Source organism: Microbacterium sp. F1-18, from assembly GCF_052921305.1.
The window spans coordinates 1-55,505 of sequence record NZ_JBREVD010000001.1; the positions used below are offsets into that span (position 1 = coordinate 1).

A 55,505-nucleotide genomic window follows, 5' to 3' on the forward strand; every position below is an offset into this window, starting at 1 on the left:
AACGTCATACAGACCGACCACGTGCCCTCGCAGCCGCGCATGGGGACCCAACGCGCGGCGTCGCCGTTCCGTCATCAGGCTGGCGGGCGCCTCGGGCGACGTCGAGGCCCCAGCCCGGCGGCTGAGCCTGATGACGGCACACGAATCAGTCCCCCGAAGCCACGAGACCGGCGGCGTGCTGAGCGCCTCACCGGACGACGCTCAGGCGGCGGTGCCCCACCAGATGAGGAAAGCCGCACCGAGCGCGACGACCCAGCTGACCAGGCTTCCGACGAGGAAGTACTCGGCGCGGTCTCCCCCGTCGTGGTCGCGCGAGATCTCGGGGAAGCGGACGATGCCCTTCGCCGCGAGCACGGCGGCGAGAAGCGTGAACGCTCCAGTGAGGGTGAGCGCGAAGACGAGCACGCGCTCAAGGGGGCCGATGATGCGCCCGCCCTTCAGCTCGTTCGCCGCTTCGGCGGCCACGACCCCGCCGCGGAGCGACGCACGCACGATGACATTGCCCGATTCGACGAGGAACACCAGCGCACCCGCGAGCGCGATGGCGAGGTCGAGGCTCACGACGCCGAGGGGCGAGTCGATCGGCCAGATCCGCTCGAGAGGGCCCTGGCCGTCGCGCACCCCGATGAGCGCGACCGCCACGGCCACGACGACGGCCAGGAGCGCCGCGGGCCACAGGCCCCAGCGGGTGGGCTCGCGCGTCGAGGTGACCGCTGCCCATCCGGCCGCGACGGCGATCGCTGCGAACCACCACGCTGCTGCCCCGGCCCATGCCGCGAGCGGCAGGAGTGCTGCGCCGAGGACGACCAGGACGATCCCAAGCCTCGCACCCGACAGCCTCTTGCGGGCGAGATCGAGCCCGCCGACCGCCAGCAGCATGAGCCCCGCGCCGATCATGACGAACGCTCCGTCAGAGCTGCGTACCCGGCGACGATCGCGGGGGCCCCCGAGGATGCGAGCAGCTGCGAGACCGCCGACTGCGTGATGCCCTCCTCCTTCGCGAGCGCACCCTGCGTGCGGCCGAGGCAGCGACCGTAGGTCAGCCGTCGAGCGCGCTCCGACATCGCCCCGACGATCTCGTCGCGTGAGAGCAGGTAGGCGTTGGCGAAGCGGATGCGGTCGGCCATGGCGACATCCTCGTCCTCCCCTCCGACAACGCGGGTGCGGGCGCGCGGAACCGCGCGGTCCTGCATCGCGTGCACCTGCTCGATCGCCGCGCGCGCACGCCACCACCCCGGGCCGTCGGAGATGTCCGAGCTCTCCGAGACGACCGAGCCGACGTCGCCGACGCCGAGCCCGAACCGCAGCGACGTCTCGTCGGGCAGGGCGAGCTGGAGAAGCAGAAGCCAGGCCAGCGCGTCGTCGAGGTCGTCGAAGACCGCCTGGAACTCATCGGCGAACGTGGCGCGCATGGGCGCCGCGGCGACGGGTAGAGAATGGTCGACCTCGGCCATGGCCGCCTCGATCCGCGCCTGTGTGCGACTGCGGTCTTCGAGCAGACGCGATCCGACGATGTCTGCGATGACGGCGATGGACATAGCGATCAGGCTAGCACTTATATTCTTGGAATATAAGTGTTGAGCTGATGAACCCGATATATCAGCTCTGGGCTGATATCAGAGCTGCCACACACGCACAGCCTGCTGGGCGCGAGCGATCAATGCCGCGCGCTGCTCGTCGACCCGCACCGGTGCGGTACCGCCGACACCGTCGCGGCTGGCGACCGACCCCTCGGGTGAGAGGACACCTCGGACCTCGGGAGAGAGGTGCTCCGAGACCGAGACGAGGTCGTCGTCGGATGCCTCGTGCAGCTCGATCCCGCGCTCTTCGCAGAGCCGCACGAGCGAACCCGAGATCTCATGCGCCTCGCGGAAAGGAACACCACGCTTCACAAGCCATTCGGCGACATCGGTCGCGAGCGAGAAGCCCTGCGGCGCCAACTCGGCCATACGGACGAGATCGAACCGAAGCGTCGCGATCATGCCGGCGAACGCGGGGAGGACGACCTCGAGCGTCTCGATCGAGTCGAAGACAGGCTCTTTGTCCTCCTGCAGATCACGGTTGTACGCCAGCGGCAGCGCCTTGAGGGTGGCGAGCAGACCCGACAGGTTGCCGATCATGCGCCCCGCCTTGCCGCGGGCGAGCTCGGCGATGTCGGGATTCTTCTTCTGCGGCATGATGCTCGACCCGGTCGAATAGCCGTCGTCGAGGGTCACGAAGCCGAACTCGCGGGTGTTCCAGATGATGATGTCTTCCGCGAACCGCGAGATGTCGACGCCGATCATCGCGGCGATGAACGCGAACTCGGCCACAACGTCGCGCGACGACGTGCCGTCGATCGAGTTGTCGGCGGGACGCTCGAGACCGAGTTCCGTCGCCACGAGCTGAGGGTCGAGACCGAGAGTGGCCCCGGCGAGCGCTCCCCCGCCGTACGGCGAGACCCGAGCGCGGGCCGACCAGTCGCGCAGGCGCTCGAGGTCGCGCAGCAGCGGCCACGCGTGGGCCTGCAGGTGATGGGCGAGCAGCACCGGCTGCGCGTGCTGCAGGTGGGTGCGGCCGGGCATGATGGCGCGCGAGTGCGCCTCGGCTTGGCCGACGATGGCGTCGATCACCCGCAGGATGTCGCGGGCGATGACCTCGGCGTGATCGAGCAGGTACAGGCGCACCAGAGTGGCGATCTGGTCGTTGCGGCTGCGGCCGGCGCGCAACTTGCCGCCGAGCTCCGGTCCGACGGTCGCGATGAGAGCGGCTTCGAGCGCGCCGTGCACGTCTTCGTCTCCGGGAGCGGGCTGCAGCGAGCCGTCGCGCACGGCCGCGAGCACCGAGTCGAGCCCCGCGTGCATGCGGCGCTCTTCGTCGGGCGTGAGGTAACCGGCGGCGGCGAGCGCCTTCGCGTGAGCGTGCGATCCGGCGATGTCATAGCCGGCCAGAGCCCAGTCGAAGTGGGTCGATCGGCTCAGGCGTGCCAACTCGGGCGCCGGGCCCGAGGCGAAGCGGGCTCCCCAGAGAGCCCCGGAGTTCGTGCCGCCTGACGTGTCTTCGCTCATCGCTCCAGCCTATCGGGGCGGCATCGCCGCGCCCGGCGCCGCCGAGTGCCCGCGGACGGTCAGCCGCGCGAGTGCGTCGATGCCGGCTTCGAGCGGGCCACGCCCGACGACGAGGGCCCACACGGTGCATCCGAGGATGATGCCGAGGGTCATCGGCCAGAACGGGTCGAGCGCCCGGTAGGCGTCGAGTTCGAACACGCCGGGCTCGGCGGCGGGACGGGTGAGGGCCCACACCACGATCTGCGCCGAGTACGCGGTCAGGGGCATCGAGCCCACCGCGCGCAGCGGCAGAGCGGCCCAGGTGATCGGCGTCCGGCACACGAGCACGCACACGCCGATGGCGAGCAGCGCGAAGCCGCCGGATCCGATCACCTCGAACAGCCCGGAGGAATGGGCCTCGCCCGTCCACGGCGTCTCACCGAAGACCTCCGAGCGCCCCCAGACGATGTCGAGAGCGGCCCCGACCGCCGTCAGGGCGAGCCCGGCGAGGGCGACGAGCCACGGGGTCGCGCGCGAGCGCAGGTCGAGGCGCGCCACGCCCATACCCGCCAGGACGAACGCCATCCAGGTGAGGAAGGGGTAGTGCCAACCGAGGGCGTTCGATAGATCGACCCCGGCGGGCGTCGACCAGAACGCCAGGCCGTCGATCGCCGCCTGCGGGAACGGCGCGACGAGCCCCACGACCCCGGCCGCGATGACCAGCGTACGCGCCCGCAGCGGCAGGACCGCGGCGGCGATCACGAACAGCAGCGCGTAGGCGGGGAGGATGACGTACACCGGCACCGCGAGGAACAGCAGCAGCACGCCGATCACCCAGATCGCCCCGGCCCGCACGAGCAGGCGCAGACGAGTCGTCTCGAGTCGTGGGCCGCGCAGCGGCACCGGGCCGCCGCTGATGAGCCCGATCGACACGCCCGCGAGGGTGGCGAACAGGATGGACGAGCGACCGTGGACGATCCCCTCGTACGAGGAGGGGATCGTCCAATCGAAGTCGGGGATCGCGAGCAGGTGTGCTGCCAGCATCCCGATCACGGCGAGGCCGCGAGCGAGGTCGATGCCGTCGATGCGCGACGGCGCGAACAGCGGGCGGCGCCGCAGCATCTCGCTCATCCCCGACACCGAACGCTCCTCACCGCCTCGTGGTCACTGCTGACGCAGCAGCCAGATCAGCAGCGCCTTCTGCGCGTGGAGGCGGTTCTCTGCTTCGTCCCAGACGACGCTGTCCGATCCGTCGATGACGTCGGCGTCGACCTCGTACCCGCGATCGGCGGGCAGGCAGTGCATGAAGATCGCGCCGTCGGCAGCGGCATCCATCGTCTGCTGCGTCACCTTGTACGCGCCCAGATCGCGGATGCGTGCGATCTTCTCCTCTTCCTTGCCCATCGAGACCCAGGTGTCGGTCACGATGACGTCGGCACCGGATGCCGTCTCGAGCGGGTCGACCAGGATCGTGACCGAGCCGCCCGTCTGGGCCGCGATGCGCTGCGCGTCTGCCACGACGTCCTCACGGGGACCGTAACCCTCCGGAGACGCGACGCGGACGTGCATCCCCGCGGTCACGCCGGCGAGCACGTACGAGTGACCCATGTTCGACTGACCGTCGCCGAAGAACGACAGCGTGAGCCCGGCGAGGTCACCCTTGTGCTCGCGAATCGTCAGCAAGTCGGCGAGCAGCTGGCAGGGGTGGAAATCGTCGCTCAGCGCGTTGACGACCGGAACGCGGGTGCCGCGGGCCATCTCCTCGAGCCCGGCCTGCGCGTACGTGCGCCAGACGATCGCGGCGACCTGCCGCTCGAGCACCCGTGCGGTGTCGGACGGGGTCTCCTTGCCGCCGAGCTGGCTGCTGGCGGTCGAGATGATCAGCGGCGAACCGCCCAGGTCGGCGATGCCGACAGCGAACGAGACGCGCGTGCGCGTCGACGACTTGTCGAAGATGACCGCGACGGTCTGCGGGCCCTCGAGGGGCTTCAGCTTCCAGCGGTCCTTCTTCAGCGACAGGGCGAGGTCGAGCACCTCGGCCTGCTCGGCCGGGCTCAGGTCGTCGTCGCGGAGCAGATGGCGGGTCATGCGGATTCCTCCGTGGTCGTGTTCTCGAGAAGCAGGGCCGACTCGACGGTGCGCAGCGCGGCGGTGAAAAGCTCGGCGAACTCGTCGATCTCGACGTCGCCGATGGTGAGCGGCGGGGCGATCCGCACCGTGCGGTCGTTGGCCGCGTTGACGATCAGCCCGTGCTCCTGCGCCGCGGCCACGACGGCGCCGGCGACCGGATGCCGCAGCCCGACGCCCAGCAGCAGGCCCTGTCCGCGCACGCCGTCGATGAGCGGCGAGTCGATCGACTCGAGAACCTGCCGCACGCGCGCGCCGTGGGTGGCGGCGGCGTCGACGAGTCCGGCGTTCTCGATCTCGCCGAGAACGGCCGAGGCGACGGCGGTGCCCAGCGGGTTGCCGCCGAACGTCGAACCGTGGGTGCCCGGGTAGAACAGCTCGCTCGCGCTCGCGAACGTGATGAGCGCGCCGATCGGGAAGCCGCCGCCGATGCCTTTGGCGACCGTGATCGCGTCGGGCTCGATGCCGGCGTGCTGGAACGCGAACCACGCGCCGGTGCGCCCGGCGCCGGTCTGGATCTCGTCGATGATCAGCAGCGCGCCGTGGCGCTTCGTGATCTCTCGCGCCGCCACGAGATAGCCCTCGGGCAGCGGGATGACGCCCGCTTCGCCCTTGATGGGCTCGACGAACAGCGCCGCGACGCGATCGTCGATCGCGGCCTCGAGGGCCTCGATCGTCGAGTCGATGCTCTCGACGCCGGGAACCATCGGCTCGAACGGCTGCTGCATCTGCGGCTTGCCGGTCAGGGCGAGGGTGCCCATCGTGCGCCCGTGGAAGGCATCCTTCAGCGCGAGGATACGGGGGCGCTCGGCTCCTCCGTGCAGACGTGCGAGCTTGAACGCCGCCTCATTGGCCTCGGCGCCGGAGTTGCCGAAGTACACGCGTCCGGCGTCACCGGTGCCCGCGAGACGCTTGAGCTTCGCCGCGAGGTCGAGCTGCGGCGGCGTCGCGAAGTAGTTCGACACGTGCGAGAGGGTGGCCGCCTGGCGCGAGACCGCCTCGACGAACACGGGGTGGGCGTGCCCGAGCGAGTTGACGGCGATGCCCGCGAGGAAGTCGAGGTATCGCTTGCCGTCGGCATCCCAGACGTATGCCCCCTCGCCGCGTTCGAGCAGCGCCAGGCGCGCACCCGCGCTGCGCACGAGGTCACGATCGACGTCGTCCGCCCATGTGGGCGCCGTCTGCTGGATCGTCGGGTTCGTCATCCCGCCACCACCTCCGTACCGATTCCTTGTGCTGTGAAGACCTCGACCAGCACCGAGTGGGGCTGGCGTCCGTCGATGATGGCCGCCGTGTCCACTCCCCCGTCGACCGCGTCGAGGCAGGCCTGCATCTTCGGGATCATCCCCGACTCGAGCTTCGGCAGCATCGCGCGGAGGTCCGTCGACGTCAGATGCGACACGAGCGAGTCGCGGTTGGGCCAGTCGGCGTAGAGGCCGGGCACGTCGGTGAGGACGACGAGCTTCGTGGCACCGAGAGCCGTCGCGAGGGCCGCGGCCGCGGCATCCGCGTTGACATTGAGCGACTGACCCGGATTGTCGAGGTCGGGGGCGATCGAGGAGATGACCGGGATGCGTCCCGCGTCGAGCTGATCGTGGACCGGCTGCGGATCGACCTCGACGACATCGCCGACGTGGCCGAGGTCATGCTCGGTGCCGTCGATCACGACACCGCGGCGGCGGCCGCCGAACAGCCCGGCATCCTCACCCGACAGGCCCGTCGCGAACGGACCGTACGCGTTGATACGGGCGACGAGCTGCGGATTGATCTGCCCCGTGAGCACCATGCGGACGACGTCGATCGCCTCGGTGCTCGTGACCCGGTAGCCGCCCTTGAACTCGCTCTCGATCGAGAGCCGGTCGAGCATCTTGGAGATCTGCGGGCCGCCGCCGTGCACGACGACGGGCTTGACACCCACGAAGCGCAGATAGGCGATGTCCTGGGCGAAGGACTCCTGCAACTCCTCGGAGACCATCGCGTTGCCGCCGTACTTGATGACGATGATCTGGTCGCGGAAGCGCTGCAGCCACGGCAGCGACTCGATGAGGACGCCCGCCTTGGCTGCCGCCTCTTCGGGGGTCGTGTACTGGAGGTCGATGTCGTTCATGAGGAGTAAGCGCTGTTCTCGTGGACGTAGTCGTGCGTCAGGTCGTTCGTGAGGATCGTCGCCGTCGCATCGCCCGACTTCAGGTCGATGAGGATGTGCGTCGCGCGAGGCGTCAGGTCGACCTCCTCACGCGGGCGGTCGGGCCCACCGGCCGTGCAGACCCGCACCCCGTTGAACGACACGTCGACGTCGTACGGGTCGAACGCGGCATCCGTCGTGCCGATCGCCGCGAGCACGCGGCCCCAGTTGGGGTCGTTGCCGAAGATCGCGGCCTTGAACAGGTTGTTGCGGGCTACGGAGCGTCCGACGACGACAGCATCCTCTTCGGATGCCGCCCCGACGACCTCGATCGAGATGTCGTGGCTCGCGCCTTCGGCGTCGCCCTGCAACTGCTCGGCGAGGTCGGCGCAGAGCTCGGCGAGCGCGTCGGCGAAGTCCGCGGCATCCGGAGTCACTCCCGACGCGCCGCTGACCATCAGCGTCACCTGGTCGTTGGTCGACATGCATCCGTCGGAGTCGAGCCGGTCGAAGCTCGTGCGCGTCGCGGACCGGAGCGCCGCGTCGGCCTGCGCCGAATCGAGGACGGCGTCGGTGGTGATGACGACGAGCATCGTCGCGAGGCCCGGAGCGAGCATCCCCGCGCCCTTCGCCATACCGCCGATCGTCCAGCCACCCCGGGAGACGACGGCGCGCTTGGGGCGCGAGTCGGTGGTCATGATCGCGAGCGAGGCGGCCTCGCCGCCGTCGGCGCTGAGCGAGCCGATCGCAGCGGTGGTGCCGTCGAGCACCTTGGCTCGGAACACCTCATCGCCGGTGCCGATGAGTCCGGTCGAGCAGACGAGCACATCGCCCGAGCTCACATCGAGCAGCTCGCCCGCCTTCTCGGCGGTCTGATGCGTCGTCTGGAAGCCGAAGCTGCCGGTGAAGCAGTTCGCTCCCCCCGAGTTGAGGACGACGGCCTCGACCACACCATCGGCGATCGCCTGCTGCGACCAGATGATCGGGTTCGCCTTGGCGCGGTTCGAGGTGAAGACCGCGGCGCCGACCTTGAGCGGGCCGCGGTTGACGACGACGGCGACGTCGGGCTTTCCGGTGGACTTCAGACCCGCGGCGACGCCGGCGGCTTCGAAACCCTGGGGGGCGGTGACGCTCACGGGGCGACTCCGTTCACGCTCAGGCCCGTGGTCTCGGCGAAACCGAGGGCGATGTTCATCGACTGGATGGCGGCACCCGCGGTGCCTTTGGCGAGGTTGTCCACCGCGGTCACAACGACCACCCGGCCGGCAGCACGGTCGATCGCGAGGCCCATGAGGGCGGTGTTCGCGCCGGTGACGTCGGCGGTGCGGGGGAACGACCCTTCGGGCAGCAGCTGCACGAAGGTCTCGTCGGCGTAGGCGCTCTCCCACGCCTCGCGGATCTGCGCGTCGCTGACGCCGTCTGCGATCGGGGCGGTCGAGGTGGCGAGGATGCCGCGCGACATCGGCACGAGGACCGGAGTGAACGAGATGCGGATGTCACCCGCCGCACCCGCGCCGCGCAGCGCCTGCCGGATCTCGGGGATGTGGCGGTGCGTCCCGCCGATCGCGTACGGGTTGGCCGATCCGAGGATCTCGGCGGCGAGGAGGTTCGTCTTCAGGCTCTTGCCCGCGCCCGAGGGGCCGACGGCCAGCACGCTCACGATGTCGCCCGGGTCGATCACGCCGGCCGCGACCCCGGGGGCGAGGCTCAGCGCGACGGTCGACGCGTTGCAACCGGGGGCCGCGATGCGCGAGGCCCCGATGAGCTTCTCCCGCTGCTTGCCGCCGCCGGTCAGAAGCTCGGGCACGCCGTAGGTCCAGGGTTCGTGGAACTCGCCGCCGTAGAAGGCATCCCAGTCGTCGGACGAGGTCAGCCGGTGGTCGGCACCCGCGTCGATGACGAGGGTGGTGTCGGCGAGCGCGTCGGTGTACTGCCCGGACTGTCCGTGCGGGAGGGCCAGGAACACGATGTCGTGCCCGGCCAGGACCTCGGGCGTCGAGGGCTGCAGCGTGAGATGGCGCAGCGACCGCAGATGCGGCTGGTGGTCGATGAGGGGCTGACCGGCGTTGGAGTGCGCGGTGACCGTGCGGATCTCGACCTCGGGGTGAGCGGCGAGCAGGCGCAGGATCTCGCCTCCCGCGTATCCGGATGCGCCGGAGACGGCGACGGAGAGGGGCATGACTTCCACCTTATTGTCTGGGATGACGTCGCCTCTGCGGCGACGGGGACCGGCGGCGGCGACACCACGCGCTCGACCGCGGATGCGGGAGCGTGCAGGGTCGCCTAGCGTCGGCGGTCGCCCAGACGTCGGCGCGCGCGAAGCACCGTGACGGTGCGCTGCGGAGCCGAAGACATGCGCCGACAGTAGCGCTCGCTCGCGGCATCCGCCAAATCCCCTGCGGGCAGCGCGCGTGGCGTGGGGCGCAGTTGCGCCTGTCGAGCGCGATTCGAACTGCGCCTATGCCGCCGAAGTGCGCCCGATGCGGCGAGGCGACGGGAACGGGGACGGGACGCCGAGTTGACGGAGTCAAGTTTGCAATGCAAAGTGGTTTGCATGGAGCACGATTCGATGGATGACGAGCAGCAGGCCGACCCGGCGGCGATGCTCGCCCTCATGCAGGACCAGCGCCGGCGCACCGCGCACTGGGTCAACCGCAACTACGCGGTGATGCTCATCACCTGGGCGGCGGCGTGGATCATCGGGTTCGGAGCTATCTGGAGCGCGGCGAGCGGCGGTGGGAATCCGTGGTTCCGCATCCCGACGACGCCCGCGTGGATCGTCTTCGGCGTGGTGCTCGTGGCGGGCATCGTCGTGTCCGGTGTGGCCGGCATCCGCTCGGGTATCGGCGTGCGCGGACCGTCGCGCCTGGCCGGAGCCATGTACGGCTGGGCGTGGTCGCTGTCGATGTTCGGCGCCGGACTCCTGGTCGGTGCGGTGCAGCGCACGGGCGCGGATGCCGCGGTGATGGCGGTGCTCTCCCCCGCGATCTTCGTCCTGCTGGTCGGCGTGCTCTACCTCGCCGGGGGTGCGCTCTGGCGCTCGCCCGTCCAGTACGCGCTCGGTGTCGTCATGATCGCCACCGCGATCGTCGCGTCGTACGCGGGCTCCCCCACCAACTACCTCGTCTACGCGACGGTCGGGCCGTTCGCGATGCTCGTCGTCGCGACCCTGATGCTTCGCGGCGTCATCCCGGCAGAAGGCAGCCGATGACCGAGCTCGACCCGGTGATCCACGCCCCCGCCCGTCTGCGCATCGTGACGGCGCTGAACGAGGCTCTCGCCGACGGCGACGAAGTGACCTTTCCCGTGCTGCAGAAACTGCTCGGGATGACCGCGGGCAATCTCACCACGCACCTCGCGAAGCTCGAGGCTGCCGGATACGTCGAGACCGCGAAGGCCTTCGCGGGCCGGAAGCCCGTGACCTACGTTGCGCTGACGCCCGCCGGGCGTGCCGCGTTCCGCACCTATCGCACCCACCTGCTCGATCTCCTCGGAGGAGGATCATGACCGCCCTCATCAGCACCCGCGACCTCGTGAAGCGTTTCGGCGACGTGACCGCGCTGGCCGGGGTGACCCTCGACATCCACGCCGGCGAATGCGTCGGCCTGCTCGGCCCGAACGGCGCCGGCAAGACGACGCTGCTCTCGCTCGTCGAGGGCCTGCGAACGCCGACGAGCGGCGAAGTGCGCCTGTTCGGCGGCGACCCGCGCGCCGCGTCATCCCGCGTGCGGCTCGGCTCGACGCCCCAGGCGACGGCCCTGCCCGACGCCTTGCGCGTGGGCGAGGTCCTCGACTTCGTCGCGGCGCACTTCCCTCATCCCTCGCCCCGCAGCCGCATCGTCGACGAGTTCGATCTCGGCCCACTGCTGCGCCAGCAGTGCGGCGCACTGTCGGGCGGCCAACAGCGCCGGGTCGCCGTTGCGCTGGCATTCGTCGGCGATCCCGACCTCGTGCTGCTCGACGAGCCCACGACCGGTCTCGACGTCGACGCCCGACGAGCCCTCTGGGATGCCGTCCGCGCCCGGCACGCCGCCGGATGCGCCGTGGTCGTCACGAGCCACCACCTCGAAGAGATCGAGCAGCTCGCCCAGCGTGTCGTCGTCATCGACGACGGCGTCGTGCGCACCGACGACACGCTCGCGGCTGTCGTGTCGAGCGTCTCGCGTCGCCGCGTCACCCTGCGCGGTGTCTCGGCAGACGACATCCGGCGCCTCGACCCCGAGGCATCCGTCACCGTCTCTCACGGCACCGCGTTGGACGACACGGCCTCTGGCGGCACCGTCACCGCCGTCGTCGCCGACTCCGACGCTCTCGTCCGCTCGCTCGTCACCGCCGGTCTCCCCTTCGCCGACCTCACGGTGCGCGGGGCGACCCTCGAAGAGGCGTTCCTCACCCTGACCTCCACGTCCGCACACACCGACAAGGCCGCCTGATGTCCACGCTCTCGCTCACTCTCACCGCGACCAAGTACAACCTCGTCGAGACCGCACGGGTTCCGATCGCCGTCATCGGGTCGGTCGTCTTCCCCACCCTCGCGTTCTGCCTCTTCGTGCTGCCGCAGGGGGCGGTTGTGGCCGACAGCACCGTCGCGACAGCCGCTGTCTGTTCGATGGTGGTGTTCGCCTTCATGTCGTCGGGGCTGTTCTCCGTCGGCATCGAACTCGCCGAGCAGCGCTCGAAGCCGTGGACGCCGTACCTGCGTACGCTCCCCGGAAGCCCGCTCGCCCGCATCGGCGCCCTCATCCTCGCGACCCTCGCGATCGCGACCGTCGCGATGCTGCCGCTGCTCGTCGTCGGCGGGATCTTCACGAGCGCGCGCCCCGAACCGCTTCGGTTGCTCGCGGCCATCGTGCTCGTGATCGCGACGGCGCTGCCGCCGATGCTCATCGGCGCGATCATCGGTCTCACGACAGGCCCGAAGGCGGCCATCGCCGTCACGCAGGTCGCGCTGTTCCTGCTGGCTTTCGGCGGTGGCCTGTTCCTGCCCCCGCAGCTGTTCCCCGCGTGGCTCGACACCGCATCGTCGGCTCTGCCGATCCGTCAGGCGCGAGAGATCGTGGTCGGCGTCGCGACGGGGTCCGAGGTGCCGCTGTGGGCGGTGCTCGGCGTCATCGCGTGGACGGTCGCGCTGGGAGCCCTCGTCGTGTGGCTGTACCGACGCGACGAGGGCCGCCGCTACCGCTGATCGCGAGCGGCCCCCGGCAGGATCCCGCGTAGATCAGGTGGGGAACGACTTGATGCGCACGAGCAGGTCGGGGCCCGTCCGCTCGAGTGTCCGCCCGCCGACGAGGACGCCGACGATCGCGACCACGGCACCGAAGACGACACCGACGGCCAGCGCGATCCAGCCCCACATCGCATCTCCCGTGACGGCGTTCACGATCGCGGGAACGATAGCCGGCAGCGACAGCGCGATCACCGCGGCCCATACGACGAACACCAGCAAGCCGACGATGGAGTTCTGGCCCGGCGTGCTCTTGAACGGGCTGTCACCGGGCGCGGGCACGGGCGTGACGATGAGCGCCGACGACACAGCGCACGCGCCGTATCCGGCCAGCAGCACGCCGAGCGCCGCGCCGAGGACGGCGGGCAGGTGCGCCGCGTCGCCCGCGACCACGGCCGTCGCGACCGCGATGACGAGGATGAGCGGGATGCCGACGCACGCGGCCCCGAGCAGACGCCCGAGGCGGTCGGCGCGGCCCGAGATGCCCGTGGCGAGGGTCGTGCCGAATGCCGTCCCGTCGAACGAGACGTCGGCGTAGCCGACCGCCGCCATCACGAGCGCGGCCAGGACGGGCGAGATCAGGAACATGAACCCGTCCGTTCCGCCCGTGAAGGCGAACAGCACCGGGAACAGCGGGATGACGATGAGCTGACGGAGGTAGCGCGGGTCGCGCAGCCATCCCGAGAGCGACCGCGCCCACGTCGCACCGACACCACCGGTCGGCATGACGCCGAACAGGCCGAGCTTTCCGGCCGCGACCGCGCGGGTCGCGCGCTGACGCGGCGACGACACGGCGGTCTCGATGACGCGGTCCCACACGATCCACAGCACGACGAGGGTCGCGATGGCGATCGCCGTGCTCGCGAGAGCGGGCAGCCATTGCCCCGCCGCGACGCTGGGGGCGACCGACCAGGCGGCACCGAGCGGGGTCCAGGCGAGGATGCCGGCCGCCTGCTGGATACGCGTCCAGAGATCACCGCCCGCCTGGTCGAGCAGCGCCGCGACGCCCGTCAGGATGGGGCCGGTCATGATGAGCACGACGAGCACGACGGTGCCGATGATCTCGCGCGATCGGCGACCGCCCATGCCACCCGACAGCTCGCCCATCAGACGCGACGCCAGCACGCAGGTCAGCACGCCGAGCAGGACGGTGGGAACCGCGACGACCGCAGCGACCGGCCAGCGCACCCAGACGATGAGCGTCGCGAGGGCGGCGACGGTGGTGACGATCCCAGGGATGCCGGTGAGCCCGGTGCCCGCGAGAGCGAGCATGACTTGGCGGCGCGTCAGCGGGAACGGCGCGAGGCGCACGGCGTCGACGGTGCTGTCGAGCCCCGCGATGATGATCGGACCGACGAGCCAGCCGAGGATCAGCGCCGAGCCGCCGAGGACGGAGACCACGGTCGCCACTTCGAGGTTCTGGAAGATCGACAGCGCGATGAGCGCCGTGACCAGACCGCCGAGGATACCGAGCCCCCACAGCGACCCGAGGATGAAGCCGACCAGCTGCCAGGGCCGCCGAGCGAGCGTGTTCCCGAGAACGCGATAACGCAGCTTCAGGACTGTCGCAACCACTGCGGTCCCTCCGACTGGTGGCGTCCGCCCACGAGCGAGACGAAACGGTCCTGCAGGCTCTCACCGGCGCGCACCTCGTCGATGGTGCCCGCGGCCAGCACCCGGCCGGCGGCGATGACGGCGACGTGGTCGCACATGCGCTGGACGAGATCCATGGAGTGGCTCGAGACGATCACCGAGCCGCCCGAGGTCGTGTAGCTGCGCAGGACGTCCTCGATGTTCGCGGCAGACACCGGGTCGACCGACTCGAACGGCTCGTCGAGCACCAGCAGACGCGGGGCGTGCACGAGGGCGCAGGCGAGCGCGACCTTCTTGGTCATACCGGCGGAGTAGTCGGCGACGATGGTCCCGGCCGCGGCGCGCAGGTCCATGAGGTCGAGCAGGTCCGACACGCGCGGCGCGATCTCGGGGCGCGGCAGCCCGAACATCATCGCGGTGTAGGTGATGAGCTGTTCTCCCGTGAGGCGGTCGAAGAGCCGCACACCGTCGGCGAGGTTGCCGATCGTGCGCTTCGCGGCCACCGGGTCGCGCCATACGTCGATGCCGTGGACGCGGGCGGTGCCGGCATCCGGGCGCAGCAGGCCCGTGGCCATCGAGAGGCTCGTGGTCTTGCCCGCGCCGTTCGGACCGACGAGGCCGTAGAACGACCCGCTCGGAACGACGAGGTCGATGCCGTCGACGGCGACCTTCTCGCCGAACCTCTTGACCAGGCCGTGCAGCTCGAGGGCGGGGGCGGCATCAGCCGCCGGGGACGATGGGGTGACGCTGGCTGGGATCTCGCTCACGGCCCCGACACTATCGGGAAGCGGGCGGCGGTGTCAGAAGCGGATGCCAGAGTGAAGGGATGCTGCGCACTCTGGCTGTATCGGGATACCGTTCGCTCCGCGATGTCGTGGTGCCGCTCGGCGACCTCACCGTCGTCACCGGCCCCAACGGTTCGGGCAAGTCGAACCTCTACCGCGCCTTGCGCCTGCTGGCCGCGGCCGCGCAGGGCGACATCGTCGGGGCGCTCGCCCGGGAGGGCGGTCTGCCGTCGGTGCTATGGGCGGGACCCGAGAACGGCGGCGGCCAGGGAACCGTGCGACGCGGGCCGATCGCGGTTCAGCTCGGCTACGCGTCCGACGAGCTGGGGTACCTCATCGATCTCGGTATCCCTCAGGGCGATCAGACCAGTCCGTTCGCCCGCGACCCCGAGATCAAGCGCGAACAGGTCTTCGCCGGCACCGTCGCCAAGCCATCGACGCTGCTCATCGATCGCACCCGGCAGCTGACGCGGGTGCGAGAGCACTCGTGGACCATGCTCGACCAGCAGCTGGCACCGTACGAGAGCATCGTCACCGACCTCGCCGAGGGCGACACCGCCCCCGAGCTGTTGACGCTTCGGCGCGGGATGACCGCCTGGCGCTTCTACGACCACTTCCGGGTCGACCTCGGCGCGCCCGCACGCCAGCCGCAGGTGGGCACCCGCAGCCACACCCTCGCGCACGACGGCGCGAACCTCGCCGCCACCTGGGCGACGATCGTCGATGCCGGGCACGGCCCAGCGCTCGCCCGAGCGGTCGACGATGCCTTTCCGGGCAGCCGCGTGCGCGTCGTGACCTCCGACGGTCTGTTCCGGCTGACGATCGAACAACCCGGGCTGCTGCGGCCTCTCGACGCGGCCGAGCTCTCGGACGGCACGCTGCGGTACCTGCTGCTCTGCGCCGCGCTGCTGCCTGCGCGCCCGGCCCCGCTGCTCGTACTCAACGAGCCCGAGGCGAGCCTGCATCCCTCGCTCCTGGGTCCGCTGGCATCGCTGGTACGCACGGCATCCGAACGCACTCAGGTCATCACCGTCTCGCATGCCGATGCCCTCGTCGACGCTCTGCCCGAGCCGGCGCGCGTCGAGTTGCAGCGCTCCGACGCCGAGACGATCGTGCGCGGTCAGGGCCTTCTCGACGTTCCGGCGTGGAACTGGGGCTCGCGCTGAGCCGGGCACGCGTCAGGCGCAGTTCCGAACGTGAGGCGCGCGTGAACCCGCGCTCGACGTTCGGAACTGCGCCCGATACGCAGCGTCAGTCGCGGATGACGGCACCGAAGCGCTCGGCAGCGACGGCGACTCCCGCGAGCTTGGCCTCGCTCGCCTCCGCCGCCGTCAGGGTGCGGTCGTCGGCGCGGAAACGCAGTGCGAACGTCAGGCTCTTCGAGCCCTCCGGCACGCCTGCCCCGCGGTAGTCGTCGACGAGACGGAGCGACTCGAGCAAGACACCCGCGCCCTCGGACAGCGCCGAGGCGAGCGCCCCTGCGGTCACGTCGGCCGGCACGACGAGCGAGACGTCCTGCGTCGCCGCCGGGTAACCCGACAACGAGGCGACGACGACCCGCTCACCGGCGCCGGCGAGGATCGCATCGAGGTCGACCTCGGCGACGAGCACGCGGCCCGACAGATCGGCTGCGGCCGAGACCTCGGGATGCAGTTCCCCGGCGTACCCGACCTCGATACCGCCCACGGTGAGCGCGGCGGCGCGACCCGGATGCAGCGCGGCACGCCGGGTCTGGGAGATCTCGATGTCGACCCCGGCTGCCGAGGCGATCGCGGCGACGGCGGCGAACACGTCGCTCAGGTCGGCCGCGATCGCAACATGGCCCGGCGTCTTCGGTGCGACGTTCCCGGCGACGAGAACCGCGACGTGACGCGGCTGCGGCGGGATCGACGCGTGGAGCTCGGCGAGGGTCGCGTCATCGGGGCGGGCGGCGAGCGGCGGAACCGTCGCGGTGCCGTACTGCACTCCCGGCTCGGGCAGGAAGACGGCGCCGACCTCGAAGAGCGCGAGATCGGTCAGCCCGCGCGAGACGTTGCGGTGCGCGACCTGGAGCAGTCCCGGCACGAGCGAGCGGCGCAGGTAGGGCGCCTGCCCGTCGAGCGGGTTCGCGATCTTGATCGACGGCAGCTCTTCGCCCGAGGCGGAGCCATGCAGGTCGTTGCTGTCTTGCGTCGTGAACGGGAACGACGGGGTCTCGACGAAGCCCGCGGCCGCGAGCGCGTTCGAGACGCGACGACGACCCTTCTGCGCATCCGTCAGACCACGGCCGGAGGGAGCGGTCGGCAGCACCGACGGCACCCGGTCGAGCCCGTGGATCCGGGCGACCTCTTCGGCGAGAGTCCACTTGTCGGTGAGATCGGGACGCCACGACGGCGGGATGACCTCGTAACCGGCATCCGTCTCCGATACTTCTGCGCCGATCGTCTCGAGCGCGGAGACGACCTCGTGATCGGTGTAGTCGACGCCGATGAGCCCCGCGACGAAGCCGCGCGGCAGGTCGATCGCCTCGAGGAAGACCTCGCTGAACAGTGCACCGCCGACAGGCTCGAGCGTGCCCCCGGCGAGCTCGACCATGAGGTCGGCGACGCGGCGCGCGGCGACGAAGGGCAGCAGCGGGTCCACGCCTCGCTCGAAGCGACGCGACGCCTCGCTCGGCAGCTTGTGCCGACGCGCAGTGCGGGCGATCGTGACGGTGTCGAAGATCGCGGCCTCGATGAGCACGTTCCGCGTCGCGTCGGTCATCTCGGTCGTGCCACCGCCCATGACGCCGGCGAGGCCGATCGGGCCCGACTCGTCGGTGATGAGGAGGTCTTCACCGTCGAGGGTGCGCTCCTTGCCGTCGAGCGTCGTGAGCTTCTCCCCCGGCGTCGCACGACGCACGGTGATGCCGCCGGTCAGCTTGTCGAGGTCGTAGCCGTGGATCGGGTTGCCCAGCTCGACCATCACGTAGTTCGTGATGTCGATGAGGATGCCCAGCGAGCGGATGCCGGCGAGCGAGAGGCGCGCGACCATCCATGGCGGCGTCGGACGCGAGGGGTCGACACCCGAGACGACACGCACCGCGAACTCGCTCGCACCGACCCGGTCGCGAATCGGCGCCTGATCGTCGACGGCGACGTCGAAGCCCGTCGCCGGATGCTCGAGCTCCTCGAAGTCACGCACGCCCGGGTCGCGGAAGGCTGCACCGGTGGCGTGGGAGTACTCGCGCGCGATGCCGCGCACCGACAGCGCGTAGCCGCGGTCGGGAGTGACGTTGACGTCGATCGCGGCGTCGTCGAGGCCGAGCAGCGCGATCGCGTCGGCGCCGACCGGCGCATCCTCATCGCTGTCGAGACCCAGCTCGGTCAGGCGCAGGATGCCCGAGTGCTCGTCACCGAGCCCCAGCTCCTTGGCCGAGGCGATCATGCCGTCGGAGACATGACCGTACGTCTTGCGTGCCGCGATCGGGAACGGTCCCGGCAGCACGGCGCCGGGGAGCGTCACGACGACCTTGTCGCCCTCGAAGAAGTTCGAGGCGCCGCAGACGATGCCGCGGATACCCCCGTTGGCCTCGCCGACGTCGACCTGGCACCAGCGGATCGTCTTGCCGTTGGACTGCGGCTCGGGTTCGAACGAGACCACCCGTCCCACGACGATCGGACCCGTCAGGTCGAAGCCGTGGACGTCCTCCTCCTCGAAGCCGACCGACACCAGTGCCGCGAGAATGTCTTCCGGTGCGGCATCCGCCGGCACCTCGACGTACTCACGCAGCCACGAGAGCGGAACGCGCATCAGACCACCATCCCGAACTGCTCGCTGAAGCGCACATCGCCCTCGGCCATGTCGCGCATGTCCTTCACGTCGGAGCGGAACATCAGCGTCCGCTCGATGCCCATGCCGAAGGCGAACCCGGAGTACACCTCGGGGTCGATGCCCGCGGCGCGGAGCACGTTGGGGTTCACCATGCCGCAGCCGCCCCATTCGATCCAGCGAGCACCGCCGGCGAAGGTCGGGTGCCATAGGTCGAGCTCGGCGCTCGGCTCGGTGAACGGGAAGTAGTTGGTGCGGAACCGCGTCTTCGCCTCGGGGCCGAACAGCTCACGTGCCGCGTGGTCGAGGGTGCCCTTGAGGTGCGCCATCGTGATGCCCTTGTCGACGACGAGTCCCTCGAACTGCGTGAACACCGGCAGGTGGGTCGCGTCGTACTCGTCGGTGCGGAACACCCGGCCGGGCGACAGCACGTAGATCGGGATGTCGCGCTCGAGCATCGACCGCATCTGCACGGGGCTCGTCTGCGTGCGCATAACGAGGTGCCGCGCGACGGGGTCGACGAAGAACGTGTCCTGCATCTGGCGCGCAGGGTGGTCGACGTCGAAGTTCAGCGAGTCGAAGTTGAACCACTCGTGCTCGAGCTCCGGCCCCTCGGCGATTTCCCAGCCCATCCCGACGAAGAGGTCTGCGACCTCTTCTTGCAGGAGCGAGATGGGATGCCGCGCACCGACGCGTCCGCGCGGGGCGATGGCGGTGACGTCGAGGGCTTCCGCCTCGAGCTTCGCGGCCGTCTCGGCAGCGGCGAGCTCGTCCTCGCGGGCGGCGAGCGCCTGGTTGACACGGCCTCGGGCCTGGCCCACGAGCTTGCCGAACTCGGCCTTCTTCTCGTTGGGCACCGACCGCAGCTGCGCGTTGAGGCGCGCGAGCGGCGACCCCTCGGCGGTGTGGGCGTTGCGGGCTGACTTCAGCTCGGCGGTCGAGGCAGCGTCGGCGAAGGCGGCGAGGGCCGCATCCACCGCCGCGGCGACCGCGTCAGGGGTGATCTCGGGTGCGTCGGACACGGGAGTCGAGTCTACCGGCGACGGGCCCCTCCGCTTTCGCGTGAGGGGCCCGTCGTGGTTGTGCTGGCTGCGTCAGGCGCTGCCCGAGTTTTTGGAGTCGTACTTGCCGATCCCCTTCTGCATCACGATGAGCTCGGTGTCCGTCGTCGGAGGCACCGGGTGGTGCAGTGGGTCGACTGCCGATGCTCCGCCGCCCGCGGTGCCCGCACTCCGCGGCGACCGCGACACGCGCTTCTCGAGGAAGCTCGCGAACCACGACAGCAGCAGGCACATGACGATGTAGATCGCACCGATGACGATGCCCGCCTGCAGGATCGGGCGCCCCGGCTGCGAGGTCAGCTGCTTGGCGTAGTACAGCAGCTCGGGGTAGGTGATGATGAAGCCGAGCGCGGTGTCCTTCAAGGTCACGACGAGCTGCGCGATGATGACGGGCAGCATGGCCCGAACCGCCTGCGGCAACAGGATGAGACGCATGACGCCGCTCTTGCGGAGACCGATCGCGTAACCGGCCTCCTTCTGCCCGCGAGGCAGCGACTCGATGCCGGCACGCAGAGCCTCGGCCAGCACCGACCCGTTGTACGCCACGAGGGCGATGACGACGGCCCAGTACGGCTCCATGCGGATGCCGAGCGTCGGCAGGCCGTAGTACATCAGCATCATGAAGATCAGCACCGGCACGGCCCGGAACGCCTCGATGACGACACCGAAGGGAATGCGCACCCAAGCGTGGTCCGAGAGGCGACCGATGGCGAGCACGAAGCCGAGAGCCAGCGCACCGACGGCCGCGAGTCCGAAGGCGGCGAGAGTGTTGCCGAGCGCCTTCACGATGCCGAGCCAGACGTTGCTGAAGGTGAAGATGTACCACTTGTCGGCGGAGAACTGACCGCTCACCGCGAAGCGGAAGACGATGAAGCCGATCGCCGCGGCGACCAGGAGGATCGTGACGACACCGAGGATGCGGTTGCGCAGGATCGCGCGGGGCCCCGGGACGTCGTACAGGACGGAAGTCATCGCGCGATCCTCCACTTGTTCTCGAGTCGTCGCTGCACGGCGCTGAGCACCAGCACCAGAGCGACGAAGACGACGGCGACCCAGAGCAGGACCGTCAGGGCGTTCTCGCCCCGCTCACTCAGGTTGGAGCGGATGGCACCGAGCTCGACGACGGAGAATCCGGCGGCGACGGTGGTGTTCTTCAGCAGCGCGATGAAGACGCTCATCATCGGCGGCACGACCGACCGGAACGCCTGCGGCATCACGACGAGAGTCATGACCTGCCCGAACGTCAGGCCGATCGCCCGGGCCGCCTCCGCCTGACCGACCGGCACCGTGTTGATGCCGGCGCGAATGACCTCCGCGACGTAGGTCGCGGTGTAGATTCCGAGCGCCCAGATGCCGAGCACCGTGAAGCCGGGGTTCGGCAGGTCGAGCTGCGGGTAGCCGAACGCGAAGAAGAAGAAGACGAGCGTCAGCGGGGTGTTGCGGATGGTGTTGACGTAGACCGTGCCGAAGGCGCGCGCCACCGGGATCGGCGATACCCGCATCGCGCCGATCAGGGTGCCGAGGACCAGGGCGATCGCTCCGCCGGCGAAGAACAGCAACAGCGTGTTGCGGATCGCCTCGCCCCAGAGGTCGAGGTTGTCGGTGATGACGCCCACATCGTCTCCTTGGGTGGTGCGGGGCGGGGACGCGTGCGCCCCCGCCCCGTGGTCATGGTGTCAGTGCGACTCAGTACGCGTCGACCGCGGGCTGCTCGACCGTGATGCCGGACTGACCGAGGTTCTTGTCGAAGATGCCCTGCCACACGTCGCCGCCGTCGGTCAGCAGCTCGTTGATGTGCGCGCGGAACGCGTCGTCGCCCTTGCGCAGGCCGACGCCGTACTTCTCCTCGCTGAAGGGCTCGCCGACGACCTTGATCTCGTCGGGGTACTGCGCCGCGTAGCCGATCAGGATCGCCTGGTCGGTCGTGACGGCGTCGACGGTGCCGTTGATGAGCGCGTCGACGCATGCGGAGTACAGGTCGAACTCCTCGGTCGGAACCTCGGGGTAGTTCGCCTTGATGTTCTGGATCGGCGTCGAACCGGTCGCCGAGCACACGCGTGTGTTCTCGTTCAGGTCGTCCTCGCTCGCGATGTCGCTGTCGGCGGCGACGAGCAGGCCCTGGCCCGTGATGAAGTACGGACCGGCGAAGTCGATCTGCTGCTTGCGCGAGTCGGTGATCGAGTAGGTGCCGACGTAGTAGTCGACGTCGCCGTTGACGATGGCCTGCTCACGGTTGGCCGATGCGATCGCCTTGAACTCGATCTTGTCCTCGTCGTAGCCGAGGGACGCCGCGATCCAGCGGGCGATGTCGACGTCGAAGCCGCTGCGCTCACCCGTCGTCGCGTCGAGGAAGCCGAGACCGGGCTGGTCCTCCTTGACGCCGACGATCACCTTGTCGCGGGACTGGATGGCGTCGAACGTCGGGCTGCCCTCGAGCGAGACGTCGGAGGCGACCTCCCACAGGGCCTCGTTGCTGTCGCCGCCGTCACCGGTGGCGGCGCCGCCGGGCGAGGTGGGCGAGCCGCTGTTGCAGCCGGTCAGAGCGATCGCAGCGATGGCGACACCGGCGAAGGCGCCGGTGATTCGTGTCTTGCGCATGTGGTCCTCCTGGTTGGGGCATCCGCGCCCGGTGCAGAGCGCGGAAGTCGGTGGTCTCAGTGGGTGATGAGCTTGGAGAGGAAGTCCTTCGCACGGTCGCTCTTGGGCGACGTGAAGAACTGCTCGGGAACGGCCTCTTCGACGATCTGACCGTCGGCCATGAACACGACCCGGTCGGCCGCCTTGCGGGCGAAGCCCATCTCGTGCGTGACGACGATCATCGTCATCCCGTCCTGCGCGAGGCCGACCATGACGTCGAGGACCTCGTTGATCATCTCGGGGTCGAGCGCGCTGGTGGGCTCGTCGAAGAGCATGACCTTCGGCTTCATCGCGAGCGCACGCGCGATCGCGACGCGCTGCTGCTGACCGCCCGACAGCTGCGCCGGCAGCTTGTCGGCCTGGTGGCCGACGCCGACGCGGTCGAGCAGTTCGCGGGCGAGCTTCTCGGCCTCGGCCTTCTTCATGCCCTTGACCTTGATCGGCCCGAGCGTGACGTTCTCGAGGATCGTCAGGTGGGCGAAGAGGTTGAACGACTGGAAGACCATCCCGACGTCGGCGCGGAGCGCGGCCAGAGCCTTGCCCTCGGACGGCAGCTTCTCACCGTCGATGGTGATCGTGCCTTCACTGATGGTCTCGAGACGGTTGATCGTGCGGCAGAGGGTCGACTTGCCCGAGCCCGACGGACCGATGACCACGACGACCTCGCCGCGGTTGACGGTGAGGTCGATGTTCTTCAGAGCCTGGAACGAGCCGTAGTGCTTCTGCACGCCCTCGATCACCACGAGCGGGTCGCCGCGGCGCACCGAGATGTTCGACGTCGGGGGCGCCGGGTTTTCGGGAGTCGTCATAAGAGTTCACACTAAGAGCACTCCCCCGCCCGAGGCGGCCGCGAACCCGTCGAGTCACCGATCTGTAACAAAATCGGAATACACGGCGCGCCCATCCGCATCCATCGAGTCGCCATGAACTGCGGATGCCGCGCGGGCCGGACCCACACTTTCCGGCGACTCGACCGGTGGAAGACGGGGTCAGCCGGCGCGCTGGGCGAACGCGGTCTCGTACAGGCAGACGCTCGCGGCGGTGGCGAGGTTGAGCGACTCGGCGGCGCCGTAGATAGGCAGGCGCAGGGCGAGGTCGGCCCGGGCCAGGGCCTCGTCGGCCAGTCCGCGCGCCTCGTTCCCGAACAGCCACGCGGTCGGATCGGCGAGGGTCACGCGGTGCTCGAGGAACTCCTCGCCCTTCACATCGGCGGCCACGACCCGCAGTCCGGCCGCATGGGCCTGTTCGACGGCGGCGTCGAGCTCGACACCGAGCGCGATCGGAAGGTGGAACAGCGACCCTGTGGTCGAGCGCACCACCTTGGGGTTGTAGGGGTCGACGGTGCGACCCGTCAGCACGACGGCATCCGCGCCCGCCGCATCCGCCGCCCGGATGATCGTGCCGAGGTTGCCGGGGTCTCGCACCTCTTCGCAGATCGCAACGAGTCGGGGCCGTGTGGCGAAGATGTCGTCGAGCGACGACGGCGACTGACGCGCGACGGCCACGATGCCTTGCGGGGTGACCGTGTCGGCCATTGCCTCGAGCACGGCCTCGCTCGCCGAGACGACGGCGACGCCGGCCCGCTCCGCGCTCGCGGCCAGCTCGGGATGCCGCTCGATCGCGCTCGGCGTCGCGAAGATCTCGACGAGCGTGTCGGCTCGGTAGGCCAAGGCCTCGCGCGCGGCCTGAGGCCCCTCGAGCAGGAAGAGACCGGTCTCCTGACGCGCACTGCGCTTGGTCAGCTTGGCGACGGCGCGCACGCGGGGCGACCGGGGGTTCTCGAGCACGTTTTCAGCATACGGCGAAGGGGCGCCCTCCTCTCGGAGGACGCCCCTTCGTGCGGTGCGTGGAACGCGAAGACCCGATCAGGCCTTGGGCGCGTTGACGTCGGCGGGCAGAGCGCCCTTGGCCGTCGCCACGAGCGACGCGAAGACGGCGGGCTCGTTCACGGCGAGCTCGGCGAGCATACGACGGTCGACCTGCACACCCGCGAGGCCGAGGCCCTGGATGAAGCGGTTGTAGGTGATGCCGTTCTGACGGGCAGCGGCGTTGATGCGCTGGATCCACAGACGACGGAAGTCGCCCTTGCGCTTGCGACGGTCACGGTACGCGTAGACGAGCGAGTGGGTGACCTGCTCCTTCGCCTTGCGGTACAGGCGCGAACGCTGTCCGCGGTAACCGGACGCGCGCTCGAGGATGACGCGACGCTTCTTGTGGGCGTTTACGGCCCGCTTGACTCTAGCCATTTCGTTTGTTTCCTATTCGTGCGCAGCAGCGCTCAGATGCCGAGGAGCTTCTTGGCGACCTTTGCGTCGCCGGGAGCCAGGATCTTGTCGGCCGACAGACGGCGCGTGCGCTTGGTGGGCTTGCCTTCGAAATTGTGGCGGAGGTTCGCCTGCTGCTTCTTGATCTTTCCGCTGCCGGTGACCTTGAAGCGCTTCTTGGCACCCGAGTGGGTCTTCTGCTTCGGCATGTCTCTTCCTTCGTTGTGTATCCCGCGAGGCGGGAGTCTGGGGGCTACTCCGCCGACGCGGGAGCGGCGTCTTCGGTCTCGGGCGCGTCACCGGAGCGGGCCTGACGTGCTGCCTCCTTGTTGGCGGCACGCTGGGCGTTCTGCTCGGTCTTCACCTCGGACTTGTTCTTGTGCGGCGCGATGACCATCACCATGTTGCGGCCGTCGATCGTCGGGTTCGACTCGACGGTGCCGAGCTCGGCGACGTCCTCGGCGAACTTGCGGAGCAGGCGCACACCCTGCTCGGGACGCGACTGCTCGCGACCGCGGAACAGGATCATCGCCTTCACCTTGTCGCCCGCCTGGAGGAAGCCCTCGGCGCGCTTGAGCTTGGTGATGTAGTCGTGCGCCTCGATCTTCAGACGGAACCGGACCTCCTTGAGGACCGTGTTGGCCTGATTGCGACGCGTTTCCTTGGCCTTCTGAGCCGCTTCGTACTTGAACTTGCCGTAGTCCATGATCTTGACCACGGGCGGCTTCGAGTTCGGGGCGACCTCGACGAGGTCGAGCTCGGCCTCCTGCGCCAGACGCAGGGCGACCTCGATACGGACGACGCCGACCTGCTCTCCAGCGGGGCCGACGAGGCGAACCTCGGGGACGCGGATGCGGTCGTTGGTGCGGGGATCGCTGATGTGCGGAACTCCTGTTCGTGCGGTGGTGGCCACCGGGAAGCGAGGACGCCACCCGGGCGGAAGAGCATCGCATCCACCCCGCACGACGCACGTGCGTCGGCATTCGTGTTCCGCACCCTGGCTACTCCGGCCGCGGTGAAACGGACGGAGCGGAGTGCATGACCCGGTAGCCTGGAACGGCAAGCGCGGGTGGGATGTGATCCTCTTTCGATCCGGAGTAGAACACTCCGGTGCCCGCACAGTCTAGCAGAGAGCGACACGTGGACACGAACCCCGCCGACAACATCACTTTCACCGACGACGAGGCTCGTCGCCAGCGGTGGGAGGAGCAGGAGCGCGCCGCCTCGGCAGCCACCCGCGACATCGCCGACGTTCCCGCCGTCGAGGTCATCACGACCGCCGCCGTGCATCTCATGAGCGCAGCCGCGGTCAAGGTCGGACTCGCCGACGACCCCGCCACGCAGCTCGACCTCGACGAGGCGCGGAAGCTCATCAATGCCCTCGCCGGCCTCATCACCGCCGGTGCCCCCGAGATCAGCGACATGCACGCACGGTCGCTGCGTGACGGCCTGCGCTCGCTGCAGCTCGCCTTCCGCGAGGCATCCACGATCCCCGACCCGATCGGCAAGGGCCCCGGCGAGAAGTTCACCGGCCCCGTCAACTGAGGCCGCTTCGGGCTCGGTCACCCCGGGCCCGGAACCTCCGTCAGGAGGCTCGGACGAGCTTGACGGTCAGCGAGTCGACGAGCACCGCGATGCGGTCGTCGGCGGCCCATCGCGACGCCAGTCGCGACAGCACGGCGTCGAGTTCGGCGGCATCCAGTCCGTCGATGAGATGAAGCCGGACGATCAGCTCGGGGCCGCGCATCCGTGCGTCGGGATCCCCCGCCGCGACCGACAGATCGAGCACCGCGAGCTCGCCCCCGATGCTCGCCTGAAGAGCGGTGAAGACCTCGGGCGAGGTGGGAGCCGGCTCCCAGGCCAAGCCCTGCCCGATCGCCCAGACGGCAGGTCGCCGCAGCACGAACTCCGTCTCGGAGCCCGGATCGATCACGATCAGATCGGTGTCGTCGGACGCCGCGGCCATCGCCGTGCGCACACCGTCGGCCGGGACCGGTCGGGCAACGGCATCCCACCGCCCCAGCGCCGCGACCGAGGTGAACACCGGCAGCACCCGACGACCATCGGGGGCGGCGACCGTGACGATCGACAGCTCCTGCGTCTTGTCGACGCGCAATCCCGTGGGCCCGACTCCGTCGTCGCCCTTCTCGGGGACGAGCGGGATCAGCAGGCGCGCAGCGCGATACGCCTCGACGACCGCGACCGCATCGCCCGTGCCGGCGCGGAACGCCTCGAGGGCGGCGAGCAGAGCGGGATCGGCGGAGCCGTCGTCACCGGCGTGCGGGTTCGACTCGAAGCTGCGCCCCTCCCAGGGGACCCCAGCCGAATCGGCCGCATGGCCGCAGCCGTCGTCAGTCTCCGGCGACATCCAGCGCCTCGGCCAGCGTGAAAGCGCCGGCATAGAGAGCCTTGCCGACGATCGCGCCCTCGACCCCGAGCGGCACGAGCTCGCGCAGCGCGGCGATGTCGTCGAGGCTCGAGATGCCGCCCGATGCGACGACCGGCTTCGGCGTGCGGGAGGTGATCTCGCGCAGCAGCTCGATGTTCGGCCCCTGCAGCGTGCCGTCCTTCGTCACATCGGTGACGACGTAGCGGCTGCAGCCGGCGTCCTCGAGCCGCTCGAGAACGTCCCACAGGTCGCCGCCGTCGCGCGTCCAGCCGCGCGCGGCGAGCGTCGTGCCGCGGACGTCGAGTCCGACCGCGATCGCGTCGCCGTAGCGTCCGATGACGTCGGCGGCCCACTCCGGGTTCTCGAGCGCGGCGGTGCCGAGGTTGATGCGCGTCGCCCCGCTCTCGAGCGCGGCCTCGAGCGTCGCGTCGTCGCGGATGCCGCCCGACAGCTCGATCTGCACGCCCTTGACCTGCTTGATGACCTTGCGGAGCACGGAGGTGTTGTTGCCTCGGCCGAAGGCTGCGTCGAGATCGACGAGATGGATCCACTGCGCGCCCTGCTTGGCCCAGGCGAGGGCGGCATCGACGGGATCGCCGTAGGTCGTCTCGCTGCCGGCCTCACCCTGGGTGAGGCGCACGGCCTTCCCGTCGGCGACGTCGACGGCGGGCAGGAGGATCAGTTCGGGGGTGGACGCGAAGTCGTTCATCACATTCCAGAGGTGTCGGGATGCGCGCTCGTCCATGCGAACGCACCAGAGGGAGACTAGTGGCGCGGCAGGGCGCCGATCCAATTGGCGAGGAGTCGGATGCCGGCTGCGCCCGACTTCTCGGGGTGGAACTGCGTGGCCGAGAGCGGCCCGTTCTCGACCGCCGCGAGGAACGGTCTGCCGTAGTCGCACCACGTCAGCACGGGCTCGGCGAACGGCTTCATGACTTCGAGCGTCCAGTCCTGTGCGCCATACGAGTGGACGAAGTAGAACCGTTCGTCCTCCAGTCCGTCGAACAGAGTCGACCCCGCCCCTGCTCGCACGGTGTTCCAGCCCATGTGGGGCAGCACGGGTGCCTGCAGCTCGGTGACGGTGCCCGGCCACTGCCCGAGGCCCGGGGTGTCGTCACCGCGCTCGACGCCGTTGCCGAACATGATCTGCATCCCGACGCAGATACCCAGGACCGGACGACCGCCGGCCAGACGGCGCTCGATGATCTCGTCACCGCGGCTCGATCGGAGGGCCGACATGACGGCGCTGAACGCACCGACTCCCGGCACCAGGAGCCCGTCGGCGTCGCGGATCAGGCCGCGATCCGACGTCAGGCGGGCGTCGGCACCTGCGGCCGACAGAGCCTTCACCGCCGAGTGGACGTTGCCCGACCCGTAGTCGAGCACAGCGACGAGCGGCGCCCTCCCGGTCGCGTCGCCCCCGGTCGCGTCGCCCCCGGTCGCGTCGCCCTCGGTCATAGGGCGCCCTTCGTGCTGGGGATGCCGTGGACGAGCGGATCGAGCGCCTTGGCCTGTCGGAACGCGCGCGCGAACGCCTTGTACTCCGCCTCCGCGATGTGGTGGGGGTCGCGCCCGCCCAGCACCGTGACGTGCATCGTCAGGCCGGCGTTGAACGCGATGGCCTCGAACGTGTGCCGCACGAGCGACCCGGTGAAGTGTCCGCCGATGAGGTGGTACTCGTACCCCTCGGGCTCGCCCGTGTGGACGAGATAGGGGCGCCCCGAGATGTCGACGACAGCCTGCGCGAGTGCTTCGTCGAGCGGAACGAGCGCGTCACCGTAACGGGAGATGCCCGACTTGTCGCCCAGGGCGGAACGCAGCGCCTGCCCCAGCACGATCGCGACGTCCTCGACCGTGTGGTGCGCGTCGATGTGCGTGTCGCCCGCCGCGCGCACGGTGAGGTCGGTGAGCGAGTGCTTCGCGAACGCCGTCAGCAGGTGGTCGAAGAACGGCACGGTCGTCTCGATCGTGCTGCTCCCGGTGCCGTCGAGGTCGAGCTCGAGCTCGACGCTCGACTCGCTCGTGGCGCGACGGATGCTGGCCGTTCGGGGGCTGGTCATGCCTCCGAGTCTATCGAGGCCAGTGCCTCGAGGAAGGCGGTCGTCTCGTCTTCCGTACCGGCGCTGACACGCAGACTGCGCGGGATGCCCACGTCGCGCACGAGGATGCCGCGGTCGTACAGCGCCTGCCACGTGCGCTGCGGATCGTCGACGCCGTCGAACAGGACGAAGTTCGTCCAGCTCTCGTAGGCGCGGTAGCCGAGTGCGTCGAGCGTCGCCGACATCCGGTCTCGCTGCGCGACGATCTCGTCGACCATGCGCAGCATCGTCGACGAGTGCGACAGCGCAGCGGTCGCCGCCGCCTGCGTCAGACCGCTCAGGTGGTACGGCAGGCGCACGAGACGCAGGGCGTCGATCAGCGTGGCGTCGGCCGCGAGGTAGCCCACGCGCGCGCCGGCGAACGCGAACGCCTTGCTCATCGTGCGCGACACGACGAGCCGTTCGCGACCTCCGAGAAGCGTCAGAGCGGAAGAGCTCTCGCGCGGCGCGAACTCCTGGTAGGCCTCGTCGACGATCACGATGCCGTCGGTCGCGTCGTAGACAGCCTCGATGACGTCGAGACCGAGAGGTGTGCCGGTCGGGTTGTTCGGGGCGCAGAGGAAGACGACGTCGGGCCGCAGATCGGCGACCTGCGCTGCGGCGGAAGCGGCGTCGAGCGTGAAGTCGGGCGCACGCGTCCCCGCGACGTACTGCGCGCCGGTCGCGCGCGTCAGCAGCGGGTACATCGAGTAGGTGGGGCCGAAGCCCATCGCGGTGCGGCCCGGTCCGCCGAAGGCCTGGAGCAGGTGCTGCAGCACCTCGTTCGATCCGTTCGCAGCCCAGATCCGATCCGCCGTGAGACCGTGGCCCAGGTACTCGGCGAAGGACTCGCGCAGGTGGGTGAACTCTCGATCGGGATAGCGGTTGACATCTCGCAGGGCACGGGCGACGGCATCCAGGATGTCGTCGGCGACCTCTTCGGGAACCGGATGCGTGTTCTCGTTGACGTTCAGCGCGACCGGGAGCGGCGCCTGAGGGGCACCGTACGGGGTGAGGCCTCTCAGATCGTCTCTGAGGGGCAGATCATCCAGACTCGGGCTCATCCCACCCATGCTAGGCCGCAGCGCGTCGTCGAGTGACCGAACTCGGCGGACTCACCGCGCGCAGCAGCTCGTCAGCTGGCGTCCGTGTACTCGAGCGGGATGGCCAGCGTCTGGCCGGCCTCGAGCTGACCCGAGCCGAGCGCGTTGAGTCGGACGATCGCGTCGACGACGTCGCGGGGGTCGGCCGCGGGGGCGACCTCTTCGGCGATCGACCAGAGGGACTCCCCCGACATCACGGTGACGGTCGTGAACGAGCCCGCGGGCGCCCCTGCGTCGTTCGAGGCGAGCGCGCCACCGCCGGAGAGTGCGACCGCAGTGATGGCGACGACCGCCGGGAGGGCGGCGATCGTCGCAACGACGCGGCGTCCGCGGCGCGTCATACGCAGGCGGGTACGGGGGGCCGGTGCGAAGCGGGCATCGATCGTGGTCATGACATCTCCTCGGGAGCGGTAGGAAGATTCGCCCTCGCCTCTCGGCCGGGAGAGACGGGTGCGAACTTCGGTTCCGAACGTATCTTCGATATTGTGTGGTGTCAACCACCCACCGAAATCGGAGACCGATCGAAGAGACACGCGGAGCGTTCCGTGATGTCGCCGTCGTATCGGGCTACCTTTTCGACAGCGAGAGCCCACCACGAACCTCCGACATCGGGTCGGGGACGGGGCGTGACGACAGGAGACCGGCGGTATGAGCGAGAAGCCGCAGACGCGACGACGCAAGAATCTGAGCGACAAGCAGCTCGCGATCCTCGAGGTGATCCAGCACGCGATCGCCCGCAACGGCTATCCGCCGAGCATGCGCGAGATCGGCGACGCGGTCGGCCTCAAGTCGCTCTCGAGCGTCACCCACCAGCTGAACCAGCTCGAGCTCAGCGGCTACCTCCGCCGCGACCCCGGCAAGACCCGGGCGATGGAGGTCCTGATCGACCTCCCCGGCACGGCCGGTGAGAACCCGGCCGATGCGGCGCCCGCTCTCGGCGACGCCGCCCTGGTCCCTCTCGTGGGCCGGATCGCGGCCGGGGTCCCGATCACCGCCGACCAGCAGGTCGAGGAGATCTTCCCGCTGCCACGCCAGCTCGTCGGCAAGGGAGAGCTCTTCATGCTCAAGGTCGTCGGCGACTCGATGATCGATGCGGCCATCTGCGACGGCGACTGGGTCGTCGTGCGCGCACAGGCGACAGCCGACAACGGAGAGATCGTCGCCGCGATGCTCGACGGCGAGGCGACCGTGAAGACACTCCGTCAGCGCGACGGTCACACCTGGCTCCTCCCCCGCAACTCCGCCTTCGAGCCGATCCTCGGCGACGACGCGACGCTCCTCGGCAAGGTGGTCGCCGTCCTCCGCGCCGTCTGACCCGCGCGCCGCCGCGCACCTCCCGTCATCTCGCCGCGGGGTGCCGCGGCTCGCGTAGCGTGGCGGTATGTCGCAGCAACTGCCCTACGGTTCCTGGCCTTCTCCCCTGACCGCATCGTGGGCGAGCTCGTCGTCACTGCGCCTCGACGGCGCCGGCTTCGTCGGCGATGAGGTCTGGTGGGGCGAGTCGCTGCCCGACGAGGGCGGCCGCGTCGCCGTCGTGCGCCGCCGAGGCGACGGCGAGGTCGAGGTCGTCCTTCCCGCCCCCTGGAACGCCCGGTCACGCGTCCACGAGTACGGCGGAGGTGCGTGGGCGGTCTCCGATGACGGCGATCTGTTCTTCGTCGACAAGTCCGACCAGCGCATCCGTCGCCTCCGCCCCGGCGGCGAGCCCGAGGCGCTCACCCCCGACGAGAGCGGCACGCACTACGGCGGGCTTCGCTGGCAGCGCGGCGTCCTGCTCGCGGTGCGCGAACGCGAACGCTCAGAGGGCACTCCCGGACGCCACATCGTGCGCATCGACGGCGCTACGGGCGCCCACGCTTCGGGCGTGACCGAGCTCGCGGGCGGCAGCGACTTCGTCGCCCAGCCCGCCCTCTCACCCGATGGCTCGCACCTCGCCTGGGTGGCCTGGGACCACCCGGACATGCCCTGGGACCGCACCCGCATCCGCGTCGTCGACCTCCGCGCCCCGCACCGGGTCCGTGACGTCGCCGGTGGCAGCACGGCCGCGCTTCAGCCGGAATGGACCCCCGATGGCCAGCTCGTCGTCGTCGACGAGCCGACCGGGCGCTGGAACCTCTACCGCGTCGACCCCGACGCCGACGCGAACCCGGCCCCGATCTCCCCCGCCGACGCTGACACAGGCGGCGGGCTGTGGGTGCTGGGAACCCGCTGGTACGCGCCGCTCGATGACGGCCGCGTCGTCGCCGTCCGCACGCACGGATCGGATCAGCTCGTCGTCATCGACCGCGACGGTGGCGCCGTCCCGCTCCCGGTACCCGCCACAGCGCGGCTGCAGATCGAGGATGTCGCGGGCAGCAGCGCCCTCGTCAGCGGCACGATGCCGGGCGCGACGGGGCTGTGGATCGTCGATCTGGACAGCGGCGAGGCGACCGCGGTGCGCGGCGGCGCTCCCGATGTCGATGCGGCATGGATTCCGCACGCCCGTCAGCTGACGACCGAAGGCCCGCACGGCCCCGTGCACGCCTTCGCCTACCCGCCGACCAATCCCGACGTCGAAGCGCCGACCGATGAGCTGCCACCGTACCTCGTGTGGGTACACGGCGGTCCGACCTCGCATGTGGGCGGTACGGCGGACAGCAAGGTGGCCTACTTCACCAGTCGCGGCATCGGCGTGCTCGACGTCAACTACGGCGGCTCGACGGGCTACGGCCGCTCGTACCGCGAACGACTGAAGGGCCAGTGGGGCGTCGTGGACGTCGACGATGTCGCGACCGCTGCCCGAGGGCTCGCCGCCGACGGACTCGCCGACCCGTCACGTCTCGCGATCGAGGGCGGCTCCGCGGGCGGCTGGACCGTGCTCGCGGCGCTGGTCGGAACCGACGTGTTCGGTGCCGGCGTCTCGCGGTACGGCGTCGGCGACGCACGCGCCTTGGCGGCTGAGACGCATGACTTCGAGGCGCGCTACCTCGACGGGCTCATCGGCCCGCTGCCCGAAGCGGAGCAGGTCTACATCGAGCGGTCGCCCCTGAGCCGGCCGGAACGGTTCCGGGTGCCGCTGCTGCTTCTGCAGGGCGACGAGGACGCCGTCGTGCCCCCGGCGCAGGCGGAAGCCATCCGCGACGCTCTCGTCGCACAGGAAGTGCCCCATGCCTACGTGTTGTACGCGGGCGAGGGCCACGGGTTCCGGCGCACGGAGACGATCGTGCACGCGCTCGAAAGCGAGCTGGCATTCCTCGGCCAGGTCTTCGGCTTCGACACCCCGGGGGTCGCGCCGGTCGAACTCGACTGAGCCCTCGACCCGGTGCCCCGAGCCCTGAACATGGCGGGCTGATACACCCGAGCGGCAACTCAGACGGCGTAGGGTGCGAGCTCGGCGGCGAGGCGCTCGGACACGTGAGCATGCACGGCGGTGCCGTCCTCCTCGTGCGAGGTCGCGACGATGTGACCGCTCTCGTGCACAGCCGAGATCAGATCGCCCCGGTCGTACGGCACGAGCGCACGCACCTCTACCGCGGGCAGCGGAAGCGCGTCCTCGATCGCCGCGCGGAGGTCGTCGATCCCCTCGCCGGTCCGCGACGACACGAAATGAGCCGTCGGCTCGAGCCCGCGCAGCAGCAGCCGCGCGTCATCGTCGACCAGGTCGGCCTTGTTGAACACGACGAGCTCGCGCGTCGCACGCGCACCCACGTCGCCCATCACGTCGCGGACGGTCGCGAGCTGCGCCGCCGGGTCGGGGTGCGACCCGTCGACGACGTGCACGATGACGTCGGCGCCCGACACCTCTTCGAGCGTCGACCGGAAGGCTTCGACGAGCTGGTGCGGCAGATTGCGCACGAATCCGACGGTGTCGGTGAGCGTGTACACGCGCCCGTCAGCGGCCTCGGCCCGGCGCACGGTCGCGTCGAGCGTCGCGAACAGCGCGTTCTCGACGAGGACTCCCGCGCTCGTCAGCCGGTTGAGCAGACTCGACTTGCCGGCGTTGGTGTATCCGGCGATCGCCACGGAGGGGATCGTGTTTCGCCGACGCTCGGCGCGCTTCGCCTCGCGAGACGGCGCGAACTCGCGGATCTGCCTGCGCAGCTGCGCCATGCGCGTCCGGATGCGGCGGCGGTCGAGCTCGATCTTCGTCTCACCCGGACCACGCGAGCCCATGCCCGCGCCGCCTGCGCCGACCTGTCCACCGGCCTGACGGCTCATCGACTCACCCCACCCGCGCAGGCGCGGGAGCAGGTACTCGAGTTGCGCGAGCTCGACCTGAGCCTTGCCCTCGCGGCTCTTCGCGTGCTGGCTGAAGATGTCGAGGATGACGGTCGTGCGGTCGATGACCTTGACCTTGGCGACATCCTCGAGCGCACGCCGTTGGCTCGGAGCGAGCTCGGTGTCGGCGATCACGGTGTCGGCGCCGACCGCGGCGACGAGATCGCGCAGTTCGGCCGCCTTGCCGCGTCCGATGTAGGTGGCGGGATCGGGATGCGGCCGCCGCTGCAGCACACCGTCGAGGACGACCGCGCCGGCGGTCTCGGCCAGCGCGGCGAGCTCGCGCAACGAGTTCTCGGCGTCCTCGTGCGACCCCTGCGGGTACACGCCGACGAGCACGACGTTCTCGAGTCGCAGCTGCCGGTATTCGACCTCGGTGACGTCCTCGAGCTCGGTGGACAGTCCCGGGACGCGGCGCAGCGCGGCGCGCTCCTCGCGATCCCACTGGTCGCCGTCGGTGTCTCCGTATGAGACGGTCGCCGCATCCTGCAGCGCCTGCGCGCCGCCGAACACGCGCATCGACGAGCGCGTCTCGGCGCTCGCGAGCACTCGATCGACCGGATCCACCGCGATGTCGTCGTCGCCGTCGGGGGTGGTGATTTGCGTCATAACTCTCTTCCCGGGATGCCCGTGCCCGGGCATCCGTGAATTCTAGTCTCCCGCCGGATTGCCCGGCTCCGATACGCTCGGATGCATGGGGAGCGATCACTACTTCAGCGCGTCCCCGTCCAGCGAACAGAACCTCCGCCGCATCCGCGTGACCCTCGCGGGTCGTGCCGTCGAGGTCACGACCGCGGGCGGGGTGTTCAGCCCTGACCACGTCGACTCGGGCACGGGGGTTCTTCTGGCCAATACTCCGCCGGCACCGCCCGGTGGGGATTTCCTCGACCTCGGCTGCGGCTGGGGGCCGATCTCGCTGTCGCTGGCTCTGGAGTCGCCTCACGCCACGGTCTGGGCCGTCGATGTCAACGAACGTGCTCTCGACCTGGTGCGACGCAACGCCGCTGATCTGGGACTCACCAATATCAACGCTGTGCTGCCCGACGATGTTCCCGACGACGTCGTGTTCCGGACCATCCGATCGAATCCGCCGATCCGCGTCGGCAAGAACGAGCTGCACGGGATGCTCCAGCGCTGGATCCCCCGCCTGGTCGAGCGCAGCGACGCCTGGCTCGTCGTGCAGCGCAACCTCGGATCCGATTCGCTGCAGCGCTGGCTCGCCGCGACCTTCGACGACGGGTACACCGTCTCGCGCGCCGCGACCGGCCGCGGCTTCCGCGTGCTGAAGGTGCGTCGCCACGGCACACCCCCGACGGGGGCCATCGAACTGCCCTGACGCGCGCGCGACGACCGATCATCCGGGCCCGCTCAGTCGGCGAGGGTGACCTGCCCCGAGAACACCAGCGTCGCGGGCCCGGAGAGAAGCACGTGCTCGCCGTCGTCCTGACGCACGACGCGCACGCCGAGCGTGCCGCCCGGGACGTCGACCGTCCACCGATCGGGTGCCGCCGAGCCTGCCCAGAAACGGACGGCGAGTGCGGATGCCGCGACCCCCGTGCCGCACGAGAGGGTCTCCCCCACTCCGCGTTCGCAGACCCGCATGCGGATAGCGCCGACACCGTTCTGTACGAGCGGCTCGGCCGGGACGACGAACTCGACGTTCGCGCCGGCGGCCGGATGCGGGTCGAGGGTGGGCTGCGACGTCAGGTCGAGCCCGTCGAGCTCTGCCTCGCCCGCGAGAGCGACTACGACATGCGGGTTGCCCACGTCGATCGCCTGCCCGGGTCGGGCGACGCCGAGTCCACGCGCGCGCACCAGGATGTCGCCCTCCTCGGCGCGCCAGAGACCGAGGTCGACCTCGAAGCCGTTCTCGGCGCGGGTGATCGTCTTGACGCCGGCGCGCGTGCCGATGCGGAGTCCGGCCTCGATCGACGCGAGGCCCGCGTCGGCGAGGTAGCGTGCGAAGACGCGCGTTCCGTTGCCGCACATCTCGGCCAGTGACCCGTCGGCGTTGCGATAGTCCATGAACCACTCAGCGCCGGAGGCCGCGGCATCCGCCCCCTCGGCGATCGCGGCCGAGCGGACGACCCGCAGCAGGCCGTCGGCGCCGATGCCGACGTGGCGGTCGCACAGTGCCGCGACCTGCGCATCGCTGAGCTCGAGCTCGCCGTCGGGGTCGGCCAGGATCACGAAATCGTTGCCGGTGCCGTGGCCCTTGGTGAACGCGAGAGTCGCCATGTGCCCAGCTTAGGCGGGGCCGCCCGGGCCATCGACGACGAGGCGTTTGCCGGTCGACCACACGGTGAACGGCTCGTAGCCGAGCTCGTGGTAGAAGCCGCGCACCGCTTCGTTCTCGGGCCGCACCATGAGCTGCACCTTGGGGCATCCCATGGCCTCGAGAAGGCGCTCGGCCTCCGCGACGAGCAGGCGTCCGACGCCCTGCCCCCGTTGCGAGGGCGCCGAGGCGAGGTAGTACAACCAGCCTCGGTGGCCGTCATAACCGGCCATCACGGTGCCGACGATGACATGCGCGGTCCCGTCGACAGGCTCGTCGACGGCCACGAGGAAAAGTTCGGGTTGAACCGTCAGCTTGCGCCTGATGTCGGCACGCGGATCGTTCCAGGGGCGGGTGAGGCCGACCTCATGCCACAGCTGGACGACGGCATCCTCATCGTCGGGAGCGAATGCGCGCATCGTGATACTCACGGGTGTCATCCTCTCGCATCGATGACGGGCCCACCCGCCACGGCGGAGTCGACGAGCGCGCCCGCATCCGTCGTGCGAGGGTCGACCCAGCGGACATCGTCGTACCGCTTGAACCACGACACCTGGCGGCGCGCGTAACGCCGCGTGAGGGCCTGCGTCTCGGCGATCGCCTCCTCCTCGCTCGTGTCGCCGCGCAGCTGCGCGAGCGCTTGCGCGTAGCCGATGGCGCGACCGGCGGTGGCACCGCGCTCGAGACCCTGCTGCCGCAGGACGGCGACCTCGTCGACCAGGCCGGCCGCCCACATCCGCTCGACGCGCGCATCGAGGAGCGGCACGAGCTCGTCGCGGGGCACCGCGGTGCCGATGATCCGGGTCCGCGGCGACCAATGCTCGGGCGCCTCGGGCAGGGCTCCGCCATGGGTTCGCCCGCCCTGCGCGAGCACCTCGAGCGCGCGCACGATGCGGCGGCCGTTCCGCGCGTCGATCCGCTCGGCTGCTGCCGGGTCGGCGGCACGCAGCCGCGCGAACAGGTGCCCGGCACCGTGGCGCTCGAGCTCGTCCTCGAGGCTCGCGCGCAGGCGTTCGTCGCGCGGCGGGAAGCGGAAGTCGAACAGCACACTCGAGGCGTACAGTCCCGAGCCGCCGACGAGGATCGCGTCGGCGCCGCGACCACGGATCTCCTCGATCGTCCGGCGCGCGACCTCCTGGTACCACGCGACGGCGGCTTCCTGCGTCACCTCCAGCGCGTCGAAAAGATGGTGCGGGATGCCGCGGCGTTCGGTCTCGGGGATCTTCGCGGTGCCGATGTCCATGCCGCGGTACAGCTGCATAGCGTCGACGTTGACGATCTCGGCCGACCGGCCACGTGCGACGAGTGCTTCGGCGAGGTCGAGCGAGAGACCGGTCTTGCCGGTGCCCGTCGCCCCGAGAACGGCCCAGAGGATCGGCGCTCCGTCAGCCGGGGCGGAGTCCGGGGCCGGCGCCGCGGTCACACCCCGACGCGCAGAGACGGCAGACCCAGCGACACCGCGCGCGGGCCGGCATCCGTCGATGCCGGAGCCGGTACCCCGCACGACTCGGCGAGCGAACGGTCCCAGGCGTCGCCTGCTCGCGTGCGTCGGATGCGCAGCGGCGATCCGTCCGTGCTGTCGGCCAGCAGGTGGAACGGGGCCGCGTGCGTCACCGTCACGGTGACGACGTCTCCCGGTCGCGGCGTCTCGGAGCCGCTGGGCAGCTCGAAGTGCACCAGGCGGTTGTCCTCCGCGCGGCCGGTGAGACGGTGCGTCTCGGCGGCCTTCTTGCCCTCCGCGGAAGACACCAGCACGCGGACCTCGCGGCCGACCTGCTTCTGGTTCTCCTCCAGCGCGATCCGGTCCTGCAACGCGACGAGCCGCTCGTACCGCTCCTGCACGACCGCCTTCGGCACCTGGTCGGGCATCGTCGCGGCGGGCGTCCCCTCGCGGATGGAGTACTGGAAGGTGAAGGCGCTCGCGAAGCGCGACTGCTCGACCACCCGCAGCGTGTCTTCGAAGTCGGCTTCGGTCTCGCCGGGGAACCCGACGATGATGTCGGTCGAGATCGCCGCGTGCGGAATGCGCTCACGCACACGGTCGAGGATGCCGAGGAACTTCGAGCTGCGATACGACCGGCGCATCGCTTTCAGGATCCTGTCGGAGCCCGACTGCAGGGGCATGTGCAGCTGCGGCATGACGGCGGGCGTCTCGGCCATCGCGTCGATGACGTCGTCGGTGAACGCCGCCGGGTGCGGGCTCGTGAAGCGGATGCGCTCGAGCCCCGGGATCTCACCCGCCGCGCGCAGGAGCTTGCCGAACGCCTGACGGTCGCCGAACTCGACGCCGTAGCTGTTGACGTTCTGCCCCAGCAGGGTGACCTCGATCGCCCCGTCGTCGACCAGCAGGCGGATCTCGTTCAGGATGTCGCCGGGACGGCGATCCTTCTCCTTGCCGCGCAGGTGAGGAACGATGCAGAACGTGCACGTGTTGTTGCAGCCGACCGAGATCGACACCCAACCGCTGTAGACCGAGTCCCGCTTCGTCGGCAAGGTGGAGGGGAAGGTCTCGAGCGATTCGAGGATCTCGAGCTCGGCCTCGCCGTTGTGACGTGCTCGCTCGAGCAATCCCGGAAGGGCGCCCATGTTGTGGGTGCCGAAGACGACGTCGACCCACGGAGCCTTCTGCTGCACGGCGGTCTGGTCCATCTGCGCGAGGCAGCCGCCGACCGCGATCTGCATGCCCTCGCGCTTGTCCTTGACCGACTTCAGATGGCCCAGGGTGCCGTAGAGCTTGCCGGCGGCGTTGTCGCGCACCGCGCACGTGTTGATGACGATGACGTCGGCGTCGGTGCCGGGATCGGCGGGGAGATACCCCGCGCTCTCGAGCGATCCGGAGAGCCGCTCGGAATCGTGAACGTTCATCTGGCAGCCGAAGGTACGCACCTCGTACGTACGCGCGCGGCCATCGGCGGTGCGCGCGGCGAGTGACGGCGCGATGAGGGTGGGTGCGCTCGAGGGAGTCGACATGATTCCCTCATTCTACGATCGCGCTCGTGGGGTCGACCCGCGCCGGTCGACCCCACGAGTGGTCACACGTGCGACGTCAGGGTGCCGTGACCGGACCGGCGCTCGCCGTGGCGAAGGTGGCCGCCGCCAGACCGCCGAGGCCGTCCGCGAGTCCGAGCCGGAGCGCCGCGACACGGTACTCGGCCGTCGCGTCGCCCGACGCCGCGATGAAGGTCGCGTCCGGCGGGGCGTTGGGCTGATCGGGCTGCACGTTGACCATGAGCGACACGACCGACGGCAGCGCGTCGACCACCCCTCCGAGCGCCGAGATCACTGCGGTCACCGCCGTCGCGAGCGTGCCGCCGAGCGTCGTGAGCGCCGCGGTGATCGTGGTCGTCAGCGTGTTCGCCAGCGTCGAGACGAGACCCGAGCTGAGCCCTCCGACTGTGTTCAGCAGCTGCGTCACGGTGGGCAGGCCCAGCGCGCTGAGCAGGGTGTTGATCGGCCCGACCAAGCCCGCCGCCTCCGCGTCGATCGTCAGCACCGCCGTCCCGTCGAGCAGCGATCCGAGCGGGCCGACGAAGCCGACGTCGGCGGTCAGGACGTTGAGCCCCGGCAGGATACCGATCCCCGGCGCGGCCACGACGGCTTCGAGCGCCACGGTGACCGTTGCCTCACGGAGCTCGGTGGTGAGCGCGGCGACGATCTGCGACGTCCAGTTGTCGAGCAGCACGCCGGCGCGATCCACGATCGGGTTCAGCACCGCAGCGTTGAGGACGACCTCCGTGTTCGGTGCGGCGTCATTGAGCGAGGGAAGAAGAGCGTCGAGATCGACGTCGATCGTGCCCGCCTGCAGGTCGATCGTGACCACGCCGTCGGTGAGCGGTGTGTTCAAGAGCGTGGACACCGATCCGAGGAGGTCGAGTCCCGTGATCGAGACGTTCCCGCCAACCGTCGTGGTGAGGACGCCGGGGATTCCCGCGTCGATTCCGGCTCCGATGGTCGAGCCGATGAGCCCGCCCGGCCCGGTCAGCTGCCCGACCACACCGGCGAGCGTGTTCACCGCGGTGGTCGTGGTGCCCACGAGGCTCTGCACGACGGGCGCGTCCAGCTGCAGGCCGAGACCTGCGATGCCGTAGTCGCGCATGACGGCGCTCGCAGGTGCTGTCTCTCCCCAGAGCTCGTCGCGCAGCAGCGCGCACCCGTCGATCTGCGAGCTGGCCGCGACCGCACCGATCTCGAGGTTCGCGTCGGCGATGCCGGTGACCGCCGGAAGGATGCCGCTGAGCCCGACCCGCGCCCGCGCGGGCAGCGATGCCGGCGGCGTCGTGTCCGACACGAGCACGGCGCCGGAGTCGTTGACGAGTCCCGACGCGCCCGCGACGGAGCCGTCGGTCGCGACGTTCGCGTACTGGTTGACGGCTCCGAGGGCCGCTCCCGGCAGTCCGACGGTGAAGCCGGTCAGATCCACGTTGATGGCGCTGAGAGCCGTGACGTCGAACGGGTTGGCGTAGACGTAGGAGTCGGGCGGGGCGGATCCGAGGTCGATCGCATCGCTCGGCGACACGGCGACGTCGCCCGCGCCATCGAGGGCGAGGGCCATCTGCTCGAGCTCGGCGATCGGGTCGAGGTCGAGTCCAAGCAGGGAACCGCTCAGGAACCGGCCGGATGCGACGGAGGCGAAGCCCGTGCCGTCGGTGCAGTCGAGCGTCGACGTGCCGACCTCGCCGTGCACCCACTCCGAGCTGTTCCACGCCGCTGTCGTCGCGGTGACGGTCATCGGCACCCCCACGATGGCCACCGCGGCGATGGCAACCGCGGATCGGGTTCGAATCTTCATGCGCGGGCCTCCCGGCGGTGCAGGCGCAGGGCGAGGCCTGCGGCGAGGAATCCTCCGGCGAGCGCCAGGACGGCGGCCAGAGCGGACAGGTCGCCACCGGTTGCCGGCAGCCCCGGCATCCCGGTTCCCGGAGGCGCAGGCACCGGCGGTTGCACCACCGGTGGCACGGTGTCATCGATCGCCACCGCGGTGAGGGCGAGATCGGTGTCGCCGGTGAGCCCCATGAGGGTGGTGTCGGCGCGCGCCTCGGGGCTGTCCTCGACCCCGAGGGTGACGAGGAGGCTGACCGGCGCGTCCGCGGCGAGGGCGGGCAGGTCGAAGCTCGGGCTCGAGAACCGGTAGTCGTCGGCCGGCGTCGCCACCGTCAGCGGCTGTGCACCGGATGCGCAGACGGGCGCGTCGGGCAGGCCCGTCCATTCCTCGGCGCATGACTGCACGGTGACCCGAAGGCCGCGCGGGTGTGTGACGAGGTCGCCGTCCTTGCGCAATTCGAGAGCGAGGGTCGCGCTCGACGCATCCTCGAGCCGGGCCTGCACCTGCCACGCCCGGGTGTCGCCGGGGCTCAGATCGCGGAACTCCGCGGGATAGGGGTCGGCGGCGAGCACGAGGCGTCCCGGGGTGCCCGTCTCGGGCACCTCCACGAGCGCCGCGTTGGCGACGCCGGCCAACAGCACGGTACCGGTCACCAGGAGCGCGACGGAGCCCGCGGCAGCCGTGACGACGGCGGCGCGATGACCGTGCGACGATGCACGTTTCATGAGTGGTTCTCCTTGTTCAGGTCTCGTCGCCATCGACATCGACATCGGCGTCGGCGTCGGCGCGCGTCGGAGTTGGCCAGAGCGCCCAGGCGATCGCGAGCGCGATCAGGATGCTGGCCGCGATCATCACGATCGGTGTCTGCGCCCACAGGACGACGGACCCGAGCACGGGCACCGCCACGAGCACGCGCGGTGCCTGATCGACAAGATACGTCTGACTGTCGGCGAAGCCGTTGTCGTCGCCTCGGAGCGTCAGTTCGCGTTCCTCCGGGGCAGCCGCCACCTCGTCGATGGCGACGATGCGGTGGGTCACCGGCTGCCCGGTGTCGGGGCGTGGGACCGTCACGACATCACCGACGCGCAGCTCGGCCGCGGGCGTCAGCTGCGATACCGCGGCCGTTCCGACCGGCATGGTCGGCGACATCGACCCCGTTACGAACACGACGATCGAGAGACCCCAGATCCACGCGGCCAGGAGCCAGGCGATCGTGGCGATGCCGACCACGCCGACCAGCGTGATCACGACATCGCGCAGCCGGTCGAGCCGGGAGGAACCGACGGGCACGGTTCCTCCCGGCTCTGCCGGATCGCCGCCGTCCCGTGCCGCGTGAGCGTCGTGGGTGATGGCGTGCGTCGACATGGGGTCAGGACTCCGCCTGGAACTCCCAAGCGGGGGCGACGGTCAAGCCCATGTAGTCGTCGATCGTCGTTCCCGGGGCGAGCGTCAGCGGGTCGGGAAGCGAGATCTCGAAGCAGTACACCTGCGTGCTGCCGGCGTCGGCCGTCAGCGACTGGCTGGCACTACCGCCGGTCGTCGCGAGCGGCCCGTCAGCGATGAGCGTTGCCGTTGCGCCCGCCGCGAAGGCCGTCGCATCACAGGTGAAGGCGGCCGCATCGGTCGCGACGCGCACGTTCAACGCATCGAAGAGCAGACCCGCGGTGTCGTTCGCCGTGATCCCCGCGGCCGGCACGGCCGCCTGCAGCTCGACATCGCCTGCGACCGAGTCGGGCGCCGTGCGGAGCGCGACAGCGGCGTACACGGTGTCGCCTGGGGCGAGATCGAGGGCGTCGGGGCCGAACACGATCTCTCCCCCGGGGTTCGCGGGCTCGTTCACCCAGTCGGCTGCCGTGGTGAAGGGCGCGACGGTGTTCTGCTCGACCGAGAAGGTCGATGTGCCTACTCCGGCCCCACCAGCACCATTGCCGCCGAAGACCCATTCGGTGTCGGTCCAGGCTGCGAGCGTCGCCGTGACGCCCAGCCCCAACGCCGCCCCGCCGGCGGCGATCGCGAAGACCTTGCGGCGGGTCGTCCCCCGTGTGGTCGCAGTGTTCATGTTCGGAGTCCCCTCGTGTCGACCGGCCTCGTGTCGGCCGGTTCCGGTGTGGTTCGAGGCGACGCTAAGGGGGCGTGACAGCCCGGCGACAGCTGTTCCCCGCCGCCCCGGTGGTGAAATGCGTAGCGAGCCCGCGTGCACCGCCGTCCGGCCACGGGGGCGCCAGGAGGAATCAGTAGACGCTCAGTGCAACCTCAGTAGTCCGAATGCTGTCTACCGATGGCCCGGTTCGGATCGTCTGGGTAGGTTGTGACCGAAAGCCATGTCTCGCTGGGGAGAGGAGCTGGGGTTCATGACTCAGTGGGAGCACTCGGAACGGTCGCCACGGACGTATCACGAGAATGATGAGGTCGTCGGGGACGGGCGCGATCCGAATGCCGTCGCCGACGCGCTCCTCGGCGGCCGGTCGATCGTCATGGGCGGGCCGCTCGGATCGGGGAAGAGCTTTCTGCGCGCACGCGTCGTGAACGTTCTCCGGCAGCGGGGATCCGATCCGATCATGGTTCGGGCGTCGGCCGTGCTGCGCCACACGTACGCGAACGTCTTCGAGGCGGCATCCGACGCGCGCGCCCGGGCCCTTCTCCGCGATGACCCCGTCCCCGCGTCGACGATCATCGTGGTCGATGACGCGCAGGAGCTCGACGCCGCATCCCTCGCCGTTCTTTTCCGCGCCGTTCATTCGGGGCGGGCGACCGCCCTGATCGCGGTGACCGAGCCCCGGCTGCCCACGAGCAGTCGCGACGGCGTGGTCGATGTCATCCATGACCTGTGGCTCACCGGCAACGCCGACCGGATCGAGCTCCCGCGCCTCTCTCCGCGCGACGCGGATCGACTCCTGACTCTGTTCGCACCGCATGAGCCGTTCGACAGCGTGACGCGCGCGGCGCTCCTGTGGTCGGCCGACGGCTCGCGGCTTTTGCTGCGCGCGCTCGTCGACGCCGGCCTCGCCGCGCTGACCGAGGGCCGGGATCCGATTGTCGCCATCGCCGACGGCGCCTCGCACGGTGCCCTCGCCGCCGTGCTCCACGCTCACGTGCGCGACCTCGACGACGAGCAATTGCGCGCTCTCGTCCTCATCGATCGAGCCCCGGGCATCACCCGCGCCGACGCGACCCGGCTCGTACCCGTCGCCGTGGTCCACGAACTGCGGGCCGCGGGGCTGGTGTACGACGACGGCAGCACGAGTCACCGCCTGACCGCGAACCGGGTGCTGGCGCGGGCCGCAGAGCGGGCGCTGGGAAGAGAACGATCCGAGGCGGTCATCTCCGACGCGCTCGAACGTCTCCTCCGCGACGAAGGTCGCTGGTGGAGCACACCGCTCGCGCGCCTCCTCGCAGACCAGTGGATGCGCACCGTCACCCGTCCCGCCGATCTCGACGGCGTCGCGCCGGAGTTCATCGAGCGGGTGGTGCTCGATGCGGCACGTGTGGCCAACGACACCGGCGACGCATCGGATGCCGCTGCGTACGCCGCCTGGATGAGGACCGACGTCGCCGTTCCCGCGATCGTGCTCGAACAACGCTTCGCCACGGAGAGACTCGGAGCGCGAACCACGGATGAGTCGCTGCTCGACCTCGCCGTGAACGAGCGTCGGAGGGCGCGCACACTCGTCACGTTCCCCTCGGTGGACGACACGGCGACGGCGCCCGATCTCGGGAGTGCTGGGGCCCCCGACGCCCTCGCCAAGTCGCGTCAGGCCGTCTCCGACCTGCGACTGCGAGACGCCGTGGTGCTGACGGAGCACGTGCGCCGCGATCCGGCAACGTCGTTCCTACGCGACCGCATCGATGTCGAACTGCTGGCCGGCATGGCCCGCGCCTACCTCGGCGAGACCACCGCGATGCGCGAGGCTCTGAACCGTGCGATGCGCATGTTCACCTCTGGTGCGAGCTTCGACGACGCACTCGACCGCATCGCGGCCAGGTCATACGATCTCGCCTGTCGGACGGTAGCCGGGACGGACGACGCCGAGGCCGTCGATCGTTTGGCCTTCGAGCGCGACATGGCGGTGCGAGCAGGCGGGTCAGCGCTCGCTGCCGCCTCGCTCGCCGCGGTGCTGGTGGAGATCAGACGTGGGCGGGTGCTCGCGGCCCGGCGCGAGCTGCACGCCGCAGCGGCGCGCGCTCCGTACCGGGGCGGTGAGTCGCTCTCGATGATCGAGCTCGAGACCGCCTACGGTTTGGCCGTGTTCGGGTACCCGCTCGAGGCGCAGGAGACCCTCGCTGCCGTCGAGATGCCCGCCGCCGCGAGCCGGATGCTGCAGCATTCCTTCGCCTCCACGTCGTCGGTCGTGGCAGCTGCGAACGGGAATATCGACGAATCCCGCTCCCACGCCGCCGATGCGTGGACGCTCAGCAGCATGACGGATGCCGTCATGCTTCAGATCCGCGACGCGCATCGTCTCGCCGTCCTCCGCCACTCCCTCGCGGAGCAGGTGCTCGCAGAGATGCGGCCCGTCGTCGAACGCATCGAGGCGCCGACCGCTGATGCTCTCCTTCGCGATGCCGAGTCTGCCACAGCCGGGGCAAACGAGGTCGCGCCACCGCCGGAGAGGATGCTTCAGCGCCTCCGCGCGGCTTTGTCGGTCCGCAACGACATCGACGAGCCCGGCGAGGCCCCGACCTCCCTCCCCACGAGATCTCTGACCGCACGCGAGCGCGAAATCGCGCAGCTCGTCGAAGAGGGTCTGTCGAACCGACGGATCGCGGAGGCCCTGTTCGTGTCCGTGCGCACGGTCGAATCGCACATCTATCAGGCGCGCGCCAAGGTCGGAGCGGCATCACGAAGCGAGCTGGGCGCGGCCGTAGCCCGTGAGATCCGAGCACTCAGAGGAGAACGGGCCGCCGCCACCACGCAGATGAACGCGCGAGGCTGACGGGCGGGCGCTCAGTCCTCGTCGCCGGCCAGCGCCTGACGGGCGGCATCAAGCGCCACTGCTCCTCGGAAGCCACGGCGCGCGAGCTGCCCGTGCAACCGACGCAAAGCGACGTCATGATCGAGGCCGGACATTCCACGGGCTCGCTGGCGGGCGAACTCGAGCGCCCGCTCGGCCTCGTCGTCAGGCAACGACGCCATAGCGATGTCGATGACCTCGCGGTCGAGCCCCCGGCGGGCCAGGGTCTGCGCCACCGCCGTCGCGCCCTGCGCCTTGCGCCCGAGCGCTCCATCGAGCAGCTGCTCGGCCAGGCGGGAGTCGTCGAGATAGCCGTTGTCGAGGAATGCGGTGATCACGGCCTCGGCCTCACTCTCGTCGAGTTCGGCTCCACGCAGCACGTCACGAGCTTCTCGGACCGACAGCGACCTACCGCGTAGCCGTTTGAGCAGCGCGCGCTCGGCGCGCGCGCGTCGCTCCGACTCGTCGGTCGGCCCCTCGGGAGCCCTATCGCGAGGAGTCGTTCGCCGCGTCGGAGACCCGCCCGACGCAGCGTCTCGAGGTTCTGTCGTCCACGTTGTATGCCATCGCGAGCTGCCGTCCGCTGCTCTCCCGCTGTCAGGACGGGGTTCGGGGACGGCGACATCCGCTGTACCGAAGAGGGGGATGATGGGGGCGAGGCGGTCGGCGTCGCCCCCATCATGATCCGAACCGATCACGCCGGGCGGCGGGCCGCGAGGTCGTCTGCTGCGGCCGGAGCCGGGGCAGCGGGCTGACCGATATCGAGCTTCTGCTTGATCTTGTTCTCGATGTCGACGGCGACGTCGGCGTTCTTGAGCAGGAAGTTGCGTGCGTTCTCCTTGCCCTGTCCGAGCTGCTCGCCGTCGTAGGTGTACCAGGCACCCGACTTCTTGACGATGCCGTGCTCGACGCCGAAGTCGATGAGGCTTCCCTCGCGCGAGATTCCTACCCCGTAGAGGATGTCGAACTCGGCTTGCTTGAAGGGCGGCGCCATCTTGTTCTTGACGACCTTCACGCGCGTGCGGTTACCGACGGCCTCGGTTCCGTCCTTGAGGGTCTCGATGCGGCGGATGTCGAGGCGGACCGATGCGTAGAACTTCAGCGCCTTACCACCCGCCGTCGTCTCGGGCGAGCCGAAGAAGACACCGATCTTCTCGCGCAGCTGGTTGATGAAAATGGCGGTCGTCTTGGTCTGGTTCAGACCACCCGTGAGCTTTCGAAGGGCCTGCGACATGAGACGCGCCTGCAGGCCGACGTGCGAGTCGCCCATCTCGCCCTTGATCTCGGCCTCGGGAACGAGCGCGGCGACGGAGTCGATGACCACGAGGTCGATCGCGCCGGAGCGGATCAGCATGTCGGCGATCTCGAGCGCCTGCTCACCCGTGTCGGGCTGGGAGACCAGCAGCGCGTCGATGTCGACGCCGAGCTTCTGCGCGTAAGACGGGTCGAGCGCGTGCTCGGCGTCGATGAACGCGGCGATACCACCCGCGCGCTGCGCATTCGCGATGGCGTGGAGAGTCAGCGTCGTCTTACCCGACGACTCCGGACCGTAGATCTCGATGATTCGGCCACGCGGGAGCCCTCCGATGCCGAGCGCCACGTCGAGGGCGATGGACCCCGTGGGAATGACCTCGACCGGTGCGCGTTCGTCGGAGCCCAGGCGCATGACCGAGCCCTTCCCGAACTGACGGTCGATCTGGGCGAGGGCCGATTCGAGGGCCTTCTCACGGTCAGCGGGTGATGGCATGGCGTGCTCCTTATGCTCGCGTTTCCGACGCCTGTAGGCTGTCGCGCTCTCGACTCGGTGCCGGGATGCTGCGACAAGGCATGGTGTGTCTCTCGACGCTGCCCACGGTACGGAGGGCCTCCGACATTCATCGACGGCCGACCCGCATCCGAGGAACCTCGCCGGGAGGAACCACCTGTGCAGGACACTACGCTCGTTTCGAACGGATATTCGACGACACGCCGCAGAATCTCCGCGGACGTCGAACACGCGCCGGCTGCGACCACGGCGCCGCCCCCTCAGCGTTCGCGCGGGTCCAATCGACCGACGCCGTAGCGTCGGGACTCGGGCACGTCGGCCTCGAGGCACAACGCCAGCCAGACCGCTCGGGGCGGTTCGCCGGCGTCGAGCGCCTGACGCGCCGTGCGATCGCCGAGCGGCCCGAGAGCGAGATCGTCGATCAGCGCCGGGCCGCGTCGGCCGAACTCCGCCTCGACGGCGCGGTCGAACTCACTGCGACGCATCGATGCGAGCGGTGATCAGTGCAGCGAGAGCTCGGGCGCGATGAGGTCGCCGTCGAGACCCGCGATGTCGTCGGGGACGACATCCGACAGCACCGGAAGCCCCTCGAGAACCGAGATGCGGTCGCCCACCTCGCGCATGATGCTCGAGATCGGGACGTCGAGCGCCTCGGCCACGGAAGCGAGGATCTCGCTCGAGGCCTCCTTCTGGCCGCGCTCGACCTCGCTGAGGTAGCCGAGCGCCACGCTCGCGCGGCTGGCGACCTGTCGGAGGGTGCGGCCCTTCTGCAGACGGAGGTCACGCAGAACGTCGCCGATCTCCTGTCGAACCAAGATCATCTCGGACCCCCTCCTTCGTCGTGGTGCTCGCTCGTCCCGGGTGGACAACGGTATCTCATCAGCACGCCACCCTAGCTCGCTCCCGCTGTGGGTCGCATGAGAGTTGACACGCGCTGATCACGATGACAAGAACGACGTCGGTGCCATGCGTATTCCGTCACAGCGCATCGAGCGCCAACCGGATCGCGCGGGCCGAGGCCTCGGCTCGGATCTGCGCCCGATCGCCCTCGAGCTGCAGGCTCTCGATGCGCACGCCGAGCGCGGTCGCGACGGCGATATGCACGGTTCCGACGGGCTGACCGTCGGGCGAGCCGGGGCCGGCGATGCCGGTCGTCGCGATGCCGACGTCCGCAGCTGCAGCCCCGGGCCCCAGGGCGCCCCGGGCGCCTTCGGCCATCTGGCGGGCGACGCGCGGGTGCACCGCGCCGTGAGCATCCAGAAGTGCGCCGTCGACGTGGAGCAGTCGTTGCTTCAGTTCCGTCGCATAGGCGACCACTCCCCCGCGCACGACGGCCGAAGCCCCGGAGACGGCGACGAGCTCGGCGACAACGAGTCCGCCCGTCAGCGACTCGGCGACCGCGAGGGTCCATCCGAGCTCGCCGAGCCGCTCGATGAGGCGCTCCGCGTCGGTGCGCCGACCGGTCGACACGAGCGTCGCCTCGACCTCGTCCGGGAGGTCGTGGACGTGCTCGCGAGCCGTCATGATCCCGCTCCGCGCCGTCTGGCTCCGCGGACCGCGGTGATGACGTAGTCGATGCCGCTGGCGACGGTGAGTACGACGGCGATCCACATCGCGATCGTGTTGACCACGTGGATCCAGTCACCCACGAGCGTCCACAGCGGGAGCAGGGCCAGCGAAAGCGCTACGGCCTGCGCGACGGTCTTGAGCTTGCCCATCCACGCCGCTGCCACGACGTGGTCGCCCGCGACGAGGAGGCGATGGACCGTGATCCCCAGTTCGCGCACGAGGACGACGATCGTGACGGCCCACGGCAGTTCTCCGAGCAGTGACAAGCCGACGAAGGCCAGGCCCGTGAGCACCTTGTCGGCGATCGGATCGAGCAGCTTTCCGAGGTCGGTGACGATGCGGTACTTGCGAGCGAGGTATCCGTCGATGCCGTCCGTCGCGATCGCGACGATGAAGAGCACACCGGCCCACCAGCGCAGGGCGCCGTCGGAACCGCCGTCGACGAGCAGCAGCCAGAGGAAGACGGGTGCGCACAGAATGCGCACGATCGTGATCGCGTTGGGCAGTTGCCTGGGGACCGTCACGGAGCGAGCCTATCCGTCAGTCGCGCCCGGTGAGACCCCACGCGTCTTCCGACGCGTCGTCGCCGTCGACGACCTCCAGCCCTTCGAACTGGGCTTCGACGGGGTCGACGGCAGCGGCCGCCGGAGCTGCCGGTGCGGGCGGGTCTTCTCCCCGCAGCCGTGCGAGGACGGCCGGGAGCTGGTCGGGGGTGACGAGGACGTCGCGCGCCTTGGACCCTTCGGACGGGCCGACGATCTCGCGTGACTCCAGGAGGTCCATGAGGCGGCCGGCCTTGGCGAACCCGACGCGCAGCTTGCGCTGCAGCATCGAGGTCGAACCGAACTGCGTCGAGACGATCTGCTCGGCGGCGGCGAGCAGAAGCTCGAGGTCGTCGCCGATGTCGGCGTCGATCTCCTTCTTCTCGGCGACCGCCGCCACATCGGAGCGATACTCCGGCTGCGCCTGCCCCTTGACGTGGGCGACGACCTTCTCGATCTCGGACTCGGCGACCCATGCACCCTGCACGCGAATGGCCTTGGACGTCCCCATCGGCAGGAAGAGCGCATCGCCCTGACCGATCAGGCGGTCGGCGCCCGGCTGATCCAGGATGACTCGGGAGTCGGTGACGCTCGTGACGGCGAACGCCAGCCGCGACGGGACGTTCGCCTTGATGAGACCGGTCACGACGTCGACCGACGGTCGCTGGGTCGCGAGCACGAGGTGGATGCCGCTCGCTCGCGCGAGCTGGGTGATGCGGACGATCGAGTCCTCGACGTCACGGGGAGCGACCATCATGAGGTCGGCGAGCTCGTCGACGACCACCAGCAGGTACGGGTACGGCTTCAGCACGCGCTCGCTGCCGGCCGGGAGCTGGATCTCGCCCGCGACCACGGCCTTGTTGAAGTCGTCGATGTGACGGAAGCCGAACGACGCGAGATCGTCGTAACGCATGTCCATCTCTTTCACGACCCACTGCAGCGCCTCGGCCGCCTTCTTGGGGTTCGTGATGATGGGCGTGATGAGGTGCGGCACACCGGCGTAGCTCGTGAGCTCGACGCGTTTCGGGTCGATGAGCACCATGCGGACGTCGGTGGGCTTCGCCCGCATCAGCAGGCTCGTGATCATCGAGTTCACGAAGCTCGACTTGCCCGACCCCGTCGATCCGGCCACGAGAAGGTGGGGCATCTTGGCGAGATTGGCGACGACGAAACCGCCGCCGACATCCTTGCCGACGCCGATGGTCATCGGGTGGGTCGACGAGGTCGCCGCGTTGGAGCGAAGCACGTCGCCGAGCGTGACGATCTCGCGGTCGGTGTTCGGGATCTCGACACCGATGGCGCTCTTCCCGGGGATGGGGGCGAGGATGCGCACCTCGTTGGAGGCGACGGCGTAGGCGATGTTGTTCGTCAGCGCCGTGATCTTCTCGACCTTGGTGCCGGGCCCGACCTCGATCTCGTACTGCGTCACTGTCGGACCGCGCGAGAATCCGGTCACCTTGGCATCGATCGAGAACTGCTCGAAGACGCCCGTGATGGCTCGGACGATCGCATCGTTGGCTTCTGACCGCGTCTTCGCCGGGGTGCCGGCGCCGAGGGCTGCCACCGCGGGCAGCCGGTACGGCGTAGCCGGGGGCTGCCCGTGGAAGTCGCCGCCGAGGCCCGTGAGCCCGGGCAGCTCTTCGATCTCGCCGGTGTCGTGGTCGTCGCGCACCGCGGTGTCGGCCGGCCGCCCGGAACGCGCGGCCGTGGCCGCCCGCTCGATGACGGAGGGGTCGATGATCTCGGTCGGCGCGTCGGGAAGCGGCGGCGGCGTGGCCACAGCCTGCTCGAATCCACCGGCGACGGAGCCGGCGACCGAAGGCCCGAGAAGCTCGGTGAGGTCTTGCGATGCGCTGCCGTCGTCGGGATCCTCTTCGCGACCGCTCTTGTTGCGACGCCACCACGGCAACGCGTCCTCGCCCTCGTCGGCATCCTCGTCAGCCGACGGTGCCGCCTTCTTGCCCTTCTTCGGCGAGAACGCCACCGTGGGGGCCTCGCCGTCGGGATCTGCGACGGGGCGTTCCGCCCCGAACATCCAGGCGTACAGGTCGCCGAGGCGGCTGCCGATACGGTTCGGCGGGGTCTTGGTGAGGATGAGGATGCTGAGGACCGTGACGAGACCCAAGACGGCCGCAGCCCCGTAGACGGTGAGGATGGTCAGCGGTTCACCCACCGCCCAGCCGAACAGCCCGCCGGACGCGCTCAGCTCGAGCGCGCCGGCCTTCGGCTCGGGGCGCGCGCCGAGAACGTGGCAGAACCCCGCCACCGAGAGGATGAACAGCCCGAACCCGATGCCGATGCGACCGTTGTCGTTGACCGACGCGGGATGCCGGAACAGCCATCCCGCGAGGAACAGCAGCAGGACCGGCATGATGAACGCCTCACGACCGATGAGGAAGCCGACCGTGTACGCGCTGACGAGCGTTCCGGCCTCGGTTCCGATCATGAACCACTCGACGGCCGCCCCCGCGATCGCGAGGAGGACGAGCAGGAACGGCAGCCCGTCGCGGCGCTGATCCTTCTCGAGCGTCTCGGGCCCGAACGCGCGGAACATGCCGCCGGTGGCGTGGGCGAGGCCCATCCATGCGCGCGCGATCACCGGAGGCCGCTCGGACTCATCGACATACCGCTTGGGTGTCGGTTCGCTCTTGCGGGCGCGCGAGGTCGACGTCTTCGCCGGTGCGCGGCGTCCGGAGGGCGCGTTCGTGCTCCTGGCCATTCCTCCACGGTACGCGGGGGTTCCCCCATTACCGCGGAACGACGCGGGTCAGGCCTCGATGACGACCGGGACGATCATGGGGCGCCGGCGCAGCGACTGGTTCACCCAGCGGCCGATCGTGCGACGGACGACCTGCGACAGCGCGTGGTTGTCGCGCGTCCCCGACTGCACGGCCTCTGCGAGAGCCGCCGCGATCTTCGGCTTGACGCCCTCGAAGACCTTGTCGTCCTCCGCGACACCGCGCGCGTGGATGTCGGGGCCGCTCACGACTCGTCCCGTCTTGCCGTCGACGACGACGATGACCGAGATGAACCCTTCTTCACCCAGGATCCGGCGGTCCTTCAGGTCGGCGTCGGTGATCTCGCCCACGGTCGAGCCGTCGACGTACACGAAGCCGATGTCGAGCTGGCCCACGACCTCCGCGACGCCGTCCTTGAGGTCGACGACGGTGCCGTTCTCCGCCAGGATCGTGCGGTCCTCCGGAACACCGGTGTCCTGCGCGAGCTTGGCGTTGGCCATCAGGTGGCGGTACTCACCGTGAACGGGCAGCACGTTGCGGGGCTTGAGGATGTTGTAGCAGTACAGCAGCTCGCCCGCCGCGGCGTGGCCCGACACGTGCACCTTCGCGTTGCCCTTGTGCACGACGTTCGCGCCGAGCTTGGTCAGCCCGTCGATGACGCGGTAGATCGCGTTCTCGTTACCGGGGATCTGACTCGAGGCCAGGATGACGGTGTCACCGGGACCGGGCTCGATCGCATGCTCGAGGTTGGCCATGCGCGAGAGCACGGCCATCGGCTCGCCCTGCGAGCCCGTGGACATGTAGACGATGCGATCGTCGGGCAGGTCCTTGGCCTTCTTGTAGTCGATGAGCACACCGTCGGGGACGTTCAGGTACCCGAGGTTCTCGGCGATCGTCATGTTGCGCACCATGCTGCGGCCGAGGAAGGCGACGCGGCGACCGTTCGCGGCCGCGGCATCCACGACCTGCTGCACGCGGTGCACGTGGCTGGAGAAGCTCGCGACGATGACGCGGCGCGGCGACTTGCTGATGACCTGGTCGAGCACGGGGCCGATCCCGCGCTCGGTCGGCGTGAAGCCGGGGACATCGGCGTTCGTGGAATCGACGAGGAAGAGGTCGACGCCCTCTTCGCCCAGTCGGGCGAACGCGCGGAGATCGGTGATGCGGCCGTCGAGCGGCAGCTGGTCCATCTTGAAATCGCCGGTGGCGAGCACGAGTCCCGCGGGGGTGCGGACGGCGACCGCGAGCGCGTCGGGGATCGAGTGGTTCACCGCGATGAACTCGAGATCGAACGGGCCGACCTGCTCTTCTTGTCCCTCGGCGACGGTGAGGGTGTAAGGACGGATGCGGTGCTCCTTGAGCTTCGCCTCGATGAGGGCGAGCGTCAGGCCCGAGCCGATGAGGGGGATGTCGCCCTTGAGCTTGAGCAGGTAGGGAACCGCTCCGATGTGGTCTTCGTGACCGTGCGTCAACACGACGCCGACGATGTCGTCGAGGCGGTGCTTGATCGGCTCGAAGTCGGGCAGGATCAGGTCGACACCGGGCTGGTGCTCCTCGGGGAAGAGCACACCGCAGTCGACCACGAGGAGCTTGCCCTCGTACTCGAAGACGGTCATGTTGCGACCGACCTCGCCGAGGCCGCCGAGCGGGTAGACCCGCAGCGTTCCGGGTTCGAGAGCGGGCGGGCTGAAGACGTTCGTGGGCATTGGCACGCTTCCTCGGGACGCCGGTGTATGCGGCATCCTCATCGTTTTCGTCTAGCGGGTCGTCCCGTGCACCTTGGGCAGCGCACCGCCGGCGGCGGCATTACGGTCGGGACGGAAGTTGGAGAAGTCGGCGCCGGGAACGCCCGAGACGAGGGCGAGCTCGTCCTCGATGATGGCGGCCTCCCACTCTTCGGGGCCGACGAGGGGCAGACGCACGCGCGGGCTCGAGATGCGTCCCAGGCCATGCAGGATGTACTTCGCACTGACGGTGCCCGGCACGTGGGTCATGACCGCGCGGACGAGTGGCTCGAGGCTCTTGTGCGCCTCGGTCGCGGCCGTGAGGTCGCCTCGATTCACCGCGTCGACGATCGTGCGGTACGGAGTCGCGGTGATGTTCGCCGTCACGCCGATGAGGCCACTGGCACCGATCGACAGGTGCGGCAGCACGTTGGCGTCGTCGCCGGAGAAGTACATGAGGTCGGTCTGGTTGAGCACGCGGCTGACTTCGCTGAAGTCACCCTTCGCGTCCTTCACCGCCAGGATGTTCGGATGCTTCGCGAGGCGGAGGATCGTCTCGTACTTGATCGGAACACCGGTGCGGCCCGGGATGTCGTAGAGGATGACGGGCAGGTCGGTCGCGTCGGCGACGAGGCGGAAGTGCGTCAGGATGCCGGCCTG

General features: G+C 69.8%; 55 protein-coding genes (1 of these 55 running past the window's edge). 10 read left to right on the forward strand and 45 right to left on the reverse strand.

Annotated elements, in window-relative coordinates; genetic code table 11:
- Window positions 1-201 precede the first annotated feature (201 nt).
- The 9 genes from ACU6RU_RS00005 to argC form a co-directional block, all read right to left on the reverse strand.
- Window positions 202-897, reverse strand: a complete 696-nt coding sequence (locus ACU6RU_RS00005) for a hypothetical protein (protein ID WP_120263073.1) — start codon at window positions 895-897, stop codon at window positions 202-204.
- Window positions 894-1,538 (reverse strand): SatD family protein, encoded by a 645-nt coding sequence (locus ACU6RU_RS00010; RefSeq protein WP_446725592.1) that lies wholly within the window; start codon window positions 1,536-1,538, stop codon window positions 894-896. The genes ACU6RU_RS00005 and ACU6RU_RS00010 overlap by 4 nt, the downstream gene beginning before the upstream one ends.
- 78 nt (window positions 1,539-1,616) lie before the next feature.
- Entirely contained in the window at window positions 1,617-3,047 is a 1,431-nt protein-coding gene (gene argH / locus ACU6RU_RS00015; RefSeq protein WP_446725593.1) for an argininosuccinate lyase, read from the reverse strand.
- Window positions 3,048-3,056: 9 nt separating this feature from the next.
- Entirely contained in the window at window positions 3,057-4,157 is a 1,101-nt protein-coding gene (locus tag ACU6RU_RS00020) for a heparan-alpha-glucosaminide N-acetyltransferase domain-containing protein (protein ID WP_446725594.1), read from the reverse strand.
- Between the two features lie 33 nt (window positions 4,158-4,190).
- Window positions 4,191-5,114 carry an ornithine carbamoyltransferase gene (gene argF / locus ACU6RU_RS00025; protein ID WP_446725595.1) on the reverse strand — a complete coding sequence of 308 codons (924 nt, stop codon included), beginning with the start codon at window positions 5,112-5,114 and terminating at the stop codon, window positions 4,191-4,193.
- The gene (locus ACU6RU_RS00030) at window positions 5,111-6,358 is read right to left on the reverse strand and encodes an acetylornithine transaminase (protein WP_289331146.1); all 1,248 of its coding nucleotides are present in this window, start codon (window positions 6,356-6,358) and stop codon (window positions 5,111-5,113) included. Before ACU6RU_RS00030 ends, argF begins: the two co-directional genes overlap by 4 nt.
- Window positions 6,355-7,260, reverse strand: coding sequence for an acetylglutamate kinase (gene argB / locus ACU6RU_RS00035; RefSeq protein WP_120263078.1), 906 nt, complete (start codon window positions 7,258-7,260; stop codon window positions 6,355-6,357). Before argB ends, ACU6RU_RS00030 begins: the two co-directional genes overlap by 4 nt.
- Window positions 7,257-8,414: a bifunctional glutamate N-acetyltransferase/amino-acid acetyltransferase ArgJ gene (gene argJ, locus ACU6RU_RS00040; protein WP_289331145.1), complete on the reverse strand. Its 1,158-nt coding sequence runs from the start codon at window positions 8,412-8,414 to the stop codon at window positions 7,257-7,259. The genes argB and argJ overlap by 4 nt, the downstream gene beginning before the upstream one ends.
- Window positions 8,411-9,457, reverse strand: a complete 1,047-nt coding sequence (gene argC / locus ACU6RU_RS00045) for an N-acetyl-gamma-glutamyl-phosphate reductase (RefSeq protein WP_446725596.1) — start codon at window positions 9,455-9,457, stop codon at window positions 8,411-8,413. Before argC ends, argJ begins: the two co-directional genes overlap by 4 nt.
- A gap of 375 nt (window positions 9,458-9,832) precedes the next feature.
- Here argC and ACU6RU_RS00050 point away from each other — a divergent pair, with 375 nt between their 5' ends.
- From ACU6RU_RS00050 to ACU6RU_RS00065, 4 genes are read left to right on the forward strand one after another with little or no spacing between them, the layout of a single operon-like run.
- Window positions 9,833-10,489 carry a hypothetical protein gene (locus ACU6RU_RS00050; protein ID WP_289331144.1) on the forward strand — a complete coding sequence of 219 codons (657 nt, stop codon included), beginning with the start codon at window positions 9,833-9,835 and terminating at the stop codon, window positions 10,487-10,489.
- Entirely contained in the window at window positions 10,486-10,785 is a 300-nt protein-coding gene (locus ACU6RU_RS00055) for a transcriptional regulator (protein ID WP_071918345.1), read from the forward strand. The genes ACU6RU_RS00050 and ACU6RU_RS00055 overlap by 4 nt, the downstream gene beginning before the upstream one ends.
- Window positions 10,782-11,711 (forward strand): ABC transporter ATP-binding protein, encoded by a 930-nt coding sequence (locus ACU6RU_RS00060; RefSeq protein WP_289331143.1) that lies wholly within the window; start codon window positions 10,782-10,784, stop codon window positions 11,709-11,711. The genes ACU6RU_RS00055 and ACU6RU_RS00060 overlap by 4 nt, the downstream gene beginning before the upstream one ends.
- Window positions 11,711-12,463, forward strand: a complete 753-nt coding sequence (locus ACU6RU_RS00065) for an ABC transporter permease (protein WP_289331142.1) — start codon at window positions 11,711-11,713, stop codon at window positions 12,461-12,463. Before ACU6RU_RS00060 ends, ACU6RU_RS00065 begins: the two co-directional genes overlap by 1 nt.
- 33 nt (window positions 12,464-12,496) lie before the next feature.
- Here ACU6RU_RS00065 and ACU6RU_RS00070 read toward each other — a convergent pair whose 3' ends face one another.
- Both ACU6RU_RS00070 and ACU6RU_RS00075 read right to left on the reverse strand, forming a co-directional pair.
- Window positions 12,497-14,077 (reverse strand): hypothetical protein, encoded by a 1,581-nt coding sequence (locus tag ACU6RU_RS00070; protein WP_120263084.1) that lies wholly within the window; start codon window positions 14,075-14,077, stop codon window positions 12,497-12,499.
- A complete protein-coding gene (locus ACU6RU_RS00075) occupies window positions 14,059-14,862 on the reverse strand; it encodes an ABC transporter ATP-binding protein (protein ID WP_259455208.1) in 804 nt (267 codons plus the stop codon). The genes ACU6RU_RS00070 and ACU6RU_RS00075 overlap by 19 nt, the downstream gene beginning before the upstream one ends.
- A gap of 59 nt (window positions 14,863-14,921) precedes the next feature.
- Between ACU6RU_RS00075 and ACU6RU_RS00080 the strand changes: the two genes are divergently transcribed.
- Complete coding sequence (locus ACU6RU_RS00080; RefSeq protein ID WP_289331141.1) at window positions 14,922-16,046, forward strand: AAA family ATPase; 1,125 nt, start codon at window positions 14,922-14,924, stop codon at window positions 16,044-16,046.
- Between the two features lie 85 nt (window positions 16,047-16,131).
- Here the strand turns inward: ACU6RU_RS00080 and pheT are convergent, their stop codons facing one another.
- From pheT to infC, 10 genes are all read right to left on the reverse strand, one after another.
- A complete protein-coding gene (gene pheT, locus ACU6RU_RS00085; RefSeq protein WP_289331140.1) occupies window positions 16,132-18,651 on the reverse strand; it encodes a phenylalanine--tRNA ligase subunit beta in 2,520 nt (839 codons plus the stop codon).
- Window positions 18,651-19,691, reverse strand: coding sequence for a phenylalanine--tRNA ligase subunit alpha (pheS, locus tag ACU6RU_RS00090; protein ID WP_289331139.1), 1,041 nt, complete (start codon window positions 19,689-19,691; stop codon window positions 18,651-18,653). The genes pheT and pheS overlap by 1 nt, the downstream gene beginning before the upstream one ends.
- A 72-nt stretch (window positions 19,692-19,763) precedes the next feature.
- On the reverse strand, window positions 19,764-20,702 hold the full coding sequence (locus ACU6RU_RS00095; RefSeq protein WP_446725597.1) for an amino acid ABC transporter permease: 939 nt from the start codon (window positions 20,700-20,702) through the stop codon (window positions 19,764-19,766).
- On the reverse strand, window positions 20,699-21,346 hold the full coding sequence (locus ACU6RU_RS00100) for an amino acid ABC transporter permease (protein ID WP_120263088.1): 648 nt from the start codon (window positions 21,344-21,346) through the stop codon (window positions 20,699-20,701). The genes ACU6RU_RS00095 and ACU6RU_RS00100 overlap by 4 nt, the downstream gene beginning before the upstream one ends.
- 70 nt (window positions 21,347-21,416) lie before the next feature.
- Window positions 21,417-22,328 carry a glutamate ABC transporter substrate-binding protein gene (locus ACU6RU_RS00105; protein WP_120263089.1) on the reverse strand — a complete coding sequence of 304 codons (912 nt, stop codon included), beginning with the start codon at window positions 22,326-22,328 and terminating at the stop codon, window positions 21,417-21,419.
- 56 nt (window positions 22,329-22,384) lie between these two features.
- The gene (locus ACU6RU_RS00110; protein WP_289331136.1) at window positions 22,385-23,176 is read right to left on the reverse strand and encodes an amino acid ABC transporter ATP-binding protein; all 792 of its coding nucleotides are present in this window, start codon (window positions 23,174-23,176) and stop codon (window positions 22,385-22,387) included.
- Between the two features lie 180 nt (window positions 23,177-23,356).
- Window positions 23,357-24,154: a TrmH family RNA methyltransferase gene (locus tag ACU6RU_RS00115; protein ID WP_289331135.1), complete on the reverse strand. Its 798-nt coding sequence runs from the start codon at window positions 24,152-24,154 to the stop codon at window positions 23,357-23,359.
- A 78-nt stretch (window positions 24,155-24,232) separates the two neighbouring features.
- Entirely contained in the window at window positions 24,233-24,613 is a 381-nt protein-coding gene (gene rplT / locus ACU6RU_RS00120) for a 50S ribosomal protein L20 (RefSeq protein WP_023951735.1), read from the reverse strand.
- 32 nt (window positions 24,614-24,645) lie between these two features.
- A complete protein-coding gene (rpmI, locus tag ACU6RU_RS00125; protein ID WP_005048908.1) occupies window positions 24,646-24,840 on the reverse strand; it encodes a 50S ribosomal protein L35 in 195 nt (64 codons plus the stop codon).
- Window positions 24,841-24,884: 44 nt separating this feature from the next.
- Window positions 24,885-25,544, reverse strand: coding sequence for a translation initiation factor IF-3 (infC, locus tag ACU6RU_RS00130; protein ID WP_259455209.1), 660 nt, complete (start codon window positions 25,542-25,544; stop codon window positions 24,885-24,887).
- A gap of 227 nt (window positions 25,545-25,771) precedes the next feature.
- Here infC and ACU6RU_RS00135 point away from each other — a divergent pair, with 227 nt between their 5' ends.
- Window positions 25,772-26,176, forward strand: coding sequence for a DUF1844 domain-containing protein (locus tag ACU6RU_RS00135; RefSeq protein ID WP_289331134.1), 405 nt, complete (start codon window positions 25,772-25,774; stop codon window positions 26,174-26,176).
- A gap of 40 nt (window positions 26,177-26,216) precedes the next feature.
- On the opposite strand, the gene ACU6RU_RS00140 is transcribed toward ACU6RU_RS00135, so the two are convergent.
- From ACU6RU_RS00140 to ACU6RU_RS00165, 6 genes are all read right to left on the reverse strand, one after another.
- Entirely contained in the window at window positions 26,217-26,999 is a 783-nt protein-coding gene (locus ACU6RU_RS00140) for an SseB family protein (RefSeq protein ID WP_120263091.1), read from the reverse strand.
- Entirely contained in the window at window positions 26,983-27,729 is a 747-nt protein-coding gene (priA, locus tag ACU6RU_RS00145; protein WP_120263092.1) for a bifunctional 1-(5-phosphoribosyl)-5-((5-phosphoribosylamino)methylideneamino)imidazole-4-carboxamide isomerase/phosphoribosylanthranilate isomerase PriA, read from the reverse strand. The genes ACU6RU_RS00140 and priA overlap by 17 nt, the downstream gene beginning before the upstream one ends.
- 56 nt (window positions 27,730-27,785) lie before the next feature.
- Window positions 27,786-28,478 carry an imidazole glycerol phosphate synthase subunit HisH gene (gene hisH / locus ACU6RU_RS00150; RefSeq protein WP_446725598.1) on the reverse strand — a complete coding sequence of 231 codons (693 nt, stop codon included), beginning with the start codon at window positions 28,476-28,478 and terminating at the stop codon, window positions 27,786-27,788.
- Complete coding sequence (gene hisB / locus ACU6RU_RS00155; protein WP_446725599.1) at window positions 28,475-29,080, reverse strand: imidazoleglycerol-phosphate dehydratase HisB; 606 nt, start codon at window positions 29,078-29,080, stop codon at window positions 28,475-28,477. The genes hisH and hisB overlap by 4 nt, the downstream gene beginning before the upstream one ends.
- Window positions 29,077-30,162: a histidinol-phosphate transaminase gene (locus ACU6RU_RS00160; protein ID WP_289331131.1), complete on the reverse strand. Its 1,086-nt coding sequence runs from the start codon at window positions 30,160-30,162 to the stop codon at window positions 29,077-29,079. The genes hisB and ACU6RU_RS00160 overlap by 4 nt, the downstream gene beginning before the upstream one ends.
- A 71-nt stretch (window positions 30,163-30,233) precedes the next feature.
- Window positions 30,234-30,593, reverse strand: coding sequence for a LysM peptidoglycan-binding domain-containing protein (locus ACU6RU_RS00165; RefSeq protein ID WP_446725600.1), 360 nt, complete (start codon window positions 30,591-30,593; stop codon window positions 30,234-30,236).
- A 256-nt stretch (window positions 30,594-30,849) separates the two neighbouring features.
- On the opposite strand from ACU6RU_RS00165, the gene lexA reads away from it, so the two are divergent.
- Window positions 30,850-31,515, forward strand: coding sequence for a transcriptional repressor LexA (lexA, locus tag ACU6RU_RS00170; RefSeq protein ID WP_120263097.1), 666 nt, complete (start codon window positions 30,850-30,852; stop codon window positions 31,513-31,515).
- A 67-nt stretch (window positions 31,516-31,582) separates the two neighbouring features.
- The gene (locus ACU6RU_RS00175) at window positions 31,583-33,490 is read left to right on the forward strand and encodes a dipeptidyl-peptidase 5 (RefSeq protein WP_446725601.1); all 1,908 of its coding nucleotides are present in this window, start codon (window positions 31,583-31,585) and stop codon (window positions 33,488-33,490) included.
- Between the two features lie 59 nt (window positions 33,491-33,549).
- On the opposite strand, the gene hflX is transcribed toward ACU6RU_RS00175, so the two are convergent.
- Window positions 33,550-35,067, reverse strand: a complete 1,518-nt coding sequence (hflX, locus tag ACU6RU_RS00180; RefSeq protein ID WP_289331128.1) for a GTPase HflX — start codon at window positions 35,065-35,067, stop codon at window positions 33,550-33,552.
- An 85-nt stretch (window positions 35,068-35,152) separates the two neighbouring features.
- Here hflX and ACU6RU_RS00185 point away from each other — a divergent pair, with 85 nt between their 5' ends.
- Window positions 35,153-35,794: a class I SAM-dependent methyltransferase gene (locus ACU6RU_RS00185; protein ID WP_289331127.1), complete on the forward strand. Its 642-nt coding sequence runs from the start codon at window positions 35,153-35,155 to the stop codon at window positions 35,792-35,794.
- A 32-nt stretch (window positions 35,795-35,826) separates the two neighbouring features.
- Here ACU6RU_RS00185 and dapF read toward each other — a convergent pair whose 3' ends face one another.
- From dapF to ACU6RU_RS00225, 8 genes are all read right to left on the reverse strand, one after another.
- On the reverse strand, window positions 35,827-36,696 hold the full coding sequence (gene dapF, locus ACU6RU_RS00190; RefSeq protein ID WP_446725602.1) for a diaminopimelate epimerase: 870 nt from the start codon (window positions 36,694-36,696) through the stop codon (window positions 35,827-35,829).
- A 9-nt stretch (window positions 36,697-36,705) separates the two neighbouring features.
- Window positions 36,706-37,173: a GNAT family acetyltransferase gene (locus ACU6RU_RS00195; RefSeq protein WP_446725603.1), complete on the reverse strand. Its 468-nt coding sequence runs from the start codon at window positions 37,171-37,173 to the stop codon at window positions 36,706-36,708.
- Window positions 37,170-38,156: a tRNA (adenosine(37)-N6)-dimethylallyltransferase MiaA gene (miaA, locus tag ACU6RU_RS00200; protein ID WP_183045295.1), complete on the reverse strand. Its 987-nt coding sequence runs from the start codon at window positions 38,154-38,156 to the stop codon at window positions 37,170-37,172. Before miaA ends, ACU6RU_RS00195 begins: the two co-directional genes overlap by 4 nt.
- A complete protein-coding gene (miaB, locus tag ACU6RU_RS00205; protein ID WP_120263103.1) occupies window positions 38,153-39,703 on the reverse strand; it encodes a tRNA (N6-isopentenyl adenosine(37)-C2)-methylthiotransferase MiaB in 1,551 nt (516 codons plus the stop codon). The genes miaA and miaB overlap by 4 nt, the downstream gene beginning before the upstream one ends.
- Window positions 39,704-39,779: 76 nt before the next feature.
- Window positions 39,780-41,522 (reverse strand): choice-of-anchor G family protein, encoded by a 1,743-nt coding sequence (locus tag ACU6RU_RS00210; RefSeq protein WP_446725604.1) that lies wholly within the window; start codon window positions 41,520-41,522, stop codon window positions 39,780-39,782.
- Window positions 41,519-42,280: a hypothetical protein gene (locus ACU6RU_RS00215; RefSeq protein ID WP_446725605.1), complete on the reverse strand. Its 762-nt coding sequence runs from the start codon at window positions 42,278-42,280 to the stop codon at window positions 41,519-41,521. Before ACU6RU_RS00215 ends, ACU6RU_RS00210 begins: the two co-directional genes overlap by 4 nt.
- Window positions 42,281-42,296: 16 nt before the next feature.
- Window positions 42,297-42,920: a signal peptidase I gene (locus tag ACU6RU_RS00220; RefSeq protein ID WP_446725606.1), complete on the reverse strand. Its 624-nt coding sequence runs from the start codon at window positions 42,918-42,920 to the stop codon at window positions 42,297-42,299.
- Between the two features lie 4 nt (window positions 42,921-42,924).
- Window positions 42,925-43,614, reverse strand: a complete 690-nt coding sequence (locus ACU6RU_RS00225; protein ID WP_446725607.1) for a SipW-dependent-type signal peptide-containing protein — start codon at window positions 43,612-43,614, stop codon at window positions 42,925-42,927.
- Window positions 43,615-43,906: 292 nt separating this feature from the next.
- On the opposite strand from ACU6RU_RS00225, the gene ACU6RU_RS00230 reads away from it, so the two are divergent.
- A complete protein-coding gene (locus ACU6RU_RS00230; RefSeq protein ID WP_446725608.1) occupies window positions 43,907-46,489 on the forward strand; it encodes a helix-turn-helix transcriptional regulator in 2,583 nt (860 codons plus the stop codon).
- Window positions 46,490-46,500: 11 nt separating this feature from the next.
- Here ACU6RU_RS00230 and ACU6RU_RS00235 read toward each other — a convergent pair whose 3' ends face one another.
- The 9 genes from ACU6RU_RS00235 to dapA form a co-directional block, all read right to left on the reverse strand.
- Complete coding sequence (locus tag ACU6RU_RS00235; RefSeq protein ID WP_446725609.1) at window positions 46,501-46,887, reverse strand: regulatory protein RecX; 387 nt, start codon at window positions 46,885-46,887, stop codon at window positions 46,501-46,503.
- A gap of 314 nt (window positions 46,888-47,201) precedes the next feature.
- Window positions 47,202-48,254 (reverse strand): recombinase RecA, encoded by a 1,053-nt coding sequence (recA, locus tag ACU6RU_RS00240; protein ID WP_289331117.1) that lies wholly within the window; start codon window positions 48,252-48,254, stop codon window positions 47,202-47,204.
- A gap of 278 nt (window positions 48,255-48,532) precedes the next feature.
- Entirely contained in the window at window positions 48,533-48,757 is a 225-nt protein-coding gene (locus tag ACU6RU_RS00245) for a DUF3046 domain-containing protein (protein ID WP_120263110.1), read from the reverse strand.
- Window positions 48,758-48,772: 15 nt separating this feature from the next.
- Window positions 48,773-49,093, reverse strand: coding sequence for a helix-turn-helix domain-containing protein (locus ACU6RU_RS00250; RefSeq protein ID WP_120263111.1), 321 nt, complete (start codon window positions 49,091-49,093; stop codon window positions 48,773-48,775).
- Between the two features lie 157 nt (window positions 49,094-49,250).
- On the reverse strand, window positions 49,251-49,796 hold the full coding sequence (locus ACU6RU_RS00255) for a CinA family protein (RefSeq protein WP_446725610.1): 546 nt from the start codon (window positions 49,794-49,796) through the stop codon (window positions 49,251-49,253).
- Window positions 49,793-50,365: a CDP-diacylglycerol--glycerol-3-phosphate 3-phosphatidyltransferase gene (gene pgsA / locus ACU6RU_RS00260; RefSeq protein WP_120263113.1), complete on the reverse strand. Its 573-nt coding sequence runs from the start codon at window positions 50,363-50,365 to the stop codon at window positions 49,793-49,795. The genes ACU6RU_RS00255 and pgsA overlap by 4 nt, the downstream gene beginning before the upstream one ends.
- Window positions 50,366-50,381: 16 nt before the next feature.
- Window positions 50,382-53,102, reverse strand: a complete 2,721-nt coding sequence (locus ACU6RU_RS00265; RefSeq protein ID WP_120263114.1) for an FtsK/SpoIIIE family DNA translocase — start codon at window positions 53,100-53,102, stop codon at window positions 50,382-50,384.
- Between the two features lie 48 nt (window positions 53,103-53,150).
- A complete protein-coding gene (locus tag ACU6RU_RS00270; protein WP_120263115.1) occupies window positions 53,151-54,827 on the reverse strand; it encodes a ribonuclease J in 1,677 nt (558 codons plus the stop codon).
- A 51-nt stretch (window positions 54,828-54,878) separates the two neighbouring features.
- On the reverse strand, window positions 54,879-55,505 hold the 3' portion of the coding sequence (gene dapA, locus ACU6RU_RS00275) for a 4-hydroxy-tetrahydrodipicolinate synthase (RefSeq protein WP_120263116.1). Its footprint extends 351 nt past the window's final position; 627 of the gene's 978 nt are visible here — the last part of the coding sequence; its start codon lies off the right edge, out of view; it ends in the stop codon at window positions 54,879-54,881.

What these genes read in the sequence shown, in the direction of transcription:
- ACU6RU_RS00005 (WP_120263073.1), bottom strand. Translation starts at nt 897, where the DNA reads ATGATCGGCGCGGGGCTCATGCTGCTGGCGGTCGGCGGGCTCGATCTC.
- ACU6RU_RS00010 (WP_446725592.1), bottom strand. Translation starts at nt 1,538, where the DNA reads ATGTCCATCGCCGTCATCGCAGACATCGTCGGATCGCGTCTGCTCGAA.
- argH (WP_446725593.1), bottom strand. Translation starts at nt 3,047, where the DNA reads ATGAGCGAAGACACGTCAGGCGGCACGAACTCCGGGGCTCTCTGGGGA.
- ACU6RU_RS00020 (WP_446725594.1), bottom strand. Translation starts at nt 4,157, where the DNA reads ATGAGCGAGATGCTGCGGCGCCGCCCGCTGTTCGCGCCGTCGCGCATC.
- argF (WP_446725595.1), bottom strand. Translation starts at nt 5,114, where the DNA reads ATGACCCGCCATCTGCTCCGCGACGACGACCTGAGCCCGGCCGAGCAG.
- ACU6RU_RS00030 (WP_289331146.1), bottom strand. Translation starts at nt 6,358, where the DNA reads ATGACGAACCCGACGATCCAGCAGACGGCGCCCACATGGGCGGACGAC.
- argB (WP_120263078.1), bottom strand. Translation starts at nt 7,260, where the DNA reads ATGAACGACATCGACCTCCAGTACACGACCCCCGAAGAGGCGGCAGCC.
- argC (WP_446725596.1), bottom strand. Translation starts at nt 9,457, where the DNA reads ATGCCCCTCTCCGTCGCCGTCTCCGGCGCATCCGGATACGCGGGAGGC.
- ACU6RU_RS00050 (WP_289331144.1), top strand. Translation starts at nt 9,833, where the DNA reads ATGGAGCACGATTCGATGGATGACGAGCAGCAGGCCGACCCGGCGGCG.
- ACU6RU_RS00055 (WP_071918345.1), top strand. Translation starts at nt 10,486, where the DNA reads ATGACCGAGCTCGACCCGGTGATCCACGCCCCCGCCCGTCTGCGCATC.
- ACU6RU_RS00060 (WP_289331143.1), top strand. Translation starts at nt 10,782, where the DNA reads ATGACCGCCCTCATCAGCACCCGCGACCTCGTGAAGCGTTTCGGCGAC.
- ACU6RU_RS00065 (WP_289331142.1), top strand. Translation starts at nt 11,711, where the DNA reads ATGTCCACGCTCTCGCTCACTCTCACCGCGACCAAGTACAACCTCGTC.
- ACU6RU_RS00080 (WP_289331141.1), top strand. Translation starts at nt 14,922, where the DNA reads ATGCTGCGCACTCTGGCTGTATCGGGATACCGTTCGCTCCGCGATGTC.
- pheT (WP_289331140.1), bottom strand. Translation starts at nt 18,651, where the DNA reads ATGCGCGTTCCGCTCTCGTGGCTGCGTGAGTACGTCGAGGTGCCGGCG.
- ACU6RU_RS00095 (WP_446725597.1), bottom strand. Translation starts at nt 20,702, where the DNA reads ATGACTTCCGTCCTGTACGACGTCCCGGGGCCCCGCGCGATCCTGCGC.
- ACU6RU_RS00105 (WP_120263089.1), bottom strand. Translation starts at nt 22,328, where the DNA reads ATGCGCAAGACACGAATCACCGGCGCCTTCGCCGGTGTCGCCATCGCT.
- ACU6RU_RS00110 (WP_289331136.1), bottom strand. Translation starts at nt 23,176, where the DNA reads ATGACGACTCCCGAAAACCCGGCGCCCCCGACGTCGAACATCTCGGTG.
- rplT (WP_023951735.1), bottom strand. Translation starts at nt 24,613, where the DNA reads ATGGCTAGAGTCAAGCGGGCCGTAAACGCCCACAAGAAGCGTCGCGTC.
- rpmI (WP_005048908.1), bottom strand. Translation starts at nt 24,840, where the DNA reads ATGCCGAAGCAGAAGACCCACTCGGGTGCCAAGAAGCGCTTCAAGGTC.
- ACU6RU_RS00140 (WP_120263091.1), bottom strand. Translation starts at nt 26,999, where the DNA reads ATGTCGCCGGAGACTGACGACGGCTGCGGCCATGCGGCCGATTCGGCT.
- priA (WP_120263092.1), bottom strand. Translation starts at nt 27,729, where the DNA reads ATGAACGACTTCGCGTCCACCCCCGAACTGATCCTCCTGCCCGCCGTC.
- hisH (WP_446725598.1), bottom strand. Translation starts at nt 28,478, where the DNA reads ATGACCGAGGGCGACGCGACCGGGGGCGACGCGACCGGGGGCGACGCG.
- hisB (WP_446725599.1), bottom strand. Translation starts at nt 29,080, where the DNA reads ATGACCAGCCCCCGAACGGCCAGCATCCGTCGCGCCACGAGCGAGTCG.
- ACU6RU_RS00160 (WP_289331131.1), bottom strand. Translation starts at nt 30,162, where the DNA reads ATGAGCCCGAGTCTGGATGATCTGCCCCTCAGAGACGATCTGAGAGGC.
- ACU6RU_RS00165 (WP_446725600.1), bottom strand. Translation starts at nt 30,593, where the DNA reads ATGACCACGATCGATGCCCGCTTCGCACCGGCCCCCCGTACCCGCCTG.
- lexA (WP_120263097.1), top strand. Translation starts at nt 30,850, where the DNA reads ATGAGCGAGAAGCCGCAGACGCGACGACGCAAGAATCTGAGCGACAAG.
- ACU6RU_RS00175 (WP_446725601.1), top strand. Translation starts at nt 31,583, where the DNA reads ATGTCGCAGCAACTGCCCTACGGTTCCTGGCCTTCTCCCCTGACCGCA.
- hflX (WP_289331128.1), bottom strand. Translation starts at nt 35,067, where the DNA reads ATGACGCAAATCACCACCCCCGACGGCGACGACGACATCGCGGTGGAT.
- ACU6RU_RS00185 (WP_289331127.1), top strand. Translation starts at nt 35,153, where the DNA reads ATGGGGAGCGATCACTACTTCAGCGCGTCCCCGTCCAGCGAACAGAAC.
- dapF (WP_446725602.1), bottom strand. Translation starts at nt 36,696, where the DNA reads ATGGCGACTCTCGCGTTCACCAAGGGCCACGGCACCGGCAACGATTTC.
- ACU6RU_RS00195 (WP_446725603.1), bottom strand. Translation starts at nt 37,173, where the DNA reads ATGACACCCGTGAGTATCACGATGCGCGCATTCGCTCCCGACGATGAG.
- miaB (WP_120263103.1), bottom strand. Translation starts at nt 39,703, where the DNA reads ATGTCGACTCCCTCGAGCGCACCCACCCTCATCGCGCCGTCACTCGCC.
- ACU6RU_RS00210 (WP_446725604.1), bottom strand. Translation starts at nt 41,522, where the DNA reads ATGAAGATTCGAACCCGATCCGCGGTTGCCATCGCCGCGGTGGCCATC.
- ACU6RU_RS00215 (WP_446725605.1), bottom strand. Translation starts at nt 42,280, where the DNA reads ATGAAACGTGCATCGTCGCACGGTCATCGCGCCGCCGTCGTCACGGCT.
- ACU6RU_RS00220 (WP_446725606.1), bottom strand. Translation starts at nt 42,920, where the DNA reads ATGTCGACGCACGCCATCACCCACGACGCTCACGCGGCACGGGACGGC.
- ACU6RU_RS00225 (WP_446725607.1), bottom strand. Translation starts at nt 43,614, where the DNA reads ATGAACACTGCGACCACACGGGGGACGACCCGCCGCAAGGTCTTCGCG.
- ACU6RU_RS00230 (WP_446725608.1), top strand. Translation starts at nt 43,907, where the DNA reads ATGACTCAGTGGGAGCACTCGGAACGGTCGCCACGGACGTATCACGAG.
- recA (WP_289331117.1), bottom strand. Translation starts at nt 48,254, where the DNA reads ATGCCATCACCCGCTGACCGTGAGAAGGCCCTCGAATCGGCCCTCGCC.
- ACU6RU_RS00245 (WP_120263110.1), bottom strand. Translation starts at nt 48,757, where the DNA reads ATGCGTCGCAGTGAGTTCGACCGCGCCGTCGAGGCGGAGTTCGGCCGA.
- ACU6RU_RS00250 (WP_120263111.1), bottom strand. Translation starts at nt 49,093, where the DNA reads ATGATCTTGGTTCGACAGGAGATCGGCGACGTTCTGCGTGACCTCCGT.
- ACU6RU_RS00255 (WP_446725610.1), bottom strand. Translation starts at nt 49,796, where the DNA reads ATGACGGCTCGCGAGCACGTCCACGACCTCCCGGACGAGGTCGAGGCG.
- ACU6RU_RS00265 (WP_120263114.1), bottom strand. Translation starts at nt 53,102, where the DNA reads ATGGCCAGGAGCACGAACGCGCCCTCCGGACGCCGCGCACCGGCGAAG.
- ACU6RU_RS00270 (WP_120263115.1), bottom strand. Translation starts at nt 54,827, where the DNA reads ATGCCCACGAACGTCTTCAGCCCGCCCGCTCTCGAACCCGGAACGCTG.